Genomic DNA, 57,671 nt, shown 5'->3' on the forward strand with positions numbered 1-57,671 from the left:
GGCTGCTGCTGCTGCGCCGCGGCGCGGCTGGCCTCTTCGCGGCGCGCCCGTTCCTGCTCGGCGCGGTAGGCCGCCTCCGCCTTGGCGACGATGGCCTTGCGCTGCAATTCCTGGTGTTCCTGCAAGGCCGTGGCGGCATCGGCTTCGCGGCGCGCGCGCAACTGGCCCCGCAGCGCTTCCTTGCGCAGCTTGCGCGCCTCTTCCGCTTCGAAATGGCGCTGCGCTTCCTGTTCCCGGCGCAGCTTGTCCTGTCGCTGCTTTTCCAGCGCAGCCGCCTGGATTTCCGCCTTGCGCCGCTGGTCCAGCTCTTCCTGGCGCACGCGCGCCTCTTTCAGCGCCGCTTCGCGGGCCTGCTCGGCAGCCAGCGCCGCCTCCTTTTGCTGCTGCGCCGCGCGCGCCTGCTGCTGGCGCGCCTGTTCCGCCAGCTCTTCGGGCGACGGGCCGGCCGCGCGCTCCAGCCCTTCCAGCAAGGCCTGCACGGATTGGGGCCGCAGTTCCGCCGTCAGGGAAAAACCGTTCTGCAGCACTTGCCACTGCTGCGCGTTGAGCGCCTGCGGCGCCGACGGCAGATGGCTGGCGCTGCGCGCGTCGTCGAACGGCATGCGCCCTTCCAGCATCTGGTAGATCATCACGGCCACCGCGTACACGTCCAGGCGCGGGCTGGGCTGGCGCTGATTGGCGCCGGCCTCGGGCGCCCGGTAACCGTGCGTGCCCGCATTCGGCATGTCCAGCGCCAGGCTGCTGTCCGCATTGCGCACGCGCGAGGCGATGCCGTAATCGAGCAGCTTGACGTCGCCTTTCGCCGTCAGGAAGACATTGCCCGGCTTGATGTCGCGGTGCACCAGCTTGTGCTTTTCCCACGCATACGACAGGGCCTCGGCCACCGGCTGCAGCAGTTCCTGCACCGTGGACAGGGGCAGCACGCCCTGGCGCCCCAGGTAATGCTCGAGATCTTCGCCGTCGAGGCATTCCATGATGATGAAATAGCTGGCCGTGGCCGGGTCCTGCGCCCATTCGTAGACGCGCACGATGTTTTCATGCGCGAGCTTGCGCGCCTGCGTGGCTTCCTCGATCAGCAGCTTGGCATGCGTGGCGCTTTGCGTCAGCTGCGGCGGCAAGATCTTCAGCGCCACCATTTCGCTGCTGCCCAGTTCCGCGTGCGTGGCCAGGTCCGTGGCTTGCCACACCTGCCCCATGCCGCCCGTGCCGATCAGCCGTTCGAGCCGGTAGCGGCGGTTTTGCGGACCGATTTCCTGGCCCGTCATGAAGCCCAGCTCCGTGCCCTGGCGTACGGGCAGCGGCGCGGGCGTGGCACCGGGCGGCGCGTACTCGGCATCGAGGATGGCGTTCTTGCGGCGTTCAAATTCCTGCTCGCTGAGCAGCCCGTCGTCTTGGAGGGCGCGCAGTTCCCGCAGTTTGTCTCGTGCTTTTTGCATCATCTGGGGTGAAACGCTTCCATCAAGGCTGCAAGGCGACGCCGCAGGCGGCGCAGAATTTATCTTCGGGATGGCCCGCGCGCTGCGCATGGCCGTTCTTGCAGGGCGCCGGCGCGGCGGCGGCAGCACCTGGCTGCAGCGCCTGCGCCACGGCCACGCCCAGCTGCGCCTGCGCCGACAGGCCATGCGCGTGCGCCGCATTCTGCAGGTTGATCAGGTCCAGCTGCTGGCGCCGTTCGCGTTCCGCCTGGCCTTCCAGGTAGCTGCGTTCCTGTGCCACACTGTCCTGCGCCATGCGCAGCGCGTCCAGCGGCGCGATGCTGTTCTCGGCCGCCGCCAGCGCCGCCAGCGCGTGGATCTGCTCGGCGCTCATGCCCGCCTGCAGCTGCACCTTCAGCACTTGCGCCAGCGCGGCCGCGTTCTGCCCGGCGGCCATGGCCACCTTGCCCGTGTCGCTCAGCGAGCCGATCTTCTCGATGCGGTCGATGTCGATGCGCGCCAGTTCGGCCGCATGCGCCTGCTGCGCCAGCAGGGCTTCGTACTCGCCCTTCCAGCGCGCGTAATCGCTTTCGCGCTGCTGCGCCATGGCCAGCAGATCGCGCTGCCATTGCGCTTCCTGTTCCAGCTGGCGCAGCTGCTGGCGCTGTTCCTCGATGGCCAGCGCGTCGAGCTGCGCCAGCTGCGCTTGCTGCTGCAGCTGGCGCGCGTGCACGCCATCGGCTTCGATGGTGCGCAGCAGCTTTTCCTGCTGCGCGATGGCGTCCTCGCGCGCGCCGCCGCGCCGCAGCGCCGCCACCTTTTCCGCGATTTCCGCCGCCTGCACCTGAGCCGCCTCGTCCTTGTGCGCCTCGGCGCGCAGCAGTTCGCGCTGACGCGCCAGCTGCATCTGGTCTTCCCACTCCTGCACCCGCTCCGCTTCGCGCTTGCGCGCCGCATTGGCCAGCATCAGGCCCTGCCAGGCGGCCTGGTGCTGCTCCGCTTCCAGCTGCGCCTCGCGCTGGGCCGCATCCGCTTCCGCCTGGCGCAGGCGCGCCAGCTGGGTGCGGCGCCCCGTCTCGTCATCGATCAGCAGCGCGCTCTCGATCTGCTGCGCGATCGACTGCAAGTGGACCTGATGGGTAAAGCGCTGCTGCGCCAGCTGGATCTGTTCGCGCCCATGCAGCTGCGACAATTCCAGCTCGCTGCGCATCTTGATGGCGGCCAGCGCCCGCACGTGTTCCCAGTTGGCCGCTTCTTCGGAGCGCTGCGCGCCCTTCTGCGCCAGTTCCTGTTCCAGCTCGCCCAGCGCCAGCGCGGCGCCGTGGTCGAGCGCCTGGCGCCGCGATTTCGCTTCCAGGATGCGGCCATACAGGTCGATCTGGCGTCCGCGCAGCACTTGCAGGCGCTCCGCTTCCTGGTGGTTCAACTCCGCCTTTTCCACCGCCGCATCCTGCTGCAGTTCGGCGCGGCGGTGCGCATGGCGCGCCGCCAGCTCTTCGCGGCGGATGCGCTGCCACTCTTCCTCGTCATACAGCTGGTCGAGCTGCTTCATGCGCTCCAGGCTGTGCTGCTCCAGCGCCTGCGCCGGCGCGCCGCCCAGCCACAAAGTGCCGATGGCGGCGTCGCCGTCGCCCTCGCGCTTGTCGTGCCGCAGGCTCAGCGTTTCCACGCGCGCCACGGCCAGGCCGCTGGGCGCCAGGCGCTGCGTCAGGGCCGATTGCAGGCGTTCGTTCAATTCGGGCCGCAGGTCGGCATTCGCATCCATCTCGCGCAGCGCGCGGCTGCCGATGAATTCCAGCGCAATCTGGCGCACGGACGGCAGCAGCAAGGCGTGCAGGTGGGCGCGCGTGACGGCGCCCGGCGCGCGCATGAACTGGCGCGCGAACGCATCGGGCTGGCCCAGCGCGATCTCCACGCGCAGGGAGGCGGCGATGCCCAGCAGCTCCGTACTGGCCAGGCCCGGCAAGTCGAATTCCAGGCTGACGGCGTCGGCGCGCGCGATCAGCACTTCGGCCGGACGGGCCGGCAGCAGCGCGGGCAGGCGGGCGAAGAAGGCGGCGCTGTCGTAGTCGCCGGCCGGTATCGAGGTGAAAGCGTCCGATTGCACGATCCAGGCGCGCGACTCGGCGGGTACCTGCAGGCGCCGCGCCGCGCTGCCGAACAGCGAAGACAGTTCGCGCACGCCAAAGAACAGGGCCAGTTGCCCATCAGCAAGATGCCATTGATTGGCATGCAGCACCGCATCGCTGTCGGGGGCGCCCAGCGACAAGCCGCATTGCGCGCAATAACCGGCGGCAGCGCCGTTCTTGTGCTCGCAGCGGGGGCAGCGGGCGCCGCCAAAACCAAACAATTGGAACATGTGTGACTCCTGATGAGAATTATTGTGTGCGCAACCCCGCTGCTGTGCCGATTCTAGCAGGACAGCTGGCGCCGCACCTGCCGCGCGCCGCGCGTGCACGACACGGCGCACAACACTGTGCAGTGTCAAATAATGCCATAGGGCAATTGCATTCATATGCACGGATACAGGGCTAATTAGGCCTCAATTCAAGCGGTCGCCCGCCAGCCCCGTGCGCAGGCATTTCAGCGCCGTTTTTTTGCAGGCTATCCCGCCAAAACCACGGCTGGTCGCATCGGCATGGCGCCGCGGCGCGCGCATGGCTACAGTGCAGACATACCCACCCGCCACCCGAAAGGAACGATCATGAAAACCCTGAAAAACATGGAAGCCATTTTCACCGTCGCCGTCGCCATCGCCTGCGGTGCCAGCTATGCCAGCTTCACCCAGCCAGCGGCGGCCAAAGCGGCCGCTACGGCACAGGCCGGCGCCATCCCCGTGGTGGTGGTCAGCGCCAAGCGCCTGACGGAACAGGAAAAGAAAATCTCGCTGATCGAAGAACGGCAAGCCTTGCTGGGCAACGCCACCGCCAGCACCCTGTGAGCCATCCATGCTGACCCCACGCCGCCTGGCGCACTGCCGATAGCCGCCGCGCCAGGCCGCCATTTGCCTCCGATATGTATCTGCCACGGATACACGGACACACAGCATTGTGTCAATTGTAATAAGTTGAATCAAAGGCGATCCGCTCGCCGGCAAGCGCCTATAGTCCATTTCACGCAATCACCGAAATGGAGCACACCATGAAACCCATCACACTCTACGCAGCAGCCATGCTTGCCATCAGCGCCGCAGCCTTCCTGCCCGCGCAGGCGATGGCACAGAATCAGCTCGGCGTCAGCATTGTCGTCGGCAACGCCCCGCCTCCGCCCCGGTTTGAAAGCGTGCCCGCGCCGCGCGCCGGCTATGTGTGGGCGCCCGGCTACTGGAACTGGGATGGCCAGCGCCATGTCTGGACCGGCGGCGAATGGCTGCGCGAACGGGGCGGCAACCAGTACCGCCGCGCCGCCTGGATACAGGAAAACAACCGCTGGCGCCTGGACCGTGGCGGCTGGGTCGCCGCACAGGTGCAGCCCGTGCGCTATGACGACGTGCGCATCGCCCCGCCGCCACCGCGCCGCGAAGCCATCCCGCGCGCCCGCCACGGCTACATCTGGGCGCCCGGCCACTGGGAATGGCGCAGCCAGCGCTACGCCTGGACACCCGGCGTGTGGATCGCCGAACGCCCCGGCTATGTGTATGCGCCGCCCGCCTGGAACCAGCGCGACGGCCGCTGGCAGATGGAACAGGGCCGCTGGTCGCCACGGGGCCCGAACGGCGACCGTGACCGCGACGGCATCCCCAACCGCTATGACCGCGACAATGGCAACCGCCACGACCGCGATGGCGACGGCATCCCGAACCGCGACGACCGCCGCCCCGACAACCCGCGCCGCAGCTAGGCAGCATTGACACCAAGGCCACCCTTCGCGGTGGCCTTGTCATTTTCCCGACACATCCGTGTATTAGAATCGCGCGACGATCAATCACACTGCGCGAGAAAGATTCACGATGGCGATGGAAACTGCCGGCTTTACCTACGGCTCGGACACCTCGGGCCTGGTCTGGGGCTTCCTGTTTGGCCGCGACGGCCCCCCGCTGGCCCTCGATTCGACGGCCGCACTGGCCTGGCTGGCCGACGGCGCGGCCCGGCCGGCGCAGGAATTCGTCTGGCTGCACTTCAATCTGTCGCATGCGGCCAGCGAAAAATGGCTGATGACGCATACGCAACTGGCCGACGAGTTCTATGAAACCCTGCACCAGGGTTCCCGTTCGACGCGCATCGAACAGGCGGAAAACACCCTGATCGCCGTGGTCAACGATGTGGTGCACAATTTTTCGTTCGAAGCGTCCGACATTTCCACCATGTGGGCCAGCGTGGCGCAAAACCTCGTCATCACGGCGCGCCGCGCGCCGCTGCAATCGATCGAGCGCCTGCGCCAGGCCGTCATCAAGAACCACGAGCCGATCCGCTCGTCGGTGGAATTGCTGATCCATCTGCTGCGCGACCAGGCCGACGTGCTGGTCAACATCGTGCGCGACGCCGTGGCGCGGGTCGACGATATCGAAGACCACTTGCTGGCCGGGCGCCTGGTGCCGAAACGCGAAGACCTGGGCGCCATGCGGCGCGTGCTGGTGCGGCTGCAGCGCCTGCTGGCGCCGGAACCGGCCGCCCTGTTCCGCCTGCTGCAACGCCCGCCCGCGTGGGTATCCGAACTGGACAGCCTGGAACTGCGCCAGTCGACGGAGGAATTTTCGGTAGTGCTCAGCGATATGTCGTCCTTGCAGGAACGCATCAAGCTGCTGCAGGAAGAGATCGCCGCCAGCGTCAACGAGGAAAACAGCCGCAGCTTGTTCGTGCTGACCATCGTCACCGTGCTGGCCTTGCCGATCAATATCATCGCCGGCATGCTGGGCATGAACGTGGGGGGAATTCCGTTGGCCCAGCACCCGCAGGGCTTCTGGATCATCGTTGCCATCATCGTCACGTTCACGGTCGTGGCGGGATGGCTGGTGGTGCGCGTGCAACGCAATAGTTGATTATTGGAAACACGGCCTGGCAGGCGAACGGCAGGCGCCGTCCGCCGTCACTGCTTGCCGCGCTTAGCGGTGGTATTCGCCAGCCCGTTCAGGCTGATAGACGATTTCCTCGATCTTCACCTTTACCACGCCGCCCGGCATGGGCCAGGCGATGCTGTCGCCGACGGACAGGCCCAGCAGCGCGCTGCCGACAGGCGCCAGCACGGAAATGCGGTCGGCCTGGCCTTCCACGTCCTTCGGATACACGAGCGTCAGGCAGAATTCTTCCTTGTTTTCCACCGTGAAGCGCACGGTGGAATTCATCGTCACGACGGTCGGGGGGATTTCCTGCGGCTCCAGCACTTCGGCGCGGCCCAGCTCATCGAGCAGGGCGGCCTTGTCCGGCGACAGATTATTACCCAAGGCATACAACAACGCTTCCAGTCGTTCCAGGTCTTGTGACGACAAAATAATTTTTGGTTTTTTTTCCAAGATATCCTCACTATTTATCATTAGGGCGACGTCCGGTTTTGTCGGCGGCGAGTTACTTGCGCGCGCGAGGCAAAACAAACAGCATCAGAACGTCCATCATCAGCGGATTATGGACGAACTCGCGGAGCAAGGCCATAGCGTTCTCGCATTCTCTATTAAAATTTATTAAAATCAATGACTTGCAATGGCTTATGCAGACAGGAAGTTAATCCGTTCCACGCCCGCCCGCGGCATTGAAGTTATTCTTCATGACATTTTGTTTACCATCGGCATGTTTTTACGAGGAAAAAACCAGCCGGCAAAAAAAGGATTAAAATTCAAGTACGATTATTATTAGAAAGACACGCCCCGCTTTTTCCGCCTGTCTTGCCGCCTTGCCTGCCGCCACCGGCCCGCGGCACGGACAATAAATTGCCGCGTGCCCTGTACTTTCACGCTGCAAAATGACAATATGTCGGCCTTAACAACACGTTGAGAGTTCCGGCTCACTTCGGCTTTCATCAGACTGGAACGTAAAGTATGGCAGGGCGAGGCGGGATCACACGGGGCGGCGGCAAGCGGGGCCGGCAGGAGAATGCGTCATGATGGCGCCCTTGATGCTGCCCTCGGTGCAGTGGCGCGGCGACCGGATTGCCAGGCTGAACCTGCTGGCCGCGGCCGCCATGCTGGCCATCGCCAGCCTGCTGCTCATCCTCTTCCAGTGGTATTCCCTCCAGACATCGTTCCAGCGTAACCTGCGCATCCAGGCCGACATGCTGGCGCCCGCCGCCGCCCTGGCCCTGCGCCAGGACAACCCCCTTGCGGCGCAACAGCTGCTCGCTCCCCTCGCCGCCGCCCCGCATGTGCAGCAAGCGCTGCTCTACAGCCCGTACGGCGCGCCGTTTGCCCGCTACGCGCGCAGCGGCAGCGATGCCGCGCCCGCGGCGCCGCGCGCCGGCATGCAGACCGATTACCTGGGCGGCCATGCCGCCCTCCTCCAGACCTTGCCCGGCGGCGGCGCGCTGTACCTGCGCGCCAGCCTGGCGCCGCTGTACCTGAGCCTGGCGCAATTTTCCGCCTTCACCCTGCTGGTCTGCCTGTGCGCATTCGGCCTGACGGTCCTGATGGTGCGCCGCACGCGCGCCGCCGCCCAGCACGCGGAAAACCATCTGCACTACCTGGCCCACGTCGACCCCGTCACCCAGCTGCCGAACCGCCATGAATTCAACGACGCCCTGGCCTACGCGCTGGCCCGCGCCGACCGCCAGGACAGCAGCGTGGGCCTGCTGCTGCTGGACCTGGACAATTTCAAGGTGGTCAACGATACGCTGGGCCACCACTGCGGCGACCAGTTGCTCAAGCTGGTGTCCGAACGGCTGGTGGCCATCCTGCGCAGCACCGACATCATCTGCCGCATCGGCGGCGACGAATTCGTCGTCATCGTCGAACCGGCCGACGACGCATCGGAAATGGCCAGCGTGGCGCGCAAGATCCTCGCCGTGCTGGCCGAGCCGTTCGCCCTCGAAGGCCACCAGCTGTATGTCAGCGCCAGCATCGGCGTGAGCCTGTACCCGTTCGACGCGCAGGACGTGGCCACCCTGACGCGCAACGCCGACACGGCCATGTACCACGCCAAGCACCAGGGCAAGAACCGCTATGCCGTGTTCCAGTCCGAAATGGAGCTGCGCGCGCAACGCCGCCTGCGCATGGAAGCGAACCTGCGCCGCGCGCTGCAGAATGAGGAACTGTATCTGCACTACCAGCCGCAGATCGACTTGCGCAGCGGGCGCATCGTCGGCGTGGAAGCGCTGATCCGCTGGCACTGCCGCGAGATGGGGCAGCTGAGCCCCAGCGAATTCATCCCCGTGGCCGAGGAAAGCGGCATCATCGTCGACCTGGGGCGCTGGGTGCTGCAAAGCGCCTGCCGCCAGGCCGCTGCCTGGTGCAAGGCGGGACTGCTCGATTCGCTCGAGCACGTGGCCGTCAACCTGTCGGCCTGCCAGGCGCGCGACCCGGGCCTGATGGACGATATCCACGCCATCCTGCACGAAACGCAGCTGCCGCATGGCTTGCTGGAGCTGGAAATCACGGAAGGGGTATTGATGGACAATGTCCACGCCAACGTGGAACTGATGCGCCGCCTGCAGGACACGGGCATCCACCTGTCGATCGACGATTTCGGCACCGGCTATTCTTCGATGTCGTATCTGAAACGCCTGCCCATCGACCAGCTGAAGATCGACCGCAGCTTCGTGCACGACCTGCCCGGCGAGGGCGAAGCCATCGTCACGGCCATCATCGCGATGGCGCACAGCCTGCATCTGAAAGTGGTGGCCGAAGGCGTGGAAACGCTGCAGCAGGTGGAGTTTTTGCGCAAGGCGGGCTGCGACAATGCGCAGGGCTTCTTCTTTGCCCGCCCCATGACGGCGGCGCAGCTGACGGCGTTGCTGCTGGAGCGGCGCGACTGGAGTACGCGCACGATCCTGCCGGCTTGAATTGCCGCCAGCGCTGGCGTCGGATTACGCGCGGCGTTGCCGCGCTCATCCGACCTACGCCTGACGGCCTGCACAAGGGTGCAGGAGAAAATGCTCAAGGCTAGGCGCCTTGCCGAAGACAGTACGAATGTACGGCGAGGCAAGGCAACAACGCCCTGGGCTTTTTATCCGGCGCCCTAGGCCAATTTTGCCGAATGCTCGCGCGTCGCGTGGAACGTCAGCTTCGGCCAGCGCTCTTCCGTCAAACGCAGGTTCACGCCCGACGTGGCCAGGTAGGCCATGTTGCCGGCCGCATCGTAGGCCACGTTGTGGCCCAGCGCGTTCTCGAAATCCTGCAGGATGCGCTTGTCGTCGCAGCTGACCCAGCGGGCGCTGCTGATGCTGGTGCCCTCGAACACGGCGTCGACGCCATACTCGTTGAGCAGACGGCTGGCCACCACTTCGAACTGCAGCACGCCGACGGCGCCCAATACCAGTTCACCGCCCTGCACCGGCTTGAAGACCTGCACCGCGCCCTCTTCGCCCAGCTGCTGCAAGCCCTTGTGCAGCTGCTTGATCTTCAGCGGATTGCGGATGCGCACGGAACGGAAGAAGTCCGGCGCGAAGTACGGAATGCCCGTAAAGGTCAGCATCTCGCCTTCGGAAAAACTGTCGCCGATCTGCATGTTGCCGTGGTTCGGCAAGCCGATGATGTCGCCCGCGTACGCCTCTTCCACCTGTTCGCGCGAGGAAGCCATGAAGGTCACCACGTTCGACACCTTGATCTCGCGCCCCAGGCGCAGGTGCTTGACCTTCATGCCGCGCTCGAAACGTCCCGAGCAGACGCGCAGGAAGGCGATGCGGTCGCGGTGGGCCGGGTCCATATTGGCCTGGATCTTGAAGACGAAGCCCGTGAATGGCTGCTCGGTCGGATCGACGGAACGCACGGTGGCGTCGCGCGGGCGCGGCGCCGGCGCCCAGTCGACCAGCGCGGACAGGATCTCGCGCACGCCGAAGTTGTTGATGGCCGAACCGAAGAACACGGGCGTCTGCACGCCGGAGAGGAATTCCTCCAGGTTGAACGGGTTCGACGCGCCGTGCACCAGTTCCACTTCCATGCGCAGCTGGTCCATCTCCAGCGGGAACATCTCCTGCAGGCGCGGGTTGTCGATGCCCTTGATGATTTCGAAAGCGCCGTCGGCCTTCTCTTCACCGGCCTTGAACAGCATGATCTCGTCCTTCAGCAGGTGGTACACGCCGCGGAAGTTCTTGCCCATGCCGATAGGCCAGGTGACGGGCGCGCACTGGATCTTCAGCACCGATTCCAGTTCGTCGAGCAGGTCCAGCGGATCGCGCGTCTCGCGGTCCATCTTGTTCATGAAGGTGACGATAGGCGTATTGCGCATGCGGCACACGGCCAGCAGCTTGATCGTCTGCGCTTCCACGCCCTTGGCCGCGTCGATCACCATCAGCGCCGAATCGACGGCCGTCAGCACGCGATAGGTATCTTCCGAAAAGTCCTGGTGGCCCGGGGTGTCGAGCAGGTTGACGACGTGGTCGCGGAATTCGAACTGCATCACCGAGGAGGCGACGGAAATGCCGCGCTGCTTCTCGATCTCCATCCAGTCCGACGTCGCGTGGCGGCCCGATTTACGCGCCTTGACGGTACCGGCCATCTGGATCGCGCCCGAGAACAGCAGCAGTTTTTCCGTCAACGTGGTCTTGCCCGCATCCGGGTGGGAAATGATGCCGAAGGTGCGGCGGCGCTGCACTTCGCGCGCGATCACGGCCGGCGCCTTGCTGCTGGCTGGCGCTGCGGCGTTGTCCGCACTGTCGCTGGAATCAGGGGGAATGATGTCGTTCTCGTTGGCCATATTGGTGACCATAATATGGCCCTCGCAAAAAACCCTCGATTTTACAGAAGGATCGGCCTTCCGTGTGAACTGCTTCACTCTGGCGAACGGCAAAATTGACGCGGGAATCGGGCAGGCTGCCGCACACTTCATCAAGGGGTCACAATCCGCAGGCAACATTGCACTGCAGAAATGTTGCCACCCTACCCTGGAAATCCGATGAAAATCCTCCTCACCCCCGCCATCCGACTCATGCAGCGCTTGCGCCTGCTGCCCAAATTCATGCTTGTCTGCCTCGTCTTCCTGCTGCCGCTGGCGCTGGCGACGACCCTGCTGATCTCGGAACTGGGCAAATCGCTGGCGCAGGCGCAGGATGCGCAGCGGGGCGTGGCCTATGTGCGCCAACTACAGGAATGCACGCGGCTGCTGCAGCAGCGGCGCGGCCTCGAGCACTTGCGCCTGAGCGGCAAGGCGGGCATGGACAACACAGCCCTGAACGCGCGCATCACGGCCGCGCTGGCGGCCCTGGCGCGCTTGCCGGCCGGCGCAGGCCTGCCCCAGGCGGCCGAACTGACGAAGCAGTGGCAAGCCCTGCTGGGCCGCCAGGCGGGCCTCGCGGCGCGCGACAGCTACGCGGCGCACACGGCGCTGCTGCGCCAGGCCGCCAAGCTGGGCCAGCTGGTGGCCGACCGTTCGCACCTGAGCCTGGACCCGGACGCGGGTGCCAATCACCTGAGCGCCGTCTTCACCGCCACCCTGCCCGACCTGGCCGAGAGCCTGTCCGACATCGGCGGGCGCGGTGCCGCCTACATCGACACGGGCCTGTTCGAGGCAAACGAAGATCAACTCGTCAACGCCAACGCCCTGATCGCGCGCCACGAACTGGAACGCCTGCCGGCCCGCTTCGACGAAATCCTCGCCGCCAAGCCGGAACTGCGCGCCAGCCTGCAAGGGGCGCTGAAAGCCGTGCCGGCCGCGCTGGCCTTCCTCGAACGCACGAAGAATGAAGTGACGAATTCCTACGACCAGACGTCGGGCGCGCAATTCCACGCGGCCGGCATGCAGGCCATCGACGCCCTGCACGCGCTGTCCGGCGCCTCGGCCACCGCCCTAAACGATCTGCTGGCGCAGCGCATCGCCCGCGACGAGGCGCGCCGCGCCCTGATCCTGGCGGCCATGCTGCTGGTGCTGCTGGCCGCCGCCTACCTGTGCGCGGGCTTCTACGCCGCGTTCGCGCGCGACGTGACGCAGTTGCGCGTGGCCGTCGGCGCGGCGGCGGCGGGCGACCTGTCGCAGCGCATCACCTCGCAGGCGCACGACGAAATCGGCGACCTGGTGCGCGACTTCGGCGCCATGACGCACGGCCTGGCCAACCTGGTGCAGGAGATCCGCGGCGGCGCGGCCGTCATCGCGGCGGCCGGCGCCGATATCGCGCAGGGCAACGCGGCCCTGTCCGGCCACACGGCCACGCAATCGGACGCGCTGGGCGCCACCGTGGACTCGATGCGCGAGCTGACGGCCACCGTGGGCCGCAATGAAGCCCACGTAGGACAGGGACGCACCCTGGTGGCGACGGCAGCCGACGTGGCCCTGCGCGGCGGCCAGACCGTCGGCGCCGTGGTCGAGACCATGGCCTCGATCAAGGCCAGCTCGCACAAGATCGTCGACATCATCGGCGTCATCAACGGCATCGCCTTCCAGACGAATATCCTGGCCCTGAACGCGGCCGTGGAAGCGGCGCGCGCGGGCGAGCAAGGCCGCGGCTTTGCCGTCGTGGCATCCGAGGTGCGCAGCCTGGCGCAACGCTCGAACGAGGCGGCACTGGAAATCAAGCGCCTGATCGGCGATTCCGTGGCCACCGTGGATGCGGGCGGCGAACTGGTCAATGCCGCCGGCAGCACCATGCGGCAAGTCGTCGATGCGGTGCAGCAAGTCGCCGTGGTGATCGGACGTATCAGCAGCGCCGGCGCCGAGCAGAATGGCGAGATCGCCCGCATCAACCAGGCGCTGGCGCAAATCGACGACATGACGCGCCAGAACGCGGGCCTGGTCGACGAAGCCCGTGCCGGTTCGCAGCGCCTGCACCAGGAAGGCGAGGCGCTGACGCAGGCCGTCAGCCGCTTCCGCCTGGGCGAACACGAGGCGCCCGGCGCGCGCCAGACACCGGCCCCTACCGTGCGCGACGGCTTGCCCAGCGTGCGTCCGGCCGGCCTGTGGAGCGCCAACAAGCCCCGCGTCATATCACAAAATCGCGCAGAACGGCGCAAGGCTAGCTAGTCAAAAGTGTGCACGTAGGACTAGGACTACAATTCCGCCTCAAAAGAGACTACAAAGTGGCGACTGCTAATCTTATGTTCGCCACTTACATAAGCTTTTAAAGTAGCTACATCGCGATCTGCACCGCGCGGTCGAAAAAAACGCTGTTATCCGATGGATGCGGCACGGCTTTCGACCGGCAACGCGGCAGTCGCACTCCGATGTAAAAAGCCTGTGAGGAATACTATGAGCCATACTCAACTTAGCACCCCGGTCCAGAAGAACCAGTTGCTGCCGCGCGCCATGCCGGCGGCCGGACGGGAAATCAAGCTTGCGTCGCGTGTTAGCCTCAGCAGTGCCCAACAGAATGAATTGCTGGCCGCCCTGCCGCGCGCCGCACTCGAATCGCTGTTCGAAGACCTGGAACTGGTGGAACTGCCTTTCGGCAAGGAACTGTATGCCTACGGTAACAACCTGGAATACAGCTACTTCCCCACCACGGCCATCATTTCGCTGCTGTACGTGATGGAAGACGGCGCCACGACGGAAATCGCCGTCGTCGGCCATGAAGGCGTGGCCGGTGCCTCGCTGCTGGCAGGCGAACGCGCCATGTGCACGGCTGTCGTGCAAAGCGCCGGCTACGGCTACCGCCTGAAGACGCAAAGCCTGCGCGATGCCTTCAACCAAGGCGGCGCCCTGCCCCAGCTGCTGATGCGCTACACCAACGCCCTGTTTGCCCAAATGGCGCAGAACGCCGTCGGCGGCCGCCACAGCTCGATCGAGCAAAAGCTGTGCCGCTGGCTGCTGGACCGCCTGGACCGTTCGCCATCGAACGAATTGAAAGTGACGCAAGAGCTGATTTCCATCATGCTGGGCGTGCGCCGCGAAAGCATCACGGCCGCCGCCGGCAAGCTGCAGGAAGAAGGCTTGATCCATTATCGCCGCGGCAATATCACGGTACTGGACCGCGCCGGCCTGGAATGCTATGCGGGCGAGTGCTACAAGGTCGCCAAGACGGAATACGACCGCCTGCTGCGCGACGTCTCGCGCTGCTGATGCGCTACTGATGCGCCGCTGCCGCCAGGCCGGCAGCATGGATAAAAAAATGGCCGGGCTGCATGCCCGGCCATTTTTTTGTCTCAATTTTTTTATCTCAAGAAAAATTACACCTCGGCATCCGCGTCGATGTCTTCCGGCTCCGGCGTCAGCGGCAGCGGAATCACGGCTTCCACGCACGTACCCTTGCCTTCCGGCCCCTGGCGCACGGTCAGGGTACCGCCCAGCAGCAAGGCCCGCTCGCGCATGCCCAGCAAGCCGTGCGACATGGGTTTTTGCAGGGCATCTTCCGTGATGCCGATGCCGTCGTCGATCACGCGCAGCACCAGGCCATGCTCGTTGCGCTTCAAGGTCACGCTGACCATGCCGGCGCGCGCATATTTGAGGATGTTCGTCAGCGATTCCTGCACGATGCGGAACAGGGCGATCGTCAGGGTAGCTTCGCGGTTGTCGATATTGATGGCCACGTCCGTATCGCAGCGCACCGAACTCATGCGCGTAAAATCCTCGCAATAGCTTTCGATGGCGGCGCACAGGCCCAGGTTGTCCAGCAGGCTGGGCCGCAGGTCTTCGACGATGCGGCGCTTGAGTTCCACCGTTTCCAGCAAGGTGGCCTTGGCGCGGCGCAATTGTGCCGCCAGTTCCGGCTGCGTGTGCGCCAGTTGCTGCGTGACGGCGCCCAGGTCCATGCTGATCGACGTCAGATTCGCGCCCAGCTCATCGTGCAGCTCGCGCGCCAGGCGCGCCTTTTCCACTTCGTTGACGCTGATCAAATGGCGCGACAGCACGGATAACTGCTCCGTGCGCTTGCTGACCGTCGATTCCAGTGTGTCGTTGGCATTTTGCAAAGCATACTCGACGGCCGCGCGGTTCTGGAAGCTGCGCCGCACCAGCTGGTAGAACATGATCAGCACGAGGATGGCCAAGGCATTGATGCCGATGCCGAGCAGCACGGCTTTCTGGTACTCATGATAAAAGGCGGCACTGCCGGACGACAGCGCTTCATTCTGCTCGCGCGTCATGATCACCACCTGCAGGCGGATTTCATCCATGGTGGCGCGGTCATCGGTCACGCGCGAAATGTTGACGATCTCGGCCAGCCCGCCCTGCTTGTAGACCTCGATCGACTGTTGCAGCATCGACATCTTGCGACGGATCAAGCTTTGCAGCTGGCCCAGGTTTTTCAGCTGGGTGGGACTGCCCGCAAGCAAGGTTTGCAGCTCGTTGAATTCATTCTCGATTTCGGTGGAAGCCGTCTTCGACGGTCCCAGATACGTTTCGGAGCCGGAAATGAAATAGCCGCGCAAGCTGCTTTCCGCATCGAGCACGAGCACGTTCAAATACTGCAGGCGGTCCGCCACGCGGGCGCTCTGGCTGAGCAAGGCGTTCGTGCCCTTCAGCGACTGCAGGTTATGGAAGAGACTGAAACCATTGAGTACAAGCAACAAGGCGCAAGTCACGCACAGGATCGTCTTGTAGAGGGGCAGGCGGTGATTCGGGGCCGGTTCAACGGTGAAATACATCCTGATGTGCATCCTTAGCAAGGTTCGGCGCGGGAAAAAGCGCCGGCGCCGGCCAATTATAATCCTCGCCACAGACTGCTGCACTGCACAACATCAAGTTGTGCCGGCTAGCTGGCTGCGCGATCATGCTGCCATGATCGCACCGCTACGCTAGTCAAGCAAATTGTTTTTCATTGCGTAATAGGTCAAGTCGCTGTTGGATTGCAAGCCCATTTTTTCCATGATGCGCGTACGGTAAGTACTCACCGTCTTGATGCTCAGCGACAAGGCCACACCGATATCGGACACGGTGGCGCCCCGCGCCAGGCGCAAAAAGACCTGGAATTCGCGGTCCGACAATTCCGTATGCAGGGCCGCGTTCGTGTCGCGGTCGAACGACTGCGCCAGCAATTCGCCCACGGTGGAGCTGACGTAGCGGCGCCCCTGGAACACGGTGCGCACGGCCGTCATCAGCTCATCGGCTTCGCATTCCTTGTTCAGATAGCCATTCGCGCCCATCTTGAACAAGTTCAATGCATATTGCTGCGCGGGATAGCCGCTCAGTATCAGCACGGGCAATTCCGGCTGGCCCTGGCGGATCGTGCGCAGGGTATCGATGCCGCTCTGGTCGGGCATGGCGATATCGAGCAACAGCACATCGCAAATCTCGCGGCGGGCGATATCGAGCGCTTCGCGCCCCGTACCGGCTTCCGCCACGACACTGAAATCGCTCGACGACGAAAAAATCTGTTTGAATCCAGCTCGTACTATTTGGTGATCATCACAAATGGCAACGCGTATCATTGTTTCCCCTTAAATTTTCCTGGCCTGGGAAAGACTACCGGAACCTGAACGCTGCTCCGGTTCAGCGTCACTAACAAAAACGCAACATTAACATTATATTCAAAATATGACGCACCGTACGTTACCGGCAACGCCCGGGCGGCAAGCCCATGCAGCTTGGTCAGCCCGTATCGGACAACCCGACCTATATTGGTACAAATCTTATTTTAGCAAGTTTAAAATCGCAATTAATTCATTCCGTATCCACACGCGGTCCAGCGGCGCTTCCTGCGGCAAGACGGGCAAGGCCGGCAGCACAGGCAATTCGTCCGGGACGGCATGCGATGCGCCACGGCTATCGAGCTTGTTGCGCGCGCCGCTGATGGTAAAGCCCTGCTCGTACAGCAGTTCGCGGATGCGGCGTATCAACAGCACTTCATGGTGCTGATAATACCGGCGGTTGCCACGTCGTTTGACCGGCTTGAGCTGGGAAAACTCCTGCTCCCAGTAGCGCAATACATGCGGTTTGACGCCGCACAACTCGCTCACCTCGCCGATCGTGAAATAGCGTTTCGCCGGAATGGGCGGCAAGGCGATCAACTCGGTTTTACTGATGCGCTCGTTCATCGCCACTCACTCAGGCAGCACGGGCCAGCGGACTGGTCTCTTCGACCATGCTTTTCAGCTTCTGGCTCGCATGAAAGGTCACGACACGGCGTGCCGTGATGGGTATCTCTTCGCCCGTCTTCGGATTGCGGCCCGGCCGTTGCGGCTTGTCGCGCAACTGGAAATTGCCGAAACCGGACAACTTGACGGCCTCGCCCCGCTCCAGCGCATTGCGGATCTCGTCGAAAAAGGTCTCGACCATATCTTTCGCTTCGCGCTTGTTCAGGCCCACTTGCTCGAACAACAGTTCGGCCAGCTCCGCCTTGGTCAAGGTGGGTAAATCTTTTTCCGCTTCCTGGCGCACTTTGGCAACCAGCATGGCCCGATGCAGATCGGCGGCCAGTGCGGATTGCAGTACGGCGGAATCAACGTCGCTATTATTAATTTTCCTGCCCTGCCTTTTCTGTGCGCCCGAGCCCGCCACATGGCAAGCTCGTCTACGGTTGACGACGGAAAGGCCGTCACGCTGGGCGACGGCCGATCCGGTAATTACGAACGCAATTTCGCGTCGTGGCCCTGCTTGGCCGCATCGATCAGGACAGCCATCAGGCCATCGACGACATCGTCTTGCAGGGTGTTTTGAGTATCTTGCAAGCTAATCCGGAAAGCAAGGCTTTTTTCATCCGCTTCCAGCCCTTTTCCACGATATTCATCAAATAAAACAATGGCTTGCACGATACGCGCTGCCGGGCTCGCCTTGGCGGCGGCGTGAAAGCTGTCGAGCAGATCCTGCACAGCCACCGATTGCTTGACGACGACGGCCAGGTCGCGGCTGGCGCCAGGGAATTTCGAGATTTCCTGGTACACGGGCACGATGCGTTGCGTCAGGGCAGCAGCGTCGACTTCGAACAGCACGGGCGCCAGCGGCAAGTCATACTTTTGCATCCAGCGCGGGTGCAGTTCGCCGATGAAACCGATGACCTTGCCATCGAGTTCCACGTTGGCCGAACGGCCCGGATGCAGGGCCGGATGCTCCGCCTTGGTGAAACGCAAGACCAGGGGCGCAAACAGCGCTTCCAGATCCGCCTTCACGTCGAAGAAGTCGACCGTGCGTGCAGCCTGGCCCCACTGCTCGTCCGCCACCGCGCCGTAGGCCATGGCCGCCACGCGTTTTGGCTGCGCGTAGCCTGCCACCGACAAGGGACCGTTTTCCACGCTGTCGTCGCGCTGGTAGATGGCGCCCACTTCGAAGATACGCACGCGGTTCGTCTTGCGGTTCAGGTTGTAGCGCACATTGGCGATCAGGCTGCCGATCAGCGAGGAGCGCATCACGCTCATCTGGCTGGCGATCGGGTTCTGCAATTTGATCGGGTTCGTATTGCCCGAGAAATCGCGCTCCCATGCCGTATCGACAAAGCTCATGTTAACCACTTCCTGGAAACCCAGGTCAGCCAGCTCATGACGCACCGCAAACAAGGAGCGGGTATTTTCTGGTGCAATCTGCATCACGTTTGCGGCCACGGGCGGCAAGGTCGGGATGTTTTCAAAACCATATACGCGCGCCACTTCCTCGATCAAGTCTTCCTCGATCTCGATGTCGAAACGATAGCTGGGCGACGTCACGGAAAACACGCCGTCGGCCAGGGTGAATGGCAGGGCCAGGCGCGTGAAGATATCGGCGATCAGCTCGTCGTTGAGCGGCACGCCGATGACTTTTTGCGCGCGCGCCGTGCGCATCGTCACAGGCTGGCGCTGCGGCAAGTTCACCACGTGGTCATCGACGGGGCCGACGGTCGTGGCCGGCGTGCCGCAGATTTCCACGATCAAGGCCGTGATGCGCTCGATGTGCTCGACGGTGGTGGCGAAATCGACGCCGCGCTCGAAGCGGTGCGCCGCATCGGTGGAGAAATTCAGGCGGCGTGCGCGGCCTTGAATCGCGTTCGGCCACCAGAATGCCGCTTCCAGGTAGATGCTGTCCGTATCGTCCGAAACGGAACTGGCGTCGCCGCCCATGATGCCGGCCAGCGATTCGATTTCCTGGTCATCGGCAATGACGCCGAGCCACTCGTCGACGGCAATGGTGTTGCCGTTCAACAGCTTGACGGACTCGCCCGCCTTGCCCCAGCGCACGTCCAGGCTGCCGTGGATCTTCGCCAAATCAAACACGTGGCTGGGACGGCCCAGTTCCAGCATGACATAGTTGGAAATGTCGACCAGGGCCGACAGCGGACGCTGGCCGCTGCGCTCGAGGCGCTGCTTCATCCAGTCCGGCGTGGCTGCCCTGGCGTTCAAGCCGCGGATGACGCGGCCCGTGAAACGGCCGCACAGGTTCGGCGCGCTGACTTTCACTGGCAACACTTCATCGCTGGACACCGGCACGGTGCGGAACTGCGGCGTATTCAGGGGCACGCCCGTGAGCGCCGACACTTCGCGCGCCACGCCCAGCACGGACAGGCAGTCCGCCTTGTTTGGCGTCAACTTGATGGTGAATTTCAAGTCGTTGAGCGCAAAGTAATCGCGGAAATTCTGGCCGATCGGCGCGTCGTCCGGCAATTCCATCAAGCCGGCGTTTTCTTCCGACAATTTCAATTCGCGCGCGGAGCACAGCATGCCTTGCGACTCGACGCCGCGCAGCTGGCCTACCTTGATTTCAAACGGCTTGCCATCGGCGCCAGGGGGCAGCACGGCACCCGCCATCGCGCACACGACTTTCAAGCCCGGGCGCACATTCGGCGCGCCGCAAACGATGTTGAGCATGGTGCCCGTGCCGACATCGACCTGGCACACATTCAGGCGGTCCGCATTCGGATGTTTTTCCATCTCCAGGACCAGGCCCACCACCACGTTCGAGAACGGCGGGGCGACAGGATCGACGTCCTCGACTTCGAGACCGGACATGGTCAGCAGATGGGCCAGTTCGTCCGAAGTCATCTTCGGATCGACCATGGTACGGAGCCAGTTTTCGGAAAATTGCATAATCAAGCCTTCAAAGGGTCAAAGCTCACAGCGCGAGCGCACAGGCGCTCAAGCGCCATGAATCAAACGGAACAATGCTTAGTTGAACTGCTTCAGGAAACGCAAGTCGCCTTCATAAAACAGACGCAGGTCGTTGATGCCGTAACGCAGCATCGTCAAGCGTTCCAGGCCGGAGCCGAAAGCAAAACCGATGAATTTCTCGGGATCGAGGCCGAAGTTCTTCACCACGGTCGGATGTACCTGGCCGGCGCCAGACACTTCCAGCCAGCGGCCTTTCAGCGGGCCCGAACCGAAGGCGATGTCGATCTCGGCCGACGGTTCCGTAAACGGGAAGTACGACGGACGGAAGCGCACTTGCAGGTCGTCCGTCTCGAAGAAGGCCTTGACGAAATTCAGGTACACGCCCTTCAGGTCGGCAAAGCTGATATCTTCGGCGATCCACAGGCCTTCGACCTGGTGGAACATGGGCGAATGGGTGGCGTCGCTGTCGACGCGGTAGGTGCGGCCCGGCGCGATGACCTTGATCGGCGGCGTGTGCGTGCGCGCATAGCGCACCTGCATCGGGCTCGTGTGCGTGCGCAGCAGCAAGGGCTTGCCATCGGTGTCGTTGCCATCGATGTAGAACGTATCCTGCATGGAACGGGCTGGGTGGTTTTCCGGGCTGTTGAGCGCCGTGAAATTGGTCCAGTCGTTCTCGATTTCGGGGCCGTCGGCCACGTCGAAACCGATGGAGCGGAAGATTTCCTCGACCCGCTCCCACGTGCGCATCACGGGATGGATGCCGCCGGGCATGCGGCCACGGCCTGGCAGGGTCACGTCGATCGCTTCGGCGTTCAGACGGCCTTGCATCTGGGCATCGGCCAGCGCATCACGGCGCGCCGTCAGCGCGTCCTCGATCTGCACTTTGACGGCGTTGATCAGGGCGCCCTGCGCCTTGCGCGCGTCCGGGTCCAGCTTGCCCAGGCCCTTCATCATTTCAGTAATCTGGCCAGTCTTGCCCAGGTAGCGGGCTTTGGCGTTTTCAAGTGCGGCAGCGTCTGCGGCGGCGATAAAGTCAGCCTGGGCCGAGACGACGAGTTCTTCTAGGGAGTTCATGCGGCATTTCCTGTTTTGGACATCAATTCTGGACTCAGTTATCTAAAATCCAACAATCAAAAACGGAAACGGGGCATAAGGTTCACACCTCTGCCCCGCTCTTTATAACGTCACCCTGCGGATGACGTTGTGCAATGACCGTGCTTACGCAGCGATTTTTGCTTTAACTGCGTTGACAATCGCAGCGAATGCTGGCTTGTCCATCACAGCCATATCGGCCAGGACTTTACGGTCCAGTTCGATATTTGCTTTTTTCAAGCCGTTCATGAATACGCTGTACGTTACGCCATGCTCACGGGAAGCAGCGTTGATACGGGCGATCCACAGGCGGCGGAAAACGCGCTTCTTGTTGCGGCGATCGCGGTAAGCGTATTGGCCAGCGCGCATAACTGCTTGCTTGGCAACACGGTATACACGGCTGCGGCGACCACGGTAGCCTTTAGCTTGAACAAGAATCTTCTTATGACGGGCACGAGCTGTAACCCCACGTTTTACTCTAGGCATAGTAACTCCTTAAATTGAGTGTGAGATTAAGCAGTCGGCATCATGCGCATGACGGATGTGACATCCGATGCGTTGATGTTACGGGTACCGCGCAACTGACGTTTGTTTTTGGTGGTTTTCTTGGTCAGGATGTGGCGTTTGAACGCGTGACCCGACTTGACTGTTCCACCTGGACGCACGCGAAAACGTTTTTTCGCGGAGCTTTTGGTCTTCATTTTAGGCATAGCAATCTGTCCTCTTACGGACAGCTCCATTTATAACAGGATTGCAGGTGGCAACACGACGCTGCGCTTAGATGCCTGCTTTCACATGTTGTGCAGCGGATGCGAGTCCACTACAGTTTGCGCGGCCCGGACATTACTGGCCGGGCCGCGCAAATTCTGCCTGGGGTTTGACGTCGCGCCAATGCTGGCACGCGCAGTTTCCACCCACAGTAAAACGCTATTGTAACTTACTTCTTCCTCTTAGGCGAAAGAACCATGATCATTTGGCGGCCTTCCATCTTCGGGAACTGCTCGACCTGACCGTACGGCTCCAGATCGGCTTTCAGACGTTCCAGCATGCGGAAGCCAATATCCTGATGCGCCATTTCACGACCGCGGAAACGCAGCGTGATTTTGGTTTTATCGCCATCCTCAAGGAACTTGATGAGATTACGCAACTTGATATTGTAGTCACCATCATCAGTCCCCGGACGGAATTTGACTTCCTTCACGAGGATGATCTTTTGCTTCAATTTGGCTTCGTGAGCTTTCTTTTGCTCCGAATACTTAAATTTACCGTAGTCCATCAAACGGCACACCGGTGGCTGCGCGGTAGGCGCAATTTCCACCAGGTCGACGTTTGCCTCTTCCGCCAGGCGGAAGGCTTCAGCCAAACTTACGATACCGAGTGGCTCGTTATCGACCCCGCTTAAACGCATTTCAGGGGCAGTGATTTCGCCATTGATGCGATGTGACTTGTCAGTAGCTATTGTAATTTCCTTTAAAAATCTTGTAAGACGGTCGTGCAGCGAGTTTCCTCGTCAGGCCTTGGTGTCGACTTCATGTTTGAGTCGCTCTATCAGGGCATCGACGGACATGACGCCCAGATCGACATTGCCCCGCGCCCGCACGGCCACTGTATTCGCATCCCGCTCTTTGTCGCCAATCACTAAGATGTAAGGCAATTTTTGTACGGAATGTTCACGTATTTTATAGGTAATCTTCTCGTTACGCAAATCAGCCTGTACGCGCAGCCCCGCTTTGCGCAGTTTTGTTGTTACTTCTTGTACATAATCAGCTTGAGCGTCGGAAATATTCAACACCGACACTTGCACTGGCGACAACCACAGCGGCATGGCGCCCGCATAGTGTTCGATCAGGATGCCGATGAAACGTTCCAGCGAACCCACGATCGCGCGGTGCAGCATGATGGGCACCTGGCGCGTGTTGTCCACGGCCACGTATTCGGCACCCAGACGGCCCGGCATCGACGGGTCGATCTGCACGGTACCCACTTGCCATGCGCGGCCCAGGCTGTCTTTCAGGTGGTATTCGATCTTCGGACCGTAGAATGCGCCCTCGCCCGGCAATTCCGTCCATTCCACGCCACAGGCGCGCAGGGCCGAACGCAGGGATTCCTCGGCAAAATCCCACGACTCTTCCGTACCGATGCGGTTATCGGGACGCAAGGCCAGTTTCACATCGATATTCGTAAAGCCGAAAGCCGTGTACACATCCATCGCCTGCTGGTGGAACGCCGTCACTTCGCCGGCGATCTGCTCTTCCAGGCAGAAGATGTGGCCGTCATCCTGCGTAAAGCCGCGCACGCGCATCATGCCGTGCAAGGCGCCCGATGGCTCGTTGCGGTGGCATTGGCCGAATTCGCCGTAGCGCAATGGCAAGTCGCGGTAGCTGCGCATGCCATTGTTGAAAATCTGGATATGGCCAGGGCAATTCATCGGTTTCAGCGCATAGGCACGGTTTTCCGATTCCGTGATGAACATGTTTTCACGATAATTATCCCAGTGGCCGGTTTTTTCCCACAGGCCACGGTCGAGAATCTGCGGCGCCTTGACTTCCTGGTAGCCGTTGACCTGGTACACATTGCGCATGTATTGCTCAACCTGCTGCCAGATCGACCAGCCTTTCGGGTGCCAGAAGATCAGGCCCGGCGCTTCTTCCTGGAAATGGAAGAAATCGAGCTGCTTGCCCAGTTTGCGGTGATCGCGCTTTTCCGCCTCTTCCAGGTTGTGCAGATACAGTTCCTGGTCTTCCTTCTTGGCCCAGGCCGTGCCATAGATACGCTGCAGCATCTCGTTTTTCGAGTCGCCGCGCCAGTAGGCGCCGGCCAGCTTCATCAGCTTGAACACTTTCAGCTTGCCCGTCGATGGCACGTGGGGGCCGCGGCACAAGTCCGTGAACTTGCCTTCGGAATACAGCGACACTTCCTGGTCGGCCGGGATCGAGCCGATCAGCTCAGCCTTGTACGCTTCGCCGATGCCCTTGAAGTATTCGATGGCTTCGTCGCGGGCCACAACCTTGCGCGTGACTTGCTCGTCCTTCTTGGCCAGTTCCGCCATTTTCTTTTCGATCGCCGTCAGATCTTCCGGCGTGAACGGGCGCTTGTAGGCGAAGTCATAGTAAAAGCCGTTGTCGATCACGGGACCGATGGTCACTTGCGCTTCCGGGAACAATTCCTTGACGGCGTACGCCAGCAAGTGGGCCGTCGAGTGGCGGATCACTTCCAGACCATCGGCATCCTTGTCCGTGACAATCGCCAGTTCCGCGTCTTGCTCGATCAGATAGGAGGTGTCGACCAGCTTGCCGTCGACCTTGCCCGCCAGGGCAGCTTTGGCCAGGCCGGTACCAATATTGGCCGCAACCTGGGCCACGGTGACCGGGCCGTCAAATTGACGGGCGGAACCATCGGGAAGTCGGATTGTAAGCATATTGATCTCCATATCGGCGCTGGCGCCAGGTAAAACTGCAATGAGTGATGGGTAAAATAACTGAAAGGAAAACGCAGACGCAAAAAAACGCGGACTAGCCGCGTTTTTCACTTTCTTGAGACAAAGGAAACCCGTTCGACTAGCGTCACTCCCAAAGCTTGGTAGTAGTTCGCGGTGTCATAACCGGTTTTACCTTTCTCTCTAACTGCATTCTGGTGGGCGGTGAGGAATTCGAATCCCCGACCCCTTGGATGTCGACCAAGTATTCTAACCAGCTGAACTAACCGCCCGTAAAACTTTTGTTGATCATTGTATTTCAAATGACCGCTTGCGGCTTGCGCCAGCTTAAAAACCATCTACTGCAAAATTCTGGTGGGCGGTGAGGAATTCGAATCCCCGACCCCTTGGATGTCGACCAAGTATTCTAACCAGCTGAACTAACCGCCCCGAAGACCAGCATTATAGAGAGGCTTTCCCAGAATGACAAGGGCTGTTTTGCAGGAAACTTTAATCATTTCTCCGGGCGTCAGCCTCCTTTATATGGAGTGGGCCCGGGACACCTGGAATGCCGCTAGAATCGGGGCATGAACTCCACCTTATTAGCCTGGCTGAAAACCCTGAGCCGCGTCTGCGGTTTCGAAACGGCCGACTCCTTCCCTCCCGGCCATCCGTATGCGCGCACGCGCTGGAATGCGGCGTACTTCGATATCGCTTCCGACGTCAAACCCGACGAGATGGAACGGCGCATCTGCGCGGCCATCGCCAACACGCCGAGCGTCTTCGCCTATATCGCCAATCCCACGCCGCGAATGCAGCGGGCGCTGCTGAACGTGATCCACGACCGGCTGCGGCGCCAGCCCGGCGCGGGCGCCACGGACCTGGTGTTGTTGCTGATCAATGCCTATGCCAGCGAGCACATCACGGAAGCCGTGCCCGGCTTGCGCACACTGATCTACAACACGGAGCAGGAAGACACGAACCTGCGCGTGCATGCCATCCTGGAATTGCTGGTAGGCACGCCACGGGGGCTCGACGTGATCGACATGTAGTCTTCACGCATGATTGGCGGGCACATAGCGCGCCCGCCAGCGCATGAACGGCGTTTCCACCACGCTATATAAGAGCCAGCCCGTGGCGATGCTGAGAATAATCATGACCAGCATGGCAGGCAGGCTGTCCGGCCCGTAGCCAAGATCCTGCAGCACGGGACGCAGCACGATGCACAACTGCTTGTGCAGCAAATAGATCGCATACGACCACAGGGCCAGACTGGCCGCGCCCGGCACGCGCACCCGGTACAGCAGACTGGCGGGGCTCAGCGCAGCGACCAGCAGCAAGGCAAAACTGGCAGCCAGGGCTGGATAGCCGAACACAGTCACCCAATAGCCATAGTGATCGGTCAGAAACACATAAAACATCAGCGCCGTCCCGGCCATTCCCGCCAGCAAGGTGCGATTGCCGTGCGACGTGAGACGCGCCCACGCGGCCGGGTGGTAATTTTTCAGCAGCGCCAGCGCCACGCCCGCCACCAGCTCGTCGAAGCGGCACCACGAGGCATAGTAAATGTACTTGTAATAGCCGAGGCCGCCGCGCGGCACGTGCACATATTCCTCCCACAGATACGCGCGCAGCAGCATGCCCACGATAAAGCTGGCGGCCACGGCCAGCCACGCCCACAGCAGCGACTTGCGGCAGGCGGCAATCAGCAGCGCCACGGCGGGCAGCAGCACGTAGAACTGCTCTTCCACGCACAAGGACCAGGCATGGGAAAACGCCGTGCCCGGCGTCAGGTTGATGTTTTGCGTAAACGTCAGGAATTTCCACAGCGGCAGCAGCGCGCTGTCGCCGCGAAACGCGGGCCACAAATAATACAGGGCCAGCACGACATAGAAATTGGGCAAGGTGCGCAGAAAGCGCCGCGCATAGAAACGGGGCAAGGAAAATCCGTGCGCGCTGCGCAGGGCAGCAAAGATCTGGTTGCCGATCAAATAGCCGCTGAGGGCAAAGAACAGGTCCACGCCCGTCCAGCCGATCTCTCCCCAGAAACCGAATGCCCCGCCGTCGCTGACGAACAGCAAATAATGATTCATGAATACGAGCACGATGGCCAGCGCGCGCAAGGTATCGAGGCCGGACAGGCGCAGGGAAGATGGGGAAGACGGCATGAATATCAGCAAGGGAAAACAACGGTGGCGCCGATCATGCCACGCCAGAGGGCGGCATGGCCACATTTTTGCGGGCGCCTGCCGCGAATCCCGCTAAAATATGCCGACCCCGCTTTCCCTTCCCGCAACAGCATAGGATATGTCCAGCATGAGCAGCGCACTCCACTTCAAGTCCATCAACTACACGGGCCAAGGCAGCGGCCCGCGCCTGATCGTCACGGGCGCCGTGCACGGCAATGAAACCTGCGGCACCAAGGGCATCCACCGCGTGATGGCTGAACTCGACAGCGGTGCCCTCTCCATCGTGGCCGGCAGCGTCACCTTCGTGCCCATCACCAATCCGCTGGCCTACGCCAAGGGCGTGCGCAGCGGCGACCGCAACCTGAACCGCAATCTGTTCCCGAACGACAATCCGCAGGATTTCGAAGACCGCATCGCCAATTGGCTGTGCCCGCTGCTGGGCCAGCACGACGTGCTGCTGGACTTGCACTCGTTCAATGCCGACAGCCAGCCTTTCGTGATGGTGGGACCGCGCAACAACGATGGTCCGCTGCAACCGTTCAAGCATGAAGACAAGGAACGCGCACTGGCTCGCCGCCTGGGCGTGCGCCGCTTCGTCGACGGCTGGCTGCATGCCTATGGCCAGGGCGTGCAGCGCCGCCTGGGCAATAGCGACCAGGTGGGCCTGGTCTTGCGCTATGGCGTGGGCACGACGGAATACATGCGCTCGACAGGCGGCTACGCCCTGACCCTGGAATGCGGCCAGCACGCGGACCCGGCCGCGCCGGACGTGGCTTACCGCGCCATCATGAACACCCTCGCCTTCCTGGGCTTCATCGACGCGCCGCAGCCGCAAGCCATCGCGGATGCCGACATGGAAGCGCTGAACATGGTCGTCGTGCACGACAAGCTGCATGCAGACGACCGCTTCATCAAGACCTGGTCCAGCTTTGACAAGGTACAACAGGGCGAGCAGATCGGCGTGCGCGCGGACGGCACGCCCGTGACGGCCGAATTCGACGCCTACATCCTGTTCCCGGACGTCAACGCGCAAGCCAATGCCGAGTGGTATTACCTGGCGCGGGTGGCCAGCAGCTTTTGATTAGGGCCTGTTCCAGCAGGGAGCGTCATCTGCTGGCAGTTCATCAGGAGGGCGGACAAGGCGTGAGGAGGACGCGTGGCGAGCCACGCGACGACGATCAGTGCAGGTCCCCGCTCCTGAGGCGCGCCAGCAGCGGATGTATTCATCTGCTGGGATAGGCTCTTAGTGGCCCACCGACTTGGAAAACAAGTTGATGACAAGCACGCCGGCAATGATCAGCCCCAGGCCGATCAAGGCCGGCGTGTCCAGGCTTTGCTTGAACCAGAACCAGCCCACGGCGGAAATGAGCACGATGCCCACGCCGGACCAGATCGCGTACACGATGCCGGTAGGAATGACCTTCAAGGTCAGCGACAGGCACCAGAAGGCAATGCCGTAGCCAATCACGGTGATGATACTGGGCACCAGACGGCTGAAACCGTCGGACGCCTTCAAGGCGCTGGTGGCGATGACTTCGGCGATGATGGCGATGGCCAGGTAGAAATACGTCATGGCGAGGCTCATGCGACAGTCCTTTCAAGGTAAATAAAAACAACAACGCCCTGCCCGCCCGCCGCCTGTTCGATCAGGGCGGCGCAACGGCGCAGGGCGTTTCAGGAAAACGGCCTTACTGCGGGCTGAGCAGCTTCAAGCCCAGGATACCGGACACGATCAGCGCGATGCAGGCAATGCGCGCGGCGCTGGCCGGCTCGCCCAGCACCATGATGCCGAAGATGGCCGTGCCCACGGTGCCGATGCCCGTCCAGATCGCATACGCCGTGCCCAGCGGCAAGGTGCGCAAGGCTAGGCCCAGCATCACCACGCTGCCCAGCATGGAAATGGCGGTCAGTACGGATGGCAGGGGGCGGGTAAAACCGGCGCTGTATTTGAGGCCGATGGCCCAGCCGATTTCCAGCAAGCCAGCCAATACCAAAATGATCCACGCCATAGACTTCTCCTGAGGCGGCAGGGTCGTCCCCGCCATGCAGCCCCGTCATCGAGCGGGGTCGTCCCCACAGGAGCAAAGGGAAAAGTATACCATCGGGTGAAAACTCTTGCCGCAAGCACATTTTTCTAGTGCCGCCACTCCAGTCAAAAGTTGCCAAAAAACATGCTGCTGGCCGCATAATCACTGCATCTCAACCATTCAGGAGCGACGATGCACACTCTGGCCCAGGTTCTTACCGCCCTCATCCTGCTGCTGCACGTCTACATCGTGCTGCTGGAAACCGTGCTGTTCGATGCGCGCGGACGCAAGGTCTTTGGCCTGTCCAAGGAAAAGGCGGAGATCGTGCGTCCCGCCATGTCCAACCAGGGCTGCTACAACGGTTTTCTCGTCGCCGCGCTGGCGCTGGGCTTTTTTTACCCGGACGCCGCCATCGCCCATGCATTCACCGTCTTCGGCCTGGCCTGCATCGCCGTGGCCGGCGTGTGGGGCGCGCTCACCGTCATGACGCGCATCCTCTACCTGCAAACGGTGCCTGCCGTCATCGCCTTGCTGCTGCACCACTTTGCCTGATCCTGCCGGGGCGGCCTGCCGGCCGTCACACCCTCCGCCTGCGCATACCCCAAATGGGTGATGTTTCCAAAAAACATGCCCGATACAATTCCTTGTAGCAATAAAAAAGATACCACCAGACACATGGTGACAAGTAATCGTCCACAGGGGAAATCATGCACGCACATCCAACCACCTTTGCCGTCACCTTGCTCGGCTGCCTCATGCTGTCCGCCTGCGGCGGTGGCGGCAGCGACAGTGGCTCGGGCAGCGGCTCCAGCAGTGCCGGCGGCAGCGGCGGCACGTCGGCAAACTGCCAATACACCAACCTGATCGGCGATGCGGAACGCAAGCAGGCCAGCGCCTGCGGCGTCCAGGTATCGGGCAATTACAACCAGGCGGACTCCGGCTACGACAGCGTGGTGGCCGCCTGCAAACAGGGGCAGAAAACCACGGCCGACACCTACTACAGCGGCACCTACCAGAAAATGGTCGACTACGCGCGCGCCGTGAGCAAGGAACTCGGTTGCGGCCAGAACAATGGCACCACCTTGCCCAACAACAGCACGGCAAGCAACTACAATTTCTGCGTCAAAAGCACGACCGTCAATGGTAAGCTCAGCTATGAAGGCGCTTGCTACGGCCCCGTCAAATCCGGCGAAGGCGGCTGCGGCAGCGGCTATAACTATGTGAGCCAGTACGCCAGCCTCAGCACGTGCACGGCGGGCGGCAAGACCTGGCTGGAATCGCGTTAAGGAGGATGGCCGCCGCGGCGGCCCCCTTTGTCTTGTCCACCGCTTGCCGCCATGAGGATTGCCTATGACGCCATCGCTCGCCGTCGCCAGCCAGGCGCTGATTACCCTGATCTACGACGCGGCCACGCGGCATGGCGCCTGGTCGCATTTCCTGGCCGCCTTTGCGCAACAGCTGCAGTCGCACGCGGGCTTGATCTGGGCCAATGATTTCAGCAACCGCTCGGTCGACGTCCAGCTACCGGGCAGCGGCCTGGCCGCCACGTATGGCTTCGAAGCGCACGCCCTTGCCAGCTTTGCCAGTTATTACGGCGCGCGTAATGTGTGGCTGGAAGACGCCACCCTGCACCGCGAAGGGGCCGTCGTCACCGGCTCCATGCTGTTTCCCGACCATTGCCTGAAGAAAACCGAATACTGGACGGACTGGCTGCGCCCGCAAGACATCTTTTATACGGCGGCGGCCATCGTCGAGCTGCGCGCCGAGCGCTCCACGAATGTCACCGTGGTGCGCCGCGAACAGGCCGGCGCCTACGACGGGGGCGAGCTGGCGCTGATCCGCACGCTGATGCCGCACCTGCAAACGGCTTTTGCCTTGCAGCGCAAGCTGCGCCGGCTGGAAATGCTGTCCCAGAGCTCCACCCAGGTACTGGAACTGCTGCCGTTCGGCGTGCTGCTGCTGGATGCCACGTCGCAATTGCTGTACGCCAACGAACGAGCGCTGGCCATGACGGCTGCGACGCGGCTGCTGCAGCTGCGCGAAGGCGCGCCCCTGTATTGCCCGCGCGAAGCGGACAACGGCGCGCTGCGGCGCCTGCTGCACGAGGCGGCGCAAACGGGCACGGCAGCAGCAGGCGGCCCCGGCGGCGTACTCAAGCTGAACGGATTGACGGGCGAACAGCTGCGCCTGCGCGTCACGCCCCTGCCGTCCTGGCACAGCCCGTTCGGCGCGGCCAGCGCCATCGCCGTTTTCCTCAGCGACAGCAGCGACCTGATCACCTCGCTGGCGGCCACCCTGCGCAATTTCTACGGCATGACGGTGGCCGAGGCGCGCCTGACGGAAGCGCTCGTCAACGGCTATTCCTTGCAGGAATACGCCGATCGCCAGCGCATTTCCATCCATACGGCGCGCACGCAGATCAAGAGCGCCACCGCCAAGGCCGGCGCCCAGCGCCAGGTGGACCTGGTGCGCATCGTGCTGACGGGCCCGGCCGTACTGCAGCGCAATCCCCTTCCCGCCTGACGCCCCCCCAAAAAAACGGGCGCCGCCAGCACGCTTTTCATTTATATCGTAAGATAGATATATCGTAAAACAGCGATATTAGAATTGAACAACTACGATATATACATCGTTGAAAAGCGAATTATATGTTCAGGAGAAACAACATGGATATCGACGCCATCCACAAGGCGCTGGCCAACCCGGTGCGCCGGCAGATTCTGCAATGGCTGAAAGAGCCGGAGCAGCATTTTCAGGAACAGGACCACCCGCTGCACCTGGGCGTGTGCGCCGGCCTGATCGACCGCCGCCTGAATCTGTCGCAATCGACGGTGTCGGCGCACCTGGCCATCCTGCAAAAGGCGGGCCTGATTTCAGCAACAAAAGTGGGGCAATGGAGTTTCTTCAGCCGCAATGAAGCCATTATCCAGGCCTTCCTCGAACACATGCAGCAAGGTTTGTAAGCACCTCCCGTCTCAACGCCGCCTGACCGGCCCCCACAAGGAAATGACAATCATGGCAACTTTATTCGATCCCATCACCATTGGCAGCCTGCAACTGAAAAACCGCATCATCATGGCGCCGCTGACGCGTTCGCGCGCCGGCAACCCGGGCCGCGTGCCCAACGCCCTCATGGCCGAGTACTACACGCAGCGCGCGTCGGCCGGCATGATCATCTCGGAAGCGACGGCCGTCACGCCGCAGGGCGTGGGCTATGCCGACACGCCCGGCATCTGGTCCGAAGAACAGGTGGAAGGCTGGAAGCAGATTACCAAGGCCGTGCATGACGCAGGCGGTCTGATCGTGCTGCAGCTGTGGCATGTGGGCCGCATTTCCGCGCCCGTCTTCCTCGATGGCGACCTGCCCGTGGCGCCCAGCGCCGTCAAGCCGGCCGGCCACGTGAGCCTGGTGCGCCCGAAACAGGAATTCGTCACGCCGCGCGCGCTCGATACGGAAGAAATTCCCGGCATCGTGGCAGCCTACCGCCTGGGCGCCGAGAATGCAAAAAAAGCGGGCTTCGACGGCGTGGAAATCCATGGCGCCAACGGTTACCTGCTCGACCAGTTCCTGCAAGACAGCACCAACTTGCGCACCGACAACTACGGCGGGTCGATTGAAAACCGCGCCCGCCTGATGCTGGAAGTGACGGATGCGTGCATCGAAGTCTGGGGCGCCGACAAGGTGGGCATGCACCTGGCGCCGCGCCGCGATGCGCACGACATGGGCGATTCCGACCCGCGCGCCACTTTCGGCTATGTGGCACGCGAACTGGGCAAGCGCGGCATCGCCTTCATCTGCGCGCGCGAAGCGCTGGGCGAAGACCGCCTGGGCCCTTACCTGAAACAGGAATTCGGCGGCGTCTACATTGCCAACGAGAAAATGGACAAGGCGGCGGCCGAAACCCTGCTGGCCAAGGGCGAAGCGGACGCCGTGGCCTTTGGCCTGTGGTTCATCGCCAACCCCGACCTGCCCATCCGCCTGCACAGCGACGCGCCATTGAATCCGCTGAATGCGGACACCCTGTACGCGCCCGATGCTGCCGGCTACACGGACTATCCGGCACTGGCGGCCCAGGCTTAAGCTCAGGCTCAGGCTTAAGCTCAGGCTCAGGCTCAGGCTTCAGCAACAGCGCACAGCGCCCAAAGACAGCGCGCAAGGCGACAGCACTGCGGGCAGCAGCTGGCTGCGCATCCCCCAGGCGGCGGACGCCACAGCATCAACGCAACAAACTGCGTGGTGCGCGTGGCGCCCGCCGCCGTATTTTGGGTGCCGTTCCCCCGCCCTTCAGCGCATTCAGCGCCATCGGCGCCGTGCCGGCCGGGCCGGACGGCGCGCCTGCACGCTGCTGAAGACACGGCGTATCACGTCGGCCGGCACGGCATGCTCGCGCAGGTAAGCCGTCGCCACCGTCCTGCCCAGGGCGTGATGAAACGCCACACCCCGCTCGACGAGCTCGGCCATCACTTTGTCCGTTCGGACATACTCTTCAACCACATCCTCGCTACTGTTTTTCATGCCACGGCTCCATGTCTGGTGGATCAGCACTGCATCAAGTTTTGACCACATTGGGCGCACTTAGTGCCCGACACAGTGCGCAAGCATGGTTAAAATAGCAGCAGCACCCGTCCCGACACCGCATGAATAGCGGCCTCGGCTGCTTGTCGCCACCGCCAGCCCCGTATAGAATGCCTGCGCAGAATTTTTGCTTCAAGGAAAATGGCCACCAGCGCCATCCCATTAAGAACAGTGTCACTGAAGGGTATCAATGGACGATTTATTTGTACAAGCGGGCGACTTGCCGACCTGGCACCAGCGCTGCGCGCTGCGCGTGCTGCATCTGTTTGGCTGGCGCATGCGCTTCCGTCCCCTGCCGGGACCGCGCGGCATCGCCGTCGTCTATCCGCACACGTCGAACTGGGATTTCATGGTGGGCCTGTTCGGCAAATGGGCGCTGTCCCTGCCGTTCCGCTGGCTGGCCAAGGACTCCCTGTTCCGCGGCCCCATGGGCAAGGTGCTGCGCTACCTGGGCGGAGAACCCGTCGACCGCAGCACCACCAGCGGCACCATCCAGCGCCAGGCCGAACGCATGCAGGCGGCCGACTGGTACTGGCTGGCCATCACGCCGGAAGCGACGCGCAGCTACCGTCCGAACTGGAAAAGCGGCTTCTATCACCTGGCCCTGGCCGCCAAGGTACCGCTGTTGCTGGTGTACATAGACTACCCGAACAAGGTGCTGGGCGTTGTCGACCATCTCTATTTGACGGGCGACAAGGACGCCGACATGGCCGCCATCGCCGCCGTGTACGCGGGCCACCAGGGCTTGCACCCGGAAAAGGCGGCGCCCATCGTGCTGTCCGAGAAGCGCCCCGGCGCTTAATTCATCCCCATCAACACCACGCCGGCGGCCGTCAAGGCCACGCCGGCCAGGCGCAGCACGCGCTCGGCCAGTACCTGGCCGACGAAACGTCCCGCAAACAGCAGCATGGCCGACGCCAGCAGGAAGCCGCACGCGGCCGAAGCGGCCGGCAATTCCTGGCCATGCGCATTGCCGTGCGCGAGTGCAAACACGCCCACGAGCAGCATGCCCAGCCAGTTCGGCACGGCCAGCGCCAGCGCGATGGCCAGCCCCACCAGCGCCACCGTGGCGGCAATGCCTGTTTCCAGCCCGGGAACACGCAAGCCCGCCATGCCGGCCAGCGCGCCCAGCAGCATCATGCCGAGAAAGGTGGCGGGCTGGGCCAGGCCGCTCCGCTGCTGGCCGCCCCAGATGCCCACACCCAGCATGGCCAGCAAATGGTCGATGCCCGTGAACGGATGGGCGAAACCGGCCAGGAAGCCGGCACTCTCGCCGTGGCCGGGGTGGGCCATGGCAGGCAAGGCCAGCAGGCACAGCGCGGCTGCGGCAGCCGTTTTCGTCATCAGTCTTGCATTCATTGCAGCTCCTCGCCTGGTTGGTCGAGCAAACCTTGCTCGCGGATAAAATCGATCACGACCTGCACGCCGTCGCCGCTGCGCAGGTTGGTAAACACGAAGGGACGTTCGCCGCGCATGCGTTTCGCATCCTGGGCCATGATGTCCAGGTTGGCGCCCACATACGGCGCCAGGTCCGTCTTGTTGATGATGAGCAAATCCGAGCGCGTGATGCCGGGCCCTCCCTTGCGCGGGATTTTTTCGCCGCCCGCCACGTCGATCACGTAAATCGTCAGGTCCGACAGTTCCGGGCTGAAGGTGGCGGCCAGATTGTCCCCGCCCGATTCGACCAGGATCAAGTCGAGATTCGGAAAATCGGCCTGCATGCGCGCGATCGCTTCCAGGTTGATGGATGCGTCTTCGCGGATGGCCGTATGCGGGCAGCCGCCCGTCTCCACGCCCATCAGGCGCTCGGCCGGCAAGGCGTCGGCGCGCAGCAGGATTTCCATGTCTTCCTTGGTGTAGATGTCATTCGTGATGACGGCCATGTCGTAGCGCTCGCGCATGCCCTTGCACAGCATTTCGCACAGCGCCGTCTTGCCCGAGCCGACGGGCCCGCCGATGCCCACGCGCAGGGGATTGGATGGTATTGAGGTCATGTTTGCTCTCTCATAAAATTATTCAGGAACGGTACAGCCGGCTGTACTGCACTTCGTGCCGCATCGACAGCAAGGACAGGCCCGGCGCCCAGTTGCCCATCTCGTCGTCGTGTAGCGTTTGCGCCGTCAGCGCGGCCGCTTCCAGGTCGGGCCGCAGCGACAGCAATAGCCGCTGGCCCGCCACCTGCCCCAGCGGCACGGATTTCACGCACACGAGCACCTGGTTTTCCGCCCAGGCAAACAGCATGGCCAGCAGCGCCTCTTCGCGCGGGATGGCCAGCGCCGCCACGGCGCACGCATACGCGGTGGGCAGCGCCACTTCCGGCTCGCCCTGCAGCATGTCGATCAAGACGCCGTCAGCCACGCCCAGTTCGGCCAGCAACTTGGTCAGCGAATAGCCCATCTGGATGGTCTCGGCGCGAAATTCCGCCGTGTCGCGCGAAGCGATGAAACGCTCGCTCCAGCGCTGCACGGCGCCCAGGTCCTGCGCTGCGAACGCCTGCATCAAGCGCCAGCACAGCGGTGCTTCCCAGCGCGCCACCACCTGCGCCAGGTGCTGGGCGATCCAGCCGCGCGCCGTGGCCGCATCCGTCACCTGGCCCGATTCCAGCGCCGCCTCCAGCCCCTGCGAATAGCTGTAGGCGCCGATCGGCAAGGCCGGGCTGGCGAACTGCAGCAGATGCAGCAGCGCCGACGCCTGCATCACGCGCTGCCCGGCGTATCACCGGGACGGTGGATTTTCTGCCGCAGCGGCACGGGCGCCAGCAAATGTTGGCCGTGGCCGTCGTGGTGGCCATGGCCGCCGCCATACGCGCCCGCCTCGGGCTCGAACGGCGCGCTTTCTTCCGTCACCGTCGCCTGCAAGCCCTCCAGCATCTCCTTGAGCACCACGTCCTTGCGGATGCGCAAAAAGCCGTCACCCACCTGCGCCTGCGTATGGCGGTTCCCCAGGTGGAAAGCGCAGCGCAGCAGGGTATGCGCATCGAGGCAGCGCACCAGGTAGGTCGGTTCGCGCGCGGCGACGATCTGCACCACCTGCCCTTCCGGTCCCGTCATGCGCTCGCCGTCGCGCAGCACCGTGCCGCGCACGGTGAACACGGCGACGTCCTCGCCATTCGACAGCACGGCACGCAGCCGGCATTTTTCGCGCTGGTCGTAGGGCAGCACCAGTTGGGCAACGGCGGCGCGGCCATCGTCAGCCGCCAGTTTGGTATGCAATGTGAGCATGCTTGTCTCCTGCCTAAAATAGAAAATAGCGCTGCGCCATGGGCAGCACGGACGCCGCCTCGCACACGAGCAGCTGGCCGTCGGCGCGCACGGCATAGGTTTCCGGGTCCACTTCCATGTGCGGCGTGGCGCCGTTGTGGATCATGTCGGCCTTGCGCAAGCCGCGCATGTTCTTCACGGCGATGACGGATTTGTTCAGTTTGAGCTGGTGGCCGATATCGAGCTCGCAGGCTGCCTGCGACACGAACGTAAACGACTTTTTCAGGCCGCCGCCGAAGGCGCCGAACATCATGCGGTAGTGCACGGGCTGGGGCGTGGGGATAGACGCGTTCGGGTCGCCCATCTGCGCGGCGGCGATCATGCCGCCTTTTAAAATCATCGACGGCTTGACGCCGAAGAAGGCCGGCTTCCACAGCACGATATCGGCGATCTTGCCCGCCTCGATGGAGCCGACCACGTGCGAAATCCCGTGCGTGATGGCGGGGTTGATCGTGTACTTGGCGATGTAGCGCTTGGCGCGGAAGTTGTCGCTGCGCGCCGTGTCGGGCGCCAGCGCGCCCCGCTGCACCTTCATCTTGTGCGCCGTCTGCCAGGTGCGCATGATCACTTCGCCCACCCTGCCCATGGCTTGCGAGTCGGACGACATCATGGAAATGGCGCCGATGTCGTGCAGGATGTCTTCCGCGGCGATGGTTTCGCGGCGGATGCGCGACTCGGCAAAGGCCACGTCTTCCGCAATGGCCGGGTCCAGGTGATGGCACACCATCAGCATGTCCAGGTGCTCGTCGAGCGTGTTGACGGTGAACGGGCGCGTGGGGTTGGTCGACGAGGGCAGCACGTTGGACTGGCCCACGGCGGCGATGATGTCGGGCGCATGGCCGCCGCCCGCCCCTTCCGTGTGAAACGTGTGGATGGTGCGGTCCTTGAAGGCGGCCAGGGTGTGCTCGAGGAAGCCGCCCTCGTTGAGCGTGTCGCTGTGCAGCGCCACCTGGATATCCATGCGGTCGGCAACGGACAGGCAATTGTCGATGGCGGCCGGCGTGCTGCCCCAGTCCTCGTGCAGCTTCAGGCCGATGGCGCCCGCACGCACCTGCTCTTCCAGGGGCAGCGGCAGGCTGACGTTGCCTTTGCCCATGAAGCCCAGATTCATGGGAAAGGCGTCGGCGGCCGCCAGCATCGCGTGCAGATGCCACGGTCCCGGCGTGCAGGTGGTGGCGGCCGTGCCCACGGCCGGTCCCGTGCCGCCGCCCAGCATGGTGGTCACGCCGCTCATCAGGGCTTCCTCGATCTGCTGCGGGCAGATGAAGTGGATGTGCGTGTCGACGCCGCCGGCCGTGACGATCATGCCTTCGCCCGCGATGATCTCGGTGGCGCCGCCGATGGCCAGGGTCACGCCCGGCTGGATGTCCGGGTTGCCCGCCTTGCCGATGCCGAAAATCAGGCCGTTTTTCAAGCCGATGTCGGCCTTCACGATGCCCCAGTGGTCGAGGATGACGGCATTCGTGATGACGGTATCCATCACCTCGGCCGCGCAGCGCTGCGACTGGCCCATGCCGTCGCGGATCACCTTGCCGCCGCCGAATTTCACCTCTTCGCCGTAGATCGCATAGTCATGCTCGATCTCGATGAACAGTTCCGTGTCGGCCAGGCGGATGCGGTCGCCCGTGGTGGGACCGAACATCTCGGCATATGCGCTGCGGGGAATGCTGGCCATCTCAATCCTTTCCTGGTGGAGTGTCTTGCAGTTCGCCCATCACTTCGCCATTGAAGCCGTAGACCTTGCGCTTGCCCGCCAGCGCCACCAGTTCCACCGTGCGCTGCTGGCCCGGTTCGAAGCGCACGGCCGTGCCGGCCGTGATGTTCAGGCGCATGCCGTAGGCGCGCCAGCGCTCGAAGGCCAGCGCCGGGTTGACCTCGAAAAAGTGGAAATGCGAGCCCACCTGGATGGGCCGGTCGCCCCGGTTGGCCACCACCACGGTGGCCGTGGCGCGGCCCGCATTGAGGCTGATTTCGCCTTCTTCCAATTTGTATTCGCCTGGTGTCATGAATGGCTCCTTCAAGGATCGCGTTACGCTTGCCGGCGGGTCGCCAGCGCAAAAACAGCCAGGGCGCGGGTGGCGCCCTGGCCGGTCAAAAAACTACGGTATCGGGTGGTGCACGGTCACCAGCTTGCTGCCATCGGGGAAAGTCGCCTCCACCTGGATATCGGGGATCATCTCGGCGATGCCGTCCATGACGTCGGCGCGCGACAGTATTTTCGTACCGTCCGACATCAGCTGCGCCACGGATTTTCCATCGCGTGCCCCTTCCATGATGGCGGCGCTGATCAGGGCCACCGCTTCCGGATAATTGAGTTTCAAGCCGCGCGCCAGGCGCCGTTCGGCCAGCAGCGCGGCCGTAAAAATGAGCAGCTTGTCTTTTTCGCGGGGAGTCAGGTCCATGGTTTTCCTTGCGTTTCTTTCCTGAATAAGTGTTCCAGATGCTAAGTGTTCCAGATGCGGGGCACGACGGCGGCGCGCCCCAGCGCGGCGGGGCGCAGCAGCTGCCAGGCGGCCAGCATGACGCGGCGCGCCGCCTCGCTGTCGCCGCACAGCAGGCGCACCACCACCAGCGATTTCATCTGCGTGGCGCCAAACAGGGCGCCGGCCGGCACGGCGATCTCGCGCAAGGCAGCCAGCACGGCGGGCGTCAGGGGGCGGCCAACGGCGATCAGGGTGGCGCATACCGTGTGGCCCGCCCATCCCAGGGGGCTGGCCATCAGGACGCCGCCGGCGGCCAGCACGCCCTGCTCCCACCACAGCAGCTTGCCGCCGCGGCGTATCTGCACCTGCTGGCTGATGCTGCCGGTGTTGAAAATTTCGCCCGAGGCGCTGCGGCCCAGGCAGACGATGTCGCAGCCGATGTAGCCCGCGTCCGCCGCCAGTTCCACCTCATGGCGCAGGCGCACGCAAGCCTGGTCGAAGAAGATGCTTTCCTGCGGCAGCCACTCGATGGCGGCGCCGCTGCCCGCGCGCAGCGCGATGTGCTGGCCCGAGACGTGGCCGTTCGCGCGGTACCATTTGGCGGCGCCCGGAGACGTGAGCAAGGCGTGCGCGCCCTCGCCCGCCGTAGCGTCGACGGCCAGCTGGTCGCCGCCCACCACGCCGCCGGGCGGGTGGATGATGATGGCGTGGCAGACGGCATCGCCTTCCGGATACAGGGGCTTTTGCACGCGCAGGGGGCCGCTGTGCGTGCGCTCGACCAGGCGACTGACGCCATCGTGCCAGGCAAATCCCAGGCGCAGCTGCGCGTGCCAGGCGCTATGCGCGCTGGCGCCGGGAGGCAGGATGGAATGGGTGCTGTCTGGCATGCGTCGCAATCGTATGAAGATACGACAAACAAAGCAGGATATGTGCCAGCGCTACACGGGGAAAAGGTGAGAATTGCGCACCGTCACGCGGCAGGTGCACCAGCATGGTGCAGCCATGCGTGCACGCCGCGGCGCTGTGCGCGTCTAGGCGACGGCCAGGGTGCGCCGTTCGCGCAGCAGCGCCGTCAAGGCGTCGGCGGCCAGGGGCCGGCTGAAATAATAGCCCTGCATTTCATCGCAGCCATGCTCGGTCAGGAAATCGACCTGTTCGCGCGTTTCCACGCCTTCGGCGATGACGCGCATGTCCAGGTTGTGCGCCAGCGAGATGACGGAACGGGCGATGGCCGCGTCGCTGCTGCTGGTGGTGACGTCATCGACGAACGATTTGTCGATCTTCAGCACGTCGATGGGAAAGCGCTTCAGGTAGCCCAGGCTGGAATAGCCGGTGCCGAAATCGTCGAGCGAAATGCCCACGCCGATATCCTTCAGGCGCGTGAGGGCCGCCACCGCCTTGTCCGGGTCGCCCATCACCGTGCTTTCCGTGATCTCGATGCCCAGGCAGGCGGGCGCGATGCCGTACTTGCGCAGGGCCGCCTCGACGAACGGCACCGTGCGGTCCTGCGCGAACTGCTTGCCCGACAGGTTGACGGCCACCTTGATGCTGCCCAGGCCCGCGTCGTGCCAGGCGCGGATCTGCGCGCACACGCTTTCCAGCACCCATTCGCCGATGGCCGTGATCAGGCCGTATTCCTCGGCCAGCGCGATGAACAGGCCGGGCGGCACCTTGCCCAGCACGGGGTTATCCCAGCGCAGCAAGGCTTCCGCGCCCAGCATGGCGCCCGTGCGCAAACACATCTGCGGCTGGTAGTGCACTTCGAATTCGTCGCGGCCGATGGCGCCGCGCAGCTGCTGCTGCATGGCCAGGCGGGCGCGGATATCGCTGCCCATGCGCTCCGTGAAGAAGGCGTAGTGGTCGCGCCCCATTTCCTTGGCGCGCACCAGGGCCGTGTCCGCGTGGCGCAGCACGTCATCGAGGCTGTCGCCGTCGGCCGGGCACATGGCGATGCCGATGCTGGTGGTCAGCGCCAGGCGCTCGCCATCGACGCTGAGTTCTTCGCGCAAGCCGGCCAGGATGGTTTGCGCCAGCCCCAGGGTGCGCCCCAGCAGGGCGTCGTCCTGCAGCAGGATCTGGAATTCGTCGCCGCCCTGGCGCACCACCGTGTCGCCTTCGCGCACGCAGCCGGACAGGAAGCGCGCCACCACCTGCAGCGCCTTGTCGCCCACGGCCTGGCCGTGCGAATCGTTGATGTTCTTGAAGCGGTCCAGGTCCAGGCACATCAGCACCACCTGCTGGCCGTCGCGCACGGCGTTCGCGCGCGCCTGCTCGAAGCGTTCGCGCAGCAGCACGCGGTTCGGCAAGCCCGTCAGCGCATCGTGGTAGGAAAGGAAATCGATCAGGTGCTGCTCGGCCTTGCGCTCGCTGATATCGAGGAAGACGCCCACGTAGTTGACGACGGCGCCGTCGGGGCCATGCACGGTGGAGACGCTGAGCAGGCAGGGATAGGTGTCGCCGCTCTTGCGCCGCGTCTGCACTTCGCCCGACCAGCAGCCGCTGCTGCGCAGGCCCTGGCGCATGGCCAGCAGCACCGCTTCGCCCGTGTATTCCGCATGCAGGCGCATGATGTCCGTGCCCACCACTTCCTGCGCCGCGTAGCCGGTAATGCGCGTAAAGGCGGGATTGGCCGTGACGATGACGCCGGCCGAATCCGTGATCAGGATGGCGTCCTGGGTGGCCTCGAAGACCTGGCCGGAAAGGCGCAGCAATTCCTCGTTGGCGCGGCGGATCTGCACTTCGCGCGCCAGGGTGCTGGCCACCTGCTCCAGTTCGGCCGTGCGTTCGGCCACGCGCCGCTCGAGGTTGGCGCGCTCCTGCGCCAGCTGCAGCTGCGCCCGCGCCAGGCGCACGTGCGCATCGGTGCGGGCCAGGATTTCCTCGGCCTGGAACGGTTTGGCGATGAAGTCGACGGCGCCCAGCGCAAAGCCGCGCACCTTGTCGTCCGTATCGTACTGGGCCGACAGGAAGATCACGGGCACCTGGCGCAGCGAGGGAATTTCCTTCAGGCGGCGGCACACTTCAAAGCCGTCGAGGCCCGGCATGCGCACGTCGAGCAGGATCAGCTCCGGCGGGCGCGCCTGGGCCGTCCACAGGGCCAGTTCGCCGTTCGGCGCCTGGCGCACCGCATAGCCGGCGCCGCCCAGCAAATCGCTCAACAGCTTCAGCGAAGCGGGCGTATCTTCAACGATCAGTACTTCGCCCTTCGAATTCACTTCCGAAAAATCGCGGTGCATGTAGCAGTTCTCTCAGCTTTGGATGAGGCGCGGCGGTCGGTTGCCACGCTGGACAAGACATTTCTTTGCGATGAACTACGTACCATCATCATAATCTTTATTGCAATTTAGCACCATCCATCCACGGCATTTTGGCCGTCTTTTCATCGAATCCGATGTTGTCAGCCCACACTTTCACGTGTGCGCCAGCACACCCTCGTCCTCCAGCAAGACGCACAGCTGGCGGTACTGATGCTGGTCGAGCATGGCTTGCAGCGGCGCCAGCACGGGCGCTGCCGCCGCAGGCAGGGCCGCCAGCAACAGGGCCACCCTGGCCAGGTTCAATTCGCGCAGCGCCACCAGCAAGGCTGCGCGCTCTTCCGGGGCCAGCAGCTGCAGGTCCGTCGCCTGCAATGCCGGCGGCAGCTGCGCCAGCGCCGGCATGGACTGCGGCACGGGTGCCGGCACGGGCGCCTGGGCCGCCTGCGCGGGTATGCTGAAACGGAAGGTGGCGCCCTGCCCCGGCAGGGACGTCACCGTCAGTTCGCCTTTCATCAGCTGCACGAATTCGCGCGAAATGGCCAGGCCCAGGCCCGTGCCATCCTTCGGTCCCGCGCTGTCGGCCTGCACGAAAGGCTCGAAGATGCGCTGCTGGTCTTCCGCGGCGATGCCGATGCCCGTGTCGCTGACGGCGAACGACAGCATCCATTGATCGCCGTCGCGCCGCTCGCCGCGCACGCGCAAGGTGACCTTGCCGCTGCCGGCGAACTTGACGGCGTTCGACATCAGGTTCAGCAGCACCTGGCGCAGGCGCGTCGCGTCCAGCAGCACCGCCGCCGGCAGGTCCGCGCAATCGAGGCGCAGGGCCAGGCCCTGCTGCTCGGCGCGCATGCCCAGCATGTCCATCACTTCCTGCAGCAGGGGCGCCAGCGCCACCACGGCCGTCTGCGCCTGCAGACGCCCCGCCTCGCCCTTCGACAGTTCGAGGATTTCATTGATCAGGGTGAGCAAATGATTGCCGGAGCGGTGGATGATGGCCAGGTTGCGCTTTTCATCGTCCTGCATATTGGGCGAGGCAGCCATCAGGCGCGAAAAGCCGATCACGGAATTCAGGGGCGTGCGCAGTTCATGGCTCATGTTCGCCAGGAAGGTGCTCTTCGCGCGGTTTGCCGCCTGCGCCTGGCTGACGGCCACCGACAAGGCGCTCGTGCGCTCGGCCACCAGTTCTTCCAGGTGGTGGCGGTGGCGCAGCAGTTCCAGTTCGGCTTCGCGGTGCGCCGTGATGTCGTAGTTGGAGCCCACCAGGCGCATGGGCTGGCCCAGCCCGTCGCGGAAGATCACGGCATCGGCCTTGATATAGCGGACGGTGCCATCGGGCCACAGGATGCGGTATTCGTGCGTGAATGCCTGGCCGGCGCCCAGCGCGGCGCGCAGGGCTTCCTTCGCGGCCGGCACGTCGTCCGGCATCAGCGCCGCGCGCCAGATCGCCGCCGGCGACATGCCGCTGGCCGCATCGGCCTTGAACTGCGCGTACATCTGCTCATCCCACTGCAATGCGTCGCTGCAGACGTTCCAGTCCCAGATGCCGATGCTGGCCGCGCCCGTGGCCATCTGCACGCGCTCCTCGCTGCGCTGCAGGGCGCGGTAGCGGCTGTCGAGCAGCGCCACCATGTCGCGGATGGAGCGGTACAGGGTGCGCAGCTCGCCCAGGAACCACGCTTTCGGCGGCGTGCCGAACGCTTCGCCCTGCCCCGCCTTGACGCCTGCCGCGTACTGGCCGATCGCCTTCAGGGGCTTGAGCATCAAACACCACATGAGCAGCCAGATGCTGGCCACCAGGATCACGTCGAGCGCCACGATCATGGCGCCGATGCCCAGCGCGCGCTGCTGCAGCTGCGCATGCAGCAGCGCCGGCGTCGCGTAAACGGCAACGCTGCCGATGACTTGCCCGCCTATCGTCACGGGGCGCCGCTGCACCAGCCAGTCGGGTTCGGCGGACAGCGTGGAGAGGCTGTCGATGGCGCCGTCCCCATTACGGCGCAGGACCAGCGCTTCCTTGCCGATGCCCGGCGTGAGGGAGCTGGCCACCAGGTCGCGCTTGCCCAGCATGCTGCGCATGATGGCCTGCATCTGCTTTTCGTCGAGATTCCACAAGGGCAGTTCGATGGCCACGGCCAGCTGGTCGGCGCTCACAGCCAGGCTGCGGTGCAGCTGCTGCCAGCGCTGCTCGCGTTCTGACTGGTAAAACAGCACGGCAAACACCAGCAGCAGCACGGTGACGACAAAGGTCAGGGCCACGCTGACGGCCAGCACGATGGATACGCCGCCCAGGCGCTCGCCTTTGGGTACATGCATCGTCATGCGTCTTCGCCCTGCGGCTCGCCGGCCAGCTGCGCCAGCAAGGCGCACAGGGGCTGGTACTGGTGCTGTTCCAGCATGGCGGCGATATGCGCGGCCAGCTGCGGCAGGCTGGTCGCCACGCCGGCCAGCACGATGGCGCTGCGCCGCAAGTCGAGGGCTTGCACCGATTCGAGCAGCGCCTGCCGCTCGGCCGCGCCCAGCTGGCCCAGCGCCTGCTGCAGGTCAAAGACGGCCGCCGGCACGCGCGGCGCCGCGGCGGCCGTGCGCTGGAAGCGCACGCCCAGTTGCTGCTCCAGCATGGCGAACAGGTGTTCCTGCTCGATCGGCTTGCGCAGGAAGCCGTCGGCGCCGGCCGCCAGCGCCTCCTGCTTTTCTTCCTCGAAGGCGGACGCCGTCATGATCACCAGCCGCGGTTGCGCCAGCGCCGTTTGTGCGCGCAGCCAGCGCGTCAGCGCCAGGCCGTCCATGTCCGGCATGCGCCAGTCGCTGAGCACCATGTCGTAGCGCTGCGCCGCCAGCATCGCTTGCGCCTGCGCGCCGCCCGCCGCTTCCTGCAGCTGGAAGCCCAGCGGCGCCAGCAAGCCGGCCAGCAGCTTGCGGCAGTTGTCGTCATCGTCGACCAGCAGCACCATGCGCCCACGCTGGGCCGGCGGCAGGCGCGCCACGCGGCCCGGCGCCAGCGCCGCGATGGCCGGCTGCTGCAGCACGGGCGCGCGCAGGTCGAAGCGGAAGACGGAGCCCTCTCCCAAGGTGGAATCGACGCGCAGTTCGCCCCCCATCAGGCGCACGAATTCGCGCGAAATCGTCAGCCCCAGCCCCGTGCCGGCCTGCGCCACGGCGCTGTCGGCCTGCACGAACGGTTCAAAGATGCGCTCCAGGTCTTCTTCCGCGATGCCGCTGCCCGTATCGCGCACGGCAAACGCCAGCGCCACCTGCCCATCGTCTGCCGCCTGGCACGCCAGCGACAGGGTCACGCTGCCCTGCTCGATGAACTTGAGCGCGTTCGACAACAAATTGAGCAGCACCTGGCGCAGCTTGGCGCCATCAAGGCGCACCAGCGGCGGTACGCCGGAACGCTCGAGCCGCAGCGCGATGCCCTGGTCGCGCGAACGCATGCGCACCATTTCCAGCACCTCGTCGAGCAAGCCATTCAAGTCCACGGGCCCCGCTTGCAGCTGCATGCGGCCCGCCTCGATTTTCGACAGTTCCAGGATGTCGTTGATTAGGGTGAGCAAATGGTGGCCGGCGCGGTTGATGATGGCCAGGTTATGCTTTTCTTCCTCGAACATGCTGCTCGAATCGGCCATCATCTGCGAAAAACCGATCACGGAATTCAAGGGCGTGCGCAATTCGTGGCTCATGTTGGCCAGGAACACGCTCTTCGCGCGGTTCGCCGATTCGGCTTCGGTGACGGCCACGGACAGGGCGGCCGTGCGCTGCTGCACCAGTTCTTCCAGGTGGTCGCGGTAACCGAGCAACTCCTGCTCGCTGTGCTTGCGCTCGGAAATGTCGACGATGCCGCTGCGCACCAGGCGCCGCCCTTCCATGGGCAGTTTGACCAGCCGCACTTCGCAGGGAAACACGCTGCCGTCGGCACGCCGCACATTGCGCTCGACGAGGATGGGTTCGCCCAGCATGGCGCGGCGCAAGTGTTCTTCCACCATCAGGCCCAGCGGCAAGGCGTCGGGCTGCTCCGCGCTGTACAGGTCGAAGGGTCCCTTGCGCAGCAATGCTTCGCGCGACAGGCCCAGCATGCGCTGCGCGCTGCTGTTGGCGTCGATGAAACGGTCCAGGTCCAGGTCGTACACGACGATGGCTTCGGGCGCATGCTCGACCAGGATCCGGAAGCGCTGTTCGCTCTCGCGCGCCTCGCTCTCGGCGCGGCGCAGACGCCGCCGCTGCAGCAGCAAGGCGCTCAGCAAGCCGGCCATCACGATGAAGACGCCGCCCACCAGCAGCACGGCGACGCGGTGCTCATGCCACAGCTGCGGCGGCCGGTTAATGAACAGGGTGTTCGGCGGCAGGCGGCTGATATCGGCATCCCAGCGTTGCAACTGTTCCCAGTCGTACATGGGCACCGGATGGGCCGGCGGCAGCAAGGCGCCCGGCGCGACAGGCGCCTTGCCTGCCAGCATGGCCAGCGACATCTGCGCCACCTGCTGCGCGGCCCGTTCGATGTGCAGGATGGAGCCGCCCAGGATGCCCTTGCCGACCGTCGCGTTATACATGCCGAAGGTGGGGACGTTGGCCAGCTGCGCCAGCTGCGCGGAAAACTGCACGGGCGTGGCGATGGCGCCATCCACGTCGCGGTTGACATTGCCCGCCACCAGCAGCGTGTCGGCAGGCAGGTGCGCCACCGCCGCGCGCATCTGTTCCAGGCTCAAGTCGTCGAGATAGCGCATGGCCACCTTGCCCTGCCACGCCTGCGCCGCCTGCTGCATGCTGCGCTTCAGGGCCTGGTCGGCTTCGCTGGCGCCGACGGCCATGACGATGGTCTTGGTCTCCGGGAACAGCGCCATGGCTTGCGCCAGGGTGCCGGGAAAATCCACATTCGCCTTTTGCTGCCAGATGGCCAGCGGGCTGCCGGCCGGCAAGGCCTTGCCCGAGGTGTTGATCGCCAGCACGGGCACGCCGCGCGCCAGCGGCGCCAGGTCCGACAACAGGAAATCGAGCGCCGGCTGCTGCATGGCGATGATCAGGTCGGCCTTGCGCCCCATCATCTGGGTGTATCTTAAAAGCAACAAATCGCGCATCTCGTTACGCAGCGCCGGGTCGCCCTGGGTATTGAGGTTCAGGTGCTCGACCATGATGTCTTCGCTGGCCAGGCCCGCGGCCACCATGGCGGCCACATAGGTGCGCGTGTACGATTCCACGCCGGCGCGGCCATAATCGTAAGCATTGAGGAACAGCACGCGCTGGCCGTGCTGCGGCGGTGGCGCGGCCGACAAGGCCACAGGCGGCGCGGCGACACAGAACGCCAGCAGCAAGGCGCGGCCGCAGCGGCGCACCGCCCTGCCCATCCCGCCACCAGGCCGCAAGCCGCCCGACACATCACGCATCATTCGCCATGCCCATGCTCACTCTCGCCTGTCACCATGTTTCAACTATGCGCCGACGGATCAGCCACCGACACTTACAAAAACATGATAACGTCAACTGCAGGGGCAAGTCTATTCCTTCGGGCAATCTTTTCACAATGCGCCCGCTCGCAATGCCGACCATCGTTACGCGGCGGTGCCGCTGATGCCGAACAATTCCAGCTTCAGCCCTTTTATGCCAGACGGCACATAAATCGCAATCGCCTGGGCCTTGATCATGCTGTCATAAATACTGCTTTTGTTGTCAATCGAAAAGTAGTAGGTATTGGGCCGCACCGGTACCTCGGCGGGCACTTGGGCCATATGGCGCAATTCAGCCCCCGGGAGCGCCCGGCCCAGCAATAGTTCGATATTGTCCGGAGACGAAATTTTGAATTGCAACGGCACGGTGGCGACCAGTTCCAGCGCCGGCATATCGGCGTTTACCGCAAGACAAAGTTCCGTCTGCCGGTCAATGCGCGTGGCATCGAGCAAACCGTGATAGTGGGTGTTTTGTTGCATATCGTTGGACAGCGCAATCGGGAAGTAACGCGACAGGAGCACCGTATCGATCAGGTCGCGAATGATGCCATCGAGCTTGCCGAAACCGGGAGCCGCGTCATCGTGACAATAAGCCGGCAAGTCGCTCAGTGCGTATTTTTTAGAAAACGTCATCAAGCCGCCGGCCAACGCCATCAATTTTTCAAACAAATACACGGGATGGTGGCGCCGGTAACTGGCGCAATGACTGAGCGTGGCGCTGGCCGTGCTCAAGGTATTGAGCATCCAGAACGAGGAAACATCCCCGCCATGAAATTCAACCGTATTTTTACCGGGCTGACGATGGCGGCTGTACAGCGCTTCAATTTTCGCCCCCATGCGGTCGATCAGCGAATCGAGCATTTTCGCCAGCGAGGATTCGGCGCTGATGGTCAGGCCAGGCGGAATGAAGGAGGTATCAACTTCGAAGCTGCCATTGCCTGCACGGTATAAACGGATGACCGGGATGGCAAGGTAATCACTCAGGGGATCCAGGTGCGACAGCAGATACACGCGTTTTTTCAGATAAGCCACGTCTATGCTGACTGCCTCACTGTACAGGTCCGGGGTTTCGATATCCGCCTGGGCATAGCGCGCGCCGGCAGAGTTCAAATTGCCGCCATGGGCCTGCAGCGTCGGCAGCGCGGCATAGAAAGTAAAACTATGTTCGCCGGAAGGCAACTTGGACAGGTCGACCGCACCAGGCAAGACATCGCCAAGCGGAGCGTCAAATATCTCGCCATCCTGAAAGACAAGCGACATGGCGTCTGCCCGCAAGCTATTGTTGGCCAATGCATCCGCATTCCAGCTGACGCCATGCACGCCCCATAAATGTGGATTAATCAATGACGCCAGACGTTGCAGGCGCGCTTCATGGTAGCGGTCCAGTTGCTGGAATTGCTGGGGACCGATAGCCAGGCCCTCGGACCAAAGTAATTTGGATGGCAAAGTCATTGCTTTCTCCATGTTGACCATTGAAATCTTGCTACCTTGCCAGTCTGATGTTGCCAGCTGAGAAGTCCTTGATGTTGCGCAGCAACCTCGTTCAATTATTTGCGCAAACGCAATTTGCCTTTGAGAAAACACTCGGATACTGACCGTTCCGCCGCAAAGACGCCAGGGAGGGAAGATAGAGATGGAGGACTTGCTGCCGTATTTCGAACGCGAACTGGTAATGCTGCGGCGACATTGCCGCGAGTTCTCCGAACGCTATCCGAAGATCGCTGGCAAATTACACCTGTCCGGCGAGTCTTGCGAAGATCCGCACGTCGAACACTTGATCGAATCGGTGGCCATGCTGGCGGCACGCATTTCAAAACGGCTCGATGACGACTATCCGCAATTTACCGAAGCCTTGTTCGAAGCCCTGTTCCCGCATTATCTGCGGCCCTTCCCATCGTGCACCATCGTGCGCCAGTCCGACCCGGCGGCAGGAGCGGGGGTATTGCACCTGCCGGCCGGCAGTGAAATGGACTCGACGCCCGTGCGCGGCGTGCGCTGCCGCTTCAAGACGGTGTACGACATGACAACAGGTGCATCGCTACTGGAAAGCGCGGTCTTCGATGCGATGATCAAGGCGCCACCAGGCGTGCGCCTGCCAGCATCAGCGAGTTCCTCGCTGAACATCGGCATCCGGCACCTCGGCGCCGCACCCGCATCGCTGCGCGTTTTCATCGATAGCGAAGCATCCTTTTCCGCCGCATTGCGCGATGCCCTGTTCATGCAGACGGTCTGCGCCTTCGTTTCAGTCGACGCGCTGCAATGGACGGCATTGCCCGCCGTGCCTTTGACGCCTGTCGGCTTCGCCGATACGGATGCCTTGATACCTTTCGGCGCTCGATCGCAGCCGGCGTACCGCATCCTGAGCGAGTTTTTTGTGTATCCGGAAAAATTCAATTTCTTTGACATCGATATCGCAGCGCTGAGCTCTGCCCTGCCGCCTGACTGCCAGCGCTTTACCCTGCATCTGTGCATGGCCGGTCTGCGCCCCGATTCCGCTACGGCACGCATGTTGTCCAGCCTCTCCAGCGAACACTTAAAGCTGGGCTGCAGTCCGGCGGTCAATCTTTTCCGCCAGGAAGGCGTGCCGATCTCCGTTACCAGGCAGAAAACCGACTACGCTGTGCTGGCACATGCCACCCATGCGCATGCTTACGAAATCGTCACCGTCGATGCGGTGCGTTTGCTGCGCCAACGGGGAGGCGAAAGCACGCTCACGGAATTTCGGCCGCTATACAGCCTGCGCCATGGCGAAGGTGCGGCGCAACAAGGCCATTACTGGGTCATACGACACGATACGGCTTTGGCCATCCGAAGTCCTGGTCATGAAAAGAAAATCACGCTGATCGATAGCGACTTCAATCCCTTGATCCATGAAAAGGCCAGCCTGTCGCTGTCGCTGACATGCAGTAACCGCGATCTTCCCCTTGCACTCAAATACGGCCAGCAACCAGGGGACTTGCAACCGTGCGGCGGCGGAGCGGCACTGCAGTTGTTGCGGCGTCCAAGCCAGCCCCGACGCTTTTCAGCCGGTGCGGGCCTGCACTGGCGCCTGATTTCGCATCTGGCGCTGAATCACCATGCACTGGTCCAGGAAGGCCTGCCGGGGTTGCGCGAAATGCTGACGCTGTACGACTTGTCCCAGTCGGCCACATCGCAACGCCAGATCAACGGCATCGTCGCGCTGGCGCATGCGCCGACCACGACATGGCTGCGGCACAAGCGTGGCACCTCGCTGGCGCATGGCGTGGAGGTACGCATCACGCTGGACGAGGAAGCGTTTGTCGGCAGCAGCATGTACTTGTTTGTGCAGGTAATCGATCACTTCCTTGGGCTGTATGTGCAAATCAACAGCTTCATCGAACTGGTGGTGCTGTCGCTGCGAAGCGGAGAGGAGCTGATCCGATGCAAACCAAGAAGCGGACTGCAGAATCTGGTGTAATCCAGCACTTGCTGGCCGAGCCATACCGCTATCAATTCGTGCAGGCGGTGCGAATTCTGCTGTGCTGGCTGCGGCGGCAGGACGTGGCCCATGCGCAGGCCTTCGGCCAGGTGTTGCGCTTCAAGAACAGCTTGTCATTGCGTTTTCCAGCCAGTGAAATCGAGAGGCTGTCGCTCGACGACAATGAACAGCTGAGCGTGATACCGACGTTCATGAGTTTTCTGGGCACCGGCGGCACATTGCCCCTGCACTACTCGGAACGCATCGCCGCCTACCGTTTGCTTACCAAAGACGCCGGCGTCCAGGCTTTCCTCGATATCTTTTCGCACCGCATGGTCGCGCTGTACTACCAGTCGTGGGAAAAGTATCGACTGGAATCCCCCCTCCAGACCCAGGCAAGGGATGAGCAACTGCCTTTGCTGTCGGCACTGGCCGGTGTGCAGCCCACTGCGCTGCCATCGGCAGACGAAGCTGACGCCGTGACACAGCACGTCGCGGCCTGGTACGCGGGTCAGCTGCGATGCCGCCCCGTCTCCGCGCAAGCGATAGCTCCCGTGCTGGCCGAGTATTGCGGCGTATCAATCGCCCTGCAACAATTTGTCGGTGGCTGGGACTATCTGGAAAAAAATCGGCGCAGCCTGCTAGGCAGTGCCAACTTTACTCTGGCGCGCGGCGCAACCCTTGGCCGTCGGCTTTGGCGCCATGACATGCGCGTCTGCCTGCATATCGGACCGCTGGATCCCGCCGGTCTGCAACGTTTCTTGCCACGCAGCGCAGGTGCGGCGGCACTGGCAAAGATGCTGGCGCTGTTTGGTGTACCGGACTTGCAATATGAAGTGCGGCTGATACTGAGTCCGCCCTGCATTACCCCCCTGCTCCTGAGCTCCCATCCGTCAGAAAGACGGCGCCTTGGCTGGACGACGTTTTTGCAGGCGGCACAAGGAAAGGTAAGCGGCGCCGAGGTGCGTTATTTGCTGCAGCTGGCTTGAACAGTTCATATCTGGAAAGCGAGGCAATCATGAAACATGCGGGACGCGGCGTCATCCGGCTCGGAGACGCAACCGATCATGGCGGCAAGGTCACCAGCGCATCGTCCGGCAGCACCGTGATGGGGAAAACCGCAGCGCTGGCCGACGACACGACCTTCTGCCCCAAGTGCAAGGGCAGCTTTCCCATCACGCCGGATGGTGCCGGCGCAAAACACATGGGCAAGCCGTACGCCTATGACGGCGATGCCACAGCCTGCGGCGCTCGTCTGATCTCATCGCTATAACGGAGGCAGGCCATGCATGCAAACATCCAGGGGACACTATCTGCCCCAGACCTCGCCGCGCAAGAGCAGCGCTTGCTGAAAATCGATTTCCCCCATGAAGACGGACCCGCCGGCGCCATCCTGCTGGTCAATTCGCTGACGGCCACGGAGGAAGTGTCGCGCGACTTCCGCTTCGAGGCAGAGCTGCTGTCCGATGACGCGCATATCGCGCTCAAGGCCATGATGGGCCGCATGGTGACCATTTCGATGGTGCGCGACGACGGAACGCTGCGCCACTTTAACGGCTATGTAGGCGAATTCTGCCTGCTGCGCGCTGATGGCGGCTTTGCGTGTTACCGGATGGTGTTGCAACCGTGGCTGGCTTTCGCCCGGCTGCGTCAGGACAATGTGTCCTTCCATGGGCAAAGCGTGATGCAGCTGACTGAATCGACGTTTGCCCACTACGAGCAGCGCGACTGGAAAACCAGCATCCATGGCGACGACCCGCAGATCACCTGCGCCAACCAGCACAATGAAACCGACTACAACCACCTGCACCGGCGCTGGGAAGCGCTGGGCTGGCATTACTGGTACGCGCACCGCGCCGATGGCCATACCTTGTGGCTCGCAGACAATAGCACCTTGGCTGACATGGTCGATACAACATCGGGTAACGGCGCCATGCGTTTCCACTCCGAATCGGGTTCCATGGAAGACGATGGCCTGCACCAATGGCAAGCCGTGCGCAGGCTCGGCTCCGGACAGCTGACCTTGGCCAGTTTCGATTATAAAAATCCACAGCCACGCCTTGCCAGCGGCTACTCCCTGAATCGCCAGGGTGATGTCTTTGCCCACGAACTGTACGAAAACACGGGCGCCTATGGCTATCAGACTGTCGATGATGGAGAGGTACTGGCACAACGCCGCATGGAAGAAAGCGACCATCTGCGCCAGTATTTCGAGGCAGCTGGCAATCACCGTAGCGCACAGCCTGGCCTTTGCTTCCGGCTCGATGGGCATTTCAGCGCCGAGGAAAGACGCTATCAACCTGGCCAGGAACGCCCGGACAATATCGCAGAACGCGAGTACCTGATCCTGTCAGCCGAGCACAGCGCCAGCAATAATTATCAGGCTGGCCCCAGCGCGCCCTCGCATTACGCGAACAAGCTGGTCTGCGTGCGCCGGGACATCCGCTGGCGGCCGGGCCGTGGCTACAACAGCACGCCATGCATCGTTGCCGGCGTGCAGACGGCGCTGGTCGTCGGACCGGCCGGAGAGGAAATCCATACCGATGCACTGGGACGCATCCGCCTGCAATTTCACTGGGATCGCCTGGGTGAATTCGATGAGCGCAGCTCGCCATGGATCCGGGTCATGATGCCGATGGCGGGCCCGCAAATGGGACAAATCGCCTTGCCCCGCGTGGGCCAGGAAGTCGTCGTGCAATTCCAGGACGGCAATATCGACCATCCCATCGTCATCGGTGTCGTCTACAACAGCGCCAATCCGCCGCCCTGGCAATTGCCGCAGCAACGTGCCCTGTCCGGCTTGCGCAGCCGCGAACTGGGCGCTCGCAGTGCCAACCACCTCGTCCTCGACGATACCAAGGGGGCGATCCAAGCACAGCTGCGCAGCGAACACCAGGACAGCCGGCTTTCATTGGGTCACATCACGCGCATCGACGACAACGCCGGACGCAAGGAAGCGCGCGGTGCGGGTTTTGAATTGGCCAGCAACGCCTGGGGCGCCTTGCGCGCCGCCAGAGGCATGTTGATCACCACCGAAACGCCGGCAGGCGCCGCCTCGGTCAAGCAGCTCGACGAAACCCAGGCCCGCCTGGCGCAAGCACGCCAGTTGCAGCAAGGCTTGGCCGGCATGGCCGTCGACGCTGGCGCGCAAGACAGCGCCGCACAACAAGGCGCCGTCGCCGAATCCATCCAGCGGCAAAACGCCGCCATCAAAGGTGCTGGCGGCGATTTCCCGGAACTGTCCGAACCGCATTTGCTGCTGACCAGCCCGGCCGGCATCGAGCTGAGCACAGCCCAGTCGATTCACCTGGCCGCTGGTGAACACGTGGCGCTCACCAGCAGCAAGAATATTTCACTCGCCAGCGGCGATAGCATCTTTGCCAGCATCGCCAAGACCTTCAGCCTGTTCGTGCACAAGGCCGGCATGAAACTGATTGCCGCCAGCGGCAAGGTATCCATCCAGGCCCACAGCGACGAGGTGGAAATCCTCGCCCAGAAAGTCTTGTCCCTGATCAGCGAAGCGGACTGGGTCAACATCAAGGGCAAGAAAGGCATACGCCTGCACGGCGCCAACCACATGCTGGAAATCAGCGACAAGGTGCAGTTCTTCACGTCCTCCCCCGTGCTCTTCAATGGCAACCTGGAAACCCTGGCGCCCAAGAGCGTGTCGCAGGAATTCAATGAACGGCCACACAGCAGTTTTGATCAGGAGGTCTTGCTAGTGAATGCCGACGATACGCCGGCCGTTGGCATTGCTTTTGAAATCCTGCGCGATGACGGCAACGTGGCTGGAAAAAGCGCGGAGGATGGTTCCACGCAACTACAAAAATCCACTGGCATGGACAGCTACATCATTCGCTACAAGGGAGAACTGCCATGAGCAAATGCGATGACTTGAATAACCGCGGCAATCACCCGGCAAAGTTTGGTCAGGGCGTGGGAGGATGGGCGGAACTCGCCGTTTCGATGACGGAAACAAAAGATACTGCTCGACACGACGTCACCGTGCCGCCAGGCAAAGTAATTCCTGTCATTTTCCTGCCAGGCGTGATGGGCAGCAATCTGCGGATGAGCAAGGTGCGCCAAGAAGAATTGCGCCGCCCAGACAATCGGGCTTGGCGGCCCGACGATATGATGGGTGCGGGGGGCAAGACGGCTGTCCTCACAGGCAATGGCTTGGGTGGCTGGTTCAAAGATGCTTCGCCACGGCAGCGTCAATTAGTGTTTGATCCCACAGAAACCGAGGTGGAGTACTACCATTACACCGAAAGCAACAGTCGTTTTGATCCAGATGGTGCGGAAACCAGGGCTGCAGATGCAAGGCATCAAAATGTGCCAGACAGCTTTACACCGATTCCTCCTTTGATGGGCACTAACAGGATCGCGACAACAACACGTCCGAATCAAGGTAGAGCCTGCTCATATCAAAGCCCAGCTCAAATAGCCCGTTGGCGAGGATGGAGTGAAGTGCTATTTGCTGGTGCGTACGGAACAATGCTACGGGCTGCCGAATTGCATCTCAATAACATGATTTCCGACGGCAAGCCACATCCTGTCTGGCGTCAGTCGAGTGGACTTGGCGCACTGCTTTTACAAGATCCCACAAATTTTGGCGCGTCATCTGGCAAAGCCATTAGCGTCAGCGATTTAAAGAAAATTTCTCCCTGTTGGTATCCAGTGCATGCGATGGGTTACAACTTTATCAAGAGCAATGGTGAATCTGCCGTCACGATTGCAGAACGACTACGCGGCCTGGTCAAAGGCTACCAGCAACGCGGCTTCAAATGCAACGAAGTCATCATCGTCACGCACAGCATGGGGGGCTTGCTGGCCCGTGCATTGATACACCCCAACTATGGAAAGATGCTTGATGATAAAGATGTAAAAATCCTCGGCATTTATCACAACGTCATGCCCACCATTGGAGCCGCAGGGGCGTATAAACGCATGCGTTTTGGTTTTCAGGAAAGAGAAGGTTCGATAGCAAAAATAGAGGCCAGCATTCTAGGGATTGACGGTGAACACGCCACTGCAATTCTGGCAAATGCACCAGCACCTTTAGAAATGATGCCAGGCGTGGCATATGGCCAGGATTGGCTAAAAATTGTGGATGCTCAGGATAAAGTTTTATGGAGTTGGCCTCGCGATAAGGGCACTGCACTGGAGAGCATTTACCTTCAGCCGCCCAATGCGTGGTGGAGGCTAATTAATCCACAATGGGTAAACCCCGCAGACCTCCCTCGTGAAAAAGGTGGCGGTATAGAAAAAACAATGCGTCGAATAAAAAACGCCGCAGAATTCTTATCATCCATAGAGAAAACCTTCCACCTAAATACTTACGCAAGCTATTGTTCATCCAGAAATTTTTTAAGTTACGGTGATGTCGTATTTAAATTGATTGACGGCCTTCACAGTGGCTCAAATGATCCCTGGAATAAATTCGAGCCGTTACCTGAAAAATGGAAACTACTTGAAGATGATGCCAAAGGACAACTCTCTGTTCAGGCCGGAGGGAAAATATTAAAACTAAGGCTACAGCCAGCCAGTGAACGCGGTGATGGGACGGTACCGTCAGACCGTTCTGCCCGGCATATTAAAGGCACGCTTTTCGTACATGGCATGGCAGAAGCGAATGGTTATGAACATCAGAACAGCTACGCCGATACAAATGTAATGGCATCCATGCTGTATTCCATCGTACAAATTGCCAAGATGGCAAAATGGGGGTAAGCCATGAATAATAAGATAGAGAAAATCATTCTTCTCACGATCACTATTATTTCGATGGCATTCCTTTCCGCCTATGCCAAAAAAAATACAGTAAAGGAGACCATAATGCCTGGACATTTTAAACTTAGCAAACGCTTGGAAAAACTATTTTCAAAAACAAAAATTGTATGCTTCGGACGCTATGCAGTAGAGGTTCCTCAAGAAGCAGAACTAATATCAGGAGGAACCATACTCCTTTCGGAAATCAAAACCATTCCGGGCGGAATATCAGAAAAGAATGAACGCATCGAAGAAGACATTGAGAAGATAAGAAAAAATGACCGAACAGCTGAAATTACATACAATGGAAAAGGCCCAGTAGAAAATAGTTGGCAACTTCAATATTATGACGGTGAATTTTCTAAAGAAGATAACGATCTATTCTTTAAGACATACGTCATAAAAGGAAAGCATATA

Annotated in this window: 50 protein-coding genes and 2 tRNA genes (1 of these 52 running past the window's edge); 20 read left to right on the top strand and 32 right to left on the bottom strand. The window is 62.4% G+C overall.

The window, feature by feature from the left end; translation table 11 throughout:
- The coding region (locus GCN75_RS09730; RefSeq protein WP_193317435.1) for a protein kinase domain-containing protein at positions 1-1,439 on the bottom strand (1,439 nt) is incomplete at its 3' end.
- 19 nt (positions 1,440-1,458) lie between these two features.
- On the bottom strand, positions 1,459-3,774 hold the full coding sequence (locus GCN75_RS09735; RefSeq protein ID WP_152282360.1) for a coiled-coil domain-containing protein: 2,316 nt from the start codon (positions 3,772-3,774) through the stop codon (positions 1,459-1,461).
- A gap of 345 nt (positions 3,775-4,119) precedes the next feature.
- On the opposite strand from GCN75_RS09735, the gene GCN75_RS09740 reads away from it, so the two are divergent.
- The 3 genes from GCN75_RS09740 to GCN75_RS09750 all read left to right on the top strand — a co-directional run bounded on the left by GCN75_RS09740 (position 4,120) and on the right by GCN75_RS09750 (position 6,393).
- A complete protein-coding gene (locus GCN75_RS09740; protein ID WP_152282361.1) occupies positions 4,120-4,356 on the top strand; it encodes a hypothetical protein in 237 nt (78 codons plus the stop codon).
- A gap of 200 nt (positions 4,357-4,556) precedes the next feature.
- Positions 4,557-5,255, top strand: a complete 699-nt coding sequence (locus GCN75_RS29525; RefSeq protein ID WP_226941249.1) for a YXWGXW repeat-containing protein — start codon at positions 4,557-4,559, stop codon at positions 5,253-5,255.
- Positions 5,256-5,364: 109 nt separating this feature from the next.
- Complete coding sequence (locus GCN75_RS09750; RefSeq protein ID WP_170846295.1) at positions 5,365-6,393, top strand: transporter; 1,029 nt, start codon at positions 5,365-5,367, stop codon at positions 6,391-6,393.
- A gap of 63 nt (positions 6,394-6,456) precedes the next feature.
- On the opposite strand, the gene rnk is transcribed toward GCN75_RS09750, so the two are convergent.
- Positions 6,457-6,864: a nucleoside diphosphate kinase regulator gene (gene rnk, locus GCN75_RS09755; RefSeq protein WP_162835757.1), complete on the bottom strand. Its 408-nt coding sequence runs from the start codon at positions 6,862-6,864 to the stop codon at positions 6,457-6,459.
- Between the two features lie 581 nt (positions 6,865-7,445).
- Here rnk and GCN75_RS09760 point away from each other — a divergent pair.
- Positions 7,446-9,338 (top strand): putative bifunctional diguanylate cyclase/phosphodiesterase, encoded by a 1,893-nt coding sequence (locus GCN75_RS09760; protein WP_152282362.1) that lies wholly within the window; start codon positions 7,446-7,448, stop codon positions 9,336-9,338.
- A 176-nt stretch (positions 9,339-9,514) separates the two neighbouring features.
- Here GCN75_RS09760 and GCN75_RS09765 read toward each other — a convergent pair whose 3' ends face one another.
- Entirely contained in the window at positions 9,515-11,191 is a 1,677-nt protein-coding gene (locus tag GCN75_RS09765; RefSeq protein ID WP_152258898.1) for a peptide chain release factor 3, read from the bottom strand.
- Between the two features lie 198 nt (positions 11,192-11,389).
- On the opposite strand from GCN75_RS09765, the gene GCN75_RS09770 reads away from it, so the two are divergent.
- Both GCN75_RS09770 and GCN75_RS09775 read left to right on the top strand, forming a co-directional pair.
- Positions 11,390-13,447, top strand: coding sequence for a methyl-accepting chemotaxis protein (locus GCN75_RS09770; protein ID WP_152282363.1), 2,058 nt, complete (start codon positions 11,390-11,392; stop codon positions 13,445-13,447).
- A 225-nt stretch (positions 13,448-13,672) separates the two neighbouring features.
- On the top strand, positions 13,673-14,482 hold the full coding sequence (locus tag GCN75_RS09775) for a Crp/Fnr family transcriptional regulator (RefSeq protein WP_099411578.1): 810 nt from the start codon (positions 13,673-13,675) through the stop codon (positions 14,480-14,482).
- A gap of 107 nt (positions 14,483-14,589) precedes the next feature.
- Here the strand turns inward: GCN75_RS09775 and GCN75_RS09780 are convergent, their stop codons facing one another.
- The 12 genes from GCN75_RS09780 to GCN75_RS09835 all read right to left on the bottom strand — a co-directional run bounded on the left by GCN75_RS09780 (position 14,590) and on the right by GCN75_RS09835 (position 25,327).
- Positions 14,590-16,005, bottom strand: a complete 1,416-nt coding sequence (locus GCN75_RS09780; RefSeq protein WP_152282364.1) for a sensor histidine kinase — start codon at positions 16,003-16,005, stop codon at positions 14,590-14,592.
- A gap of 150 nt (positions 16,006-16,155) precedes the next feature.
- Positions 16,156-16,788, bottom strand: a complete 633-nt coding sequence (locus tag GCN75_RS09785; protein ID WP_034783185.1) for a response regulator — start codon at positions 16,786-16,788, stop codon at positions 16,156-16,158.
- A 201-nt stretch (positions 16,789-16,989) separates the two neighbouring features.
- The gene (locus GCN75_RS09790; protein ID WP_152258879.1) at positions 16,990-17,394 is read right to left on the bottom strand and encodes a MerR family transcriptional regulator; all 405 of its coding nucleotides are present in this window, start codon (positions 17,392-17,394) and stop codon (positions 16,990-16,992) included.
- A 10-nt stretch (positions 17,395-17,404) separates the two neighbouring features.
- Positions 17,405-17,752 carry an integration host factor subunit alpha gene (locus GCN75_RS09795; protein ID WP_010399205.1) on the bottom strand — a complete coding sequence of 116 codons (348 nt, stop codon included), beginning with the start codon at positions 17,750-17,752 and terminating at the stop codon, positions 17,405-17,407.
- Between the two features lie 170 nt (positions 17,753-17,922).
- On the bottom strand, positions 17,923-20,349 hold the full coding sequence (pheT, locus tag GCN75_RS09800) for a phenylalanine--tRNA ligase subunit beta (protein ID WP_152282365.1): 2,427 nt from the start codon (positions 20,347-20,349) through the stop codon (positions 17,923-17,925).
- Between the two features lie 78 nt (positions 20,350-20,427).
- Positions 20,428-21,444 carry a phenylalanine--tRNA ligase subunit alpha gene (gene pheS / locus GCN75_RS09805; protein ID WP_034751917.1) on the bottom strand — a complete coding sequence of 339 codons (1,017 nt, stop codon included), beginning with the start codon at positions 21,442-21,444 and terminating at the stop codon, positions 20,428-20,430.
- Positions 21,445-21,588: 144 nt separating this feature from the next.
- Positions 21,589-21,948: a 50S ribosomal protein L20 gene (gene rplT, locus GCN75_RS09810; RefSeq protein WP_010399214.1), complete on the bottom strand. Its 360-nt coding sequence runs from the start codon at positions 21,946-21,948 to the stop codon at positions 21,589-21,591.
- Positions 21,949-21,974: 26 nt separating this feature from the next.
- Positions 21,975-22,172 carry a 50S ribosomal protein L35 gene (rpmI, locus tag GCN75_RS09815; protein ID WP_038493025.1) on the bottom strand — a complete coding sequence of 66 codons (198 nt, stop codon included), beginning with the start codon at positions 22,170-22,172 and terminating at the stop codon, positions 21,975-21,977.
- Positions 22,173-22,399: 227 nt separating this feature from the next.
- On the bottom strand, positions 22,400-22,960 hold the full coding sequence (gene infC, locus GCN75_RS09820) for a translation initiation factor IF-3 (protein WP_405002799.1): 561 nt from the start codon (positions 22,958-22,960) through the stop codon (positions 22,400-22,402).
- Positions 22,961-22,972: 12 nt separating this feature from the next.
- Entirely contained in the window at positions 22,973-24,880 is a 1,908-nt protein-coding gene (gene thrS / locus GCN75_RS09825) for a threonine--tRNA ligase (RefSeq protein WP_152282367.1), read from the bottom strand.
- Between the two features lie 213 nt (positions 24,881-25,093).
- Positions 25,094-25,170 (bottom strand) — tRNA-Val (locus GCN75_RS09830).
- A gap of 80 nt (positions 25,171-25,250) precedes the next feature.
- Positions 25,251-25,327, bottom strand: a tRNA-Val gene (locus GCN75_RS09835).
- A gap of 137 nt (positions 25,328-25,464) precedes the next feature.
- Here GCN75_RS09835 and GCN75_RS09840 point away from each other — a divergent pair.
- Positions 25,465-25,929 (top strand): hypothetical protein, encoded by a 465-nt coding sequence (locus tag GCN75_RS09840; RefSeq protein ID WP_152282368.1) that lies wholly within the window; start codon positions 25,465-25,467, stop codon positions 25,927-25,929.
- 3 nt (positions 25,930-25,932) lie between these two features.
- Here GCN75_RS09840 and GCN75_RS09845 read toward each other — a convergent pair whose 3' ends face one another.
- Positions 25,933-27,045: an acyltransferase family protein gene (locus GCN75_RS09845; RefSeq protein WP_193317436.1), complete on the bottom strand. Its 1,113-nt coding sequence runs from the start codon at positions 27,043-27,045 to the stop codon at positions 25,933-25,935.
- A 139-nt stretch (positions 27,046-27,184) separates the two neighbouring features.
- Between GCN75_RS09845 and GCN75_RS09850 the strand changes: the two genes are divergently transcribed.
- Positions 27,185-28,147, top strand: a complete 963-nt coding sequence (locus GCN75_RS09850) for a M14 family metallopeptidase (protein ID WP_152282369.1) — start codon at positions 27,185-27,187, stop codon at positions 28,145-28,147.
- Positions 28,148-28,309: 162 nt separating this feature from the next.
- On the opposite strand, the gene GCN75_RS09855 is transcribed toward GCN75_RS09850, so the two are convergent.
- Positions 28,310-28,639 carry an SMR family transporter gene (locus tag GCN75_RS09855; protein ID WP_152282497.1) on the bottom strand — a complete coding sequence of 110 codons (330 nt, stop codon included), beginning with the start codon at positions 28,637-28,639 and terminating at the stop codon, positions 28,310-28,312.
- A 115-nt stretch (positions 28,640-28,754) separates the two neighbouring features.
- Positions 28,755-29,075, bottom strand: a complete 321-nt coding sequence (sugE, locus tag GCN75_RS09860) for a quaternary ammonium compound efflux SMR transporter SugE (RefSeq protein ID WP_152258884.1) — start codon at positions 29,073-29,075, stop codon at positions 28,755-28,757.
- A 210-nt stretch (positions 29,076-29,285) separates the two neighbouring features.
- On the opposite strand from sugE, the gene GCN75_RS09865 reads away from it, so the two are divergent.
- The 5 genes from GCN75_RS09865 to GCN75_RS09885 all read left to right on the top strand — a co-directional run bounded on the left by GCN75_RS09865 (position 29,286) and on the right by GCN75_RS09885 (position 33,173).
- The gene (locus tag GCN75_RS09865) at positions 29,286-29,645 is read left to right on the top strand and encodes a DUF1304 domain-containing protein (protein ID WP_152282370.1); all 360 of its coding nucleotides are present in this window, start codon (positions 29,286-29,288) and stop codon (positions 29,643-29,645) included.
- Positions 29,646-29,800: 155 nt separating this feature from the next.
- Positions 29,801-30,379, top strand: coding sequence for a hypothetical protein (locus GCN75_RS29145; protein WP_193317438.1), 579 nt, complete (start codon positions 29,801-29,803; stop codon positions 30,377-30,379).
- A gap of 64 nt (positions 30,380-30,443) precedes the next feature.
- A complete protein-coding gene (locus GCN75_RS09875) occupies positions 30,444-31,616 on the top strand; it encodes a helix-turn-helix transcriptional regulator (RefSeq protein ID WP_152282371.1) in 1,173 nt (390 codons plus the stop codon).
- A 143-nt stretch (positions 31,617-31,759) separates the two neighbouring features.
- On the top strand, positions 31,760-32,056 hold the full coding sequence (locus GCN75_RS09880) for an ArsR/SmtB family transcription factor (RefSeq protein WP_152282372.1): 297 nt from the start codon (positions 31,760-31,762) through the stop codon (positions 32,054-32,056).
- Positions 32,057-32,108: 52 nt separating this feature from the next.
- Positions 32,109-33,173, top strand: a complete 1,065-nt coding sequence (locus tag GCN75_RS09885) for an alkene reductase (RefSeq protein WP_152258888.1) — start codon at positions 32,109-32,111, stop codon at positions 33,171-33,173.
- Between the two features lie 213 nt (positions 33,174-33,386).
- Here GCN75_RS09885 and GCN75_RS09890 read toward each other — a convergent pair whose 3' ends face one another.
- A complete protein-coding gene (locus tag GCN75_RS09890; RefSeq protein ID WP_152282373.1) occupies positions 33,387-33,608 on the bottom strand; it encodes a hypothetical protein in 222 nt (73 codons plus the stop codon).
- Positions 33,609-33,858: 250 nt separating this feature from the next.
- Here GCN75_RS09890 and GCN75_RS09895 point away from each other — a divergent pair, with 250 nt between their 5' ends.
- Positions 33,859-34,470 (top strand): 1-acyl-sn-glycerol-3-phosphate acyltransferase, encoded by a 612-nt coding sequence (locus GCN75_RS09895; protein WP_152282374.1) that lies wholly within the window; start codon positions 33,859-33,861, stop codon positions 34,468-34,470.
- Here the strand turns inward: GCN75_RS09895 and GCN75_RS09900 are convergent.
- The 12 genes from GCN75_RS09900 to tssK all read right to left on the bottom strand — a co-directional run bounded on the left by GCN75_RS09900 (position 34,467) and on the right by tssK (position 49,498).
- Entirely contained in the window at positions 34,467-35,027 is a 561-nt protein-coding gene (locus GCN75_RS09900; protein WP_226941252.1) for a HupE/UreJ family protein, read from the bottom strand. The genes GCN75_RS09895 and GCN75_RS09900 overlap by 4 nt on opposite strands.
- Positions 35,024-35,662 (bottom strand): urease accessory protein UreG, encoded by a 639-nt coding sequence (gene ureG, locus GCN75_RS09905; RefSeq protein ID WP_152282375.1) that lies wholly within the window; start codon positions 35,660-35,662, stop codon positions 35,024-35,026. The genes GCN75_RS09900 and ureG overlap by 4 nt, the downstream gene beginning before the upstream one ends.
- A 22-nt stretch (positions 35,663-35,684) precedes the next feature.
- Positions 35,685-36,365: an urease accessory protein UreF gene (locus tag GCN75_RS09910; protein WP_152282499.1), complete on the bottom strand. Its 681-nt coding sequence runs from the start codon at positions 36,363-36,365 to the stop codon at positions 35,685-35,687.
- Positions 36,365-36,889 carry an urease accessory protein UreE gene (gene ureE / locus GCN75_RS09915; protein ID WP_152282376.1) on the bottom strand — a complete coding sequence of 175 codons (525 nt, stop codon included), beginning with the start codon at positions 36,887-36,889 and terminating at the stop codon, positions 36,365-36,367. The genes GCN75_RS09910 and ureE overlap by 1 nt, the downstream gene beginning before the upstream one ends.
- Positions 36,890-36,902: 13 nt before the next feature.
- The gene (ureC, locus tag GCN75_RS09920; RefSeq protein WP_152282377.1) at positions 36,903-38,603 is read right to left on the bottom strand and encodes an urease subunit alpha; all 1,701 of its coding nucleotides are present in this window, start codon (positions 38,601-38,603) and stop codon (positions 36,903-36,905) included.
- 1 nt (position 38,604) lies between these two features.
- Positions 38,605-38,934 (bottom strand): urease subunit beta, encoded by a 330-nt coding sequence (locus GCN75_RS09925; protein WP_152282378.1) that lies wholly within the window; start codon positions 38,932-38,934, stop codon positions 38,605-38,607.
- Positions 38,935-39,027: 93 nt separating this feature from the next.
- The gene (locus GCN75_RS09930; protein WP_034751936.1) at positions 39,028-39,330 is read right to left on the bottom strand and encodes an urease subunit gamma; all 303 of its coding nucleotides are present in this window, start codon (positions 39,328-39,330) and stop codon (positions 39,028-39,030) included.
- 41 nt (positions 39,331-39,371) lie between these two features.
- Positions 39,372-40,238, bottom strand: a complete 867-nt coding sequence (locus GCN75_RS09935) for an urease accessory protein UreD (RefSeq protein WP_193317439.1) — start codon at positions 40,236-40,238, stop codon at positions 39,372-39,374.
- A 144-nt stretch (positions 40,239-40,382) separates the two neighbouring features.
- On the bottom strand, positions 40,383-42,587 hold the full coding sequence (locus tag GCN75_RS09940) for an EAL domain-containing response regulator (RefSeq protein WP_152282379.1): 2,205 nt from the start codon (positions 42,585-42,587) through the stop codon (positions 40,383-40,385).
- A gap of 174 nt (positions 42,588-42,761) precedes the next feature.
- Positions 42,762-44,927, bottom strand: a complete 2,166-nt coding sequence (locus GCN75_RS09945) for a sensor histidine kinase (protein WP_152282380.1) — start codon at positions 44,925-44,927, stop codon at positions 42,762-42,764.
- Entirely contained in the window at positions 44,924-47,989 is a 3,066-nt protein-coding gene (locus GCN75_RS09950) for a sensor histidine kinase (protein WP_152282381.1), read from the bottom strand. The genes GCN75_RS09945 and GCN75_RS09950 overlap by 4 nt, the downstream gene beginning before the upstream one ends.
- Positions 47,990-48,151: 162 nt before the next feature.
- On the bottom strand, positions 48,152-49,498 hold the full coding sequence (gene tssK, locus GCN75_RS09955; protein WP_152282382.1) for a type VI secretion system baseplate subunit TssK: 1,347 nt from the start codon (positions 49,496-49,498) through the stop codon (positions 48,152-48,154).
- A gap of 181 nt (positions 49,499-49,679) precedes the next feature.
- On the opposite strand from tssK, the gene tssF reads away from it, so the two are divergent.
- The 6 genes in view from tssF to GCN75_RS29150 are tightly spaced (at most 29 nt apart) and all read left to right on the top strand, a layout consistent with a single transcriptional unit that may run on beyond the window.
- A complete protein-coding gene (gene tssF / locus GCN75_RS09960; RefSeq protein WP_152282383.1) occupies positions 49,680-51,485 on the top strand; it encodes a type VI secretion system baseplate subunit TssF in 1,806 nt (601 codons plus the stop codon).
- Entirely contained in the window at positions 51,449-52,474 is a 1,026-nt protein-coding gene (tssG, locus tag GCN75_RS09965; protein ID WP_152282384.1) for a type VI secretion system baseplate subunit TssG, read from the top strand. Before tssF ends, tssG begins: the two co-directional genes overlap by 37 nt.
- 29 nt (positions 52,475-52,503) lie before the next feature.
- Positions 52,504-52,758, top strand: a complete 255-nt coding sequence (locus GCN75_RS09970; RefSeq protein ID WP_152282501.1) for a PAAR domain-containing protein — start codon at positions 52,504-52,506, stop codon at positions 52,756-52,758.
- A gap of 12 nt (positions 52,759-52,770) precedes the next feature.
- Positions 52,771-55,365 carry a type VI secretion system Vgr family protein gene (locus GCN75_RS09975; RefSeq protein ID WP_152282385.1) on the top strand — a complete coding sequence of 865 codons (2,595 nt, stop codon included), beginning with the start codon at positions 52,771-52,773 and terminating at the stop codon, positions 55,363-55,365.
- On the top strand, positions 55,362-57,215 hold the full coding sequence (locus tag GCN75_RS09980; RefSeq protein ID WP_152282386.1) for an esterase/lipase family protein: 1,854 nt from the start codon (positions 55,362-55,364) through the stop codon (positions 57,213-57,215). The genes GCN75_RS09975 and GCN75_RS09980 overlap by 4 nt, the downstream gene beginning before the upstream one ends.
- 3 nt (positions 57,216-57,218) lie before the next feature.
- Positions 57,219-57,671, top strand: partial view of a T6SS immunity protein Tli4 family protein gene (locus GCN75_RS29150; protein ID WP_226941254.1) — the start only. Its footprint extends 675 nt past the window's final position; only the first 453 of its 1,128 coding nucleotides appear in the window; its start codon is at positions 57,219-57,221; the stop codon falls past the right edge of the window.

The sequence above is a fragment of the Janthinobacterium violaceinigrum genome (assembly GCF_009208555.1).
GTDB classification, from domain to species: Bacteria; Pseudomonadota; Gammaproteobacteria; order Burkholderiales; family Burkholderiaceae_D; genus Janthinobacterium; species Janthinobacterium violaceinigrum.

Coding starts and splice junctions, on each gene's coding strand:
- GCN75_RS09760 (WP_152282362.1), top strand. CDS start 7,446: ATGATGGCGCCCTTGATGCTGCCCTCGGTGCAGTGGCGCGGCGACCGG.
- GCN75_RS09910 (WP_152282499.1), bottom strand. CDS start 36,365: ATGCAGGCGTCGGCGCTGCTGCATCTGCTGCAGTTCGCCAGCCCGGCC.
- thrS (WP_152282367.1), bottom strand. CDS start 24,880: ATGCTTACAATCCGACTTCCCGATGGTTCCGCCCGTCAATTTGACGGC.
- sugE (WP_152258884.1), bottom strand. CDS start 29,075: ATGGCGTGGATCATTTTGGTATTGGCTGGCTTGCTGGAAATCGGCTGG.
- GCN75_RS09735 (WP_152282360.1), bottom strand. CDS start 3,774: ATGTTCCAATTGTTTGGTTTTGGCGGCGCCCGCTGCCCCCGCTGCGAG.
- tssF (WP_152282383.1), top strand. CDS start 49,680: ATGGAGGACTTGCTGCCGTATTTCGAACGCGAACTGGTAATGCTGCGG.
- tssG (WP_152282384.1), top strand. CDS start 51,449: ATGCAAACCAAGAAGCGGACTGCAGAATCTGGTGTAATCCAGCACTTG.
- ureG (WP_152282375.1), bottom strand. CDS start 35,662: ATGACCTCAATACCATCCAATCCCCTGCGCGTGGGCATCGGCGGGCCC.
- GCN75_RS09980 (WP_152282386.1), top strand. CDS start 55,362: ATGAGCAAATGCGATGACTTGAATAACCGCGGCAATCACCCGGCAAAG.
- GCN75_RS09750 (WP_170846295.1), top strand. CDS start 5,365: ATGGCGATGGAAACTGCCGGCTTTACCTACGGCTCGGACACCTCGGGC.
- GCN75_RS09925 (WP_152282378.1), bottom strand. CDS start 38,934: ATGACACCAGGCGAATACAAATTGGAAGAAGGCGAAATCAGCCTCAAT.
- tssK (WP_152282382.1), bottom strand. CDS start 49,498: ATGACTTTGCCATCCAAATTACTTTGGTCCGAGGGCCTGGCTATCGGT.
- GCN75_RS09880 (WP_152282372.1), top strand. CDS start 31,760: ATGGATATCGACGCCATCCACAAGGCGCTGGCCAACCCGGTGCGCCGG.
- GCN75_RS09785 (WP_034783185.1), bottom strand. CDS start 16,788: ATGATACGCGTTGCCATTTGTGATGATCACCAAATAGTACGAGCTGGA.
- GCN75_RS09865 (WP_152282370.1), top strand. CDS start 29,286: ATGCACACTCTGGCCCAGGTTCTTACCGCCCTCATCCTGCTGCTGCAC.
- GCN75_RS09855 (WP_152282497.1), bottom strand. CDS start 28,639: ATGACGTATTTCTACCTGGCCATCGCCATCATCGCCGAAGTCATCGCC.
- pheS (WP_034751917.1), bottom strand. CDS start 21,444: ATGAACTCCCTAGAAGAACTCGTCGTCTCGGCCCAGGCTGACTTTATC.
- GCN75_RS09930 (WP_034751936.1), bottom strand. CDS start 39,330: ATGGACCTGACTCCCCGCGAAAAAGACAAGCTGCTCATTTTTACGGCC.
- GCN75_RS09940 (WP_152282379.1), bottom strand. CDS start 42,587: ATGCACCGCGATTTTTCGGAAGTGAATTCGAAGGGCGAAGTACTGATC.
- GCN75_RS09975 (WP_152282385.1), top strand. CDS start 52,771: ATGCATGCAAACATCCAGGGGACACTATCTGCCCCAGACCTCGCCGCG.
- GCN75_RS09775 (WP_099411578.1), top strand. CDS start 13,673: ATGAGCCATACTCAACTTAGCACCCCGGTCCAGAAGAACCAGTTGCTG.
- GCN75_RS09740 (WP_152282361.1), top strand. CDS start 4,120: ATGAAAACCCTGAAAAACATGGAAGCCATTTTCACCGTCGCCGTCGCC.
- GCN75_RS09875 (WP_152282371.1), top strand. CDS start 30,444: ATGACGCCATCGCTCGCCGTCGCCAGCCAGGCGCTGATTACCCTGATC.
- GCN75_RS09850 (WP_152282369.1), top strand. CDS start 27,185: ATGTCCAGCATGAGCAGCGCACTCCACTTCAAGTCCATCAACTACACG.
- GCN75_RS09840 (WP_152282368.1), top strand. CDS start 25,465: ATGAACTCCACCTTATTAGCCTGGCTGAAAACCCTGAGCCGCGTCTGC.
- GCN75_RS09890 (WP_152282373.1), bottom strand. CDS start 33,608: ATGAAAAACAGTAGCGAGGATGTGGTTGAAGAGTATGTCCGAACGGAC.
- GCN75_RS09770 (WP_152282363.1), top strand. CDS start 11,390: ATGAAAATCCTCCTCACCCCCGCCATCCGACTCATGCAGCGCTTGCGC.
- GCN75_RS09795 (WP_010399205.1), bottom strand. CDS start 17,752: ATGCTGGTTGCCAAAGTGCGCCAGGAAGCGGAAAAAGATTTACCCACC.
- GCN75_RS09845 (WP_193317436.1), bottom strand. CDS start 27,045: ATGCCGTCTTCCCCATCTTCCCTGCGCCTGTCCGGCCTCGATACCTTG.
- ureC (WP_152282377.1), bottom strand. CDS start 38,603: ATGGCCAGCATTCCCCGCAGCGCATATGCCGAGATGTTCGGTCCCACC.
- GCN75_RS09970 (WP_152282501.1), top strand. CDS start 52,504: ATGAAACATGCGGGACGCGGCGTCATCCGGCTCGGAGACGCAACCGAT.
- GCN75_RS09790 (WP_152258879.1), bottom strand. CDS start 17,394: ATGAACGAGCGCATCAGTAAAACCGAGTTGATCGCCTTGCCGCCCATT.
- rplT (WP_010399214.1), bottom strand. CDS start 21,948: ATGCCTAGAGTAAAACGTGGGGTTACAGCTCGTGCCCGTCATAAGAAG.
- pheT (WP_152282365.1), bottom strand. CDS start 20,349: ATGCAATTTTCCGAAAACTGGCTCCGTACCATGGTCGATCCGAAGATG.
- GCN75_RS09885 (WP_152258888.1), top strand. CDS start 32,109: ATGGCAACTTTATTCGATCCCATCACCATTGGCAGCCTGCAACTGAAA.
- GCN75_RS09780 (WP_152282364.1), bottom strand. CDS start 16,005: ATGTATTTCACCGTTGAACCGGCCCCGAATCACCGCCTGCCCCTCTAC.
- GCN75_RS29525 (WP_226941249.1), top strand. CDS start 4,557: ATGAAACCCATCACACTCTACGCAGCAGCCATGCTTGCCATCAGCGCC.
- rpmI (WP_038493025.1), bottom strand. CDS start 22,172: ATGCCTAAAATGAAGACCAAAAGCTCCGCGAAAAAACGTTTTCGCGTG.
- GCN75_RS09895 (WP_152282374.1), top strand. CDS start 33,859: ATGGACGATTTATTTGTACAAGCGGGCGACTTGCCGACCTGGCACCAG.
- GCN75_RS09765 (WP_152258898.1), bottom strand. CDS start 11,191: ATGGCCAACGAGAACGACATCATTCCCCCTGATTCCAGCGACAGTGCG.
- GCN75_RS09900 (WP_226941252.1), bottom strand. CDS start 35,027: ATGAATGCAAGACTGATGACGAAAACGGCTGCCGCAGCCGCGCTGTGC.
- GCN75_RS09945 (WP_152282380.1), bottom strand. CDS start 44,927: ATGACGATGCATGTACCCAAAGGCGAGCGCCTGGGCGGCGTATCCATC.
- ureE (WP_152282376.1), bottom strand. CDS start 36,889: ATGCTCACATTGCATACCAAACTGGCGGCTGACGATGGCCGCGCCGCC.
- GCN75_RS09935 (WP_193317439.1), bottom strand. CDS start 40,238: ATGCCAGACAGCACCCATTCCATCCTGCCTCCCGGCGCCAGCGCGCAT.
- GCN75_RS29145 (WP_193317438.1), top strand. CDS start 29,801: ATGCACGCACATCCAACCACCTTTGCCGTCACCTTGCTCGGCTGCCTC.
- GCN75_RS09950 (WP_152282381.1), bottom strand. CDS start 47,989: ATGATGCGTGATGTGTCGGGCGGCTTGCGGCCTGGTGGCGGGATGGGC.